The sequence below is a fragment of the Legionella norrlandica genome (genome assembly GCF_000770585.1).
Classification (GTDB): Bacteria; Pseudomonadota; Gammaproteobacteria; order Legionellales; family Legionellaceae; genus Legionella; species Legionella norrlandica.
The window spans coordinates 1-41,275 of record NZ_JNCF01000023.1 but is presented as its reverse complement, the minus strand read 5'-3'; the positions used below and the strand labels follow the sequence as shown (position 1 = coordinate 41,275).

Below are 41,275 nucleotides of genomic sequence, written 5' to 3'. Positions count from 1 at the left end.
GGCGCTAATATTAAGCTTAATGGCAATACAGCTGTGGTTCAGGGTGTGGAAAAATTAACTGGTGCTCCGGTAATGGCAACGGATTTAAGAGCATCAGCAAGCTTGATTTTAGCTGGGTTAGTTGCAGAAGGTGAAACAGTGGTTGAGCGAATTTATCATGTTGATAGAGGTTATGAACGAATCGAAGAGAAATTATCTCTATTAGGCGCAGATATTAAGCGAGTTTCAGACCGGTGATTACAAGAGACGAATTAAGCCTTTATCTCCTGAATTTTTTGGATTGTTCTCAATTTCAGGATTACGCTCCTAATGGAATTCAGGTTGAAGGCAAAGACTGCATTAAACGTATTTGTACTGCGGTTAGTGCATCAGAAGAGGTGATTACTCAAGCCATTGAATGGCAGGCTGATGCACTATTGGTTCATCATGGATATTTTTGGAGAGGCGAGAATCCCGTGATCTCCGGGATGAAACGTCAGCGAATTGCCAAATTATTAAACCACAATGTGAATTTATTTGCTTATCATCTGCCCTTAGATTGCCATCCTGAATTAGGGAATAATGCCAGTTTGGCTAATTTATTATTAGTAGAATCCATTGCAATGCATAAGGTGAATCATACGGAGAATTTGCTTTGGTCTGGAAAACTACCTAAGGCAATGCCTGGTAAGCAGTTTTCTGAATTTTTGGAACAAAAATTAGGACGGCACCCTGTGCATATTCCTGGAAATGAAAATTTGATTCACTCGATAGCATGGTGCACAGGAGCTGCTCAAGATTTTATCGAAGAAGCATATAAGCTTGGTGTAGATGCCTACTTAAGCGGGGAAGTGTCTGAGCGAACATACTATCAAGCGATGGAGTTAGGTATTCAATATTTTTCCTGCGGTCATCATGCGACTGAGCGTTATGGGATTCAAGCTTTGGGTATTCATCTTGCCCATTATTTTGAGTTAGAGCATTTGTTTATAGATAGCCCTAATCCAATTTAAACGACTTTACCATCAACAATATGGATTATTCTATCTGCTGTAGCTGCAAAATCAACATCGTGCGTTACAATGACAACAGCTCGTGCATATTCATGAGCAAGCTCTTTTAGTATATTTTGCACATTCTTACTGGAAGCGGTATCAAGGTTTCCTGTAGGCTCATCTGCTAAGATTAATAAAGGATTATTAGCTAATGCTCTCGCAATAGCAACACGTTGGCTTTGTCCCCCTGATAGTTGTTTAGGTAATTTTGATAATTGATCTCCTAAACCGAAGCTAGCTAAAAGCTCAGCAGCACGACTTTTTATAGCACTGGAGCTTAATTTTCGTAAACGTTGCATAGGGAGCATCACATTCTCTAGTGCCGTAAATTCAGGTAATAAAAAATGGAATTGGAAAACATACCCAATTTGAATTAGCCTCGTAAAGGCTAGTTTTTCCTCTCCATAAGCAGATGTGTCTTCACCATTCAACCAAATTTTGCCTTTAGAAGGTTTATCAAGTAACCCTAACAAATAAAGTAATGAAGATTTACCAGAACCTGATGGTCCAGTAATCACTAAGAATTCTCCCTGTTTAATTTCGAGATTGATATCTTCTACTAAAGTGACAGGTACTTCGCCTGATAGCTGGCGGGAAAGATCTTTTGTTTTTATTATGATATTCTTCATACTCCCCCTCCTCGAAGAATATCAACAGGATGAACCAGAGCTGCCTTACGAGCAGGAAGAAGTGATGCTACGATTGAGGCTGTCATTGCAAAAGCTGTTGCGATGGTAAATTGTAAATAACCCCAATCAAGTGGCATATTAACAAACTCTGAACTACCTGGTGGTTTGAATCTCACTTGCATGAGGCTGTACATTAAACCACTCCCTAAAGGCAGTCCTAACAAGCATCCGACCACTCCAAGGAGAAATCCTTCAATAATGAAAATCAATAGAATATCACGTTGTTGAAAGCCTATGGATTTAAGAATGGCGATGTCTCGATGCTTTTCCATTACTACAGTTGAAATCACATTATAGATTCCAAATGCTGCGACGATTAAAACAGCGCTGACTACGCTATACATAATGATATTTCTTATGACGAGTGTACTAAGTAAATCTTCGGATTTTTCTTGCCAGGATATCGCTTGATAACCGATTTGTTGTTCGATTTGAGCAGCGATATCATAAGCTTGGTAAGGATTGGGTAATTTAATCATTATGTTGTTGGCACGGTTAGGTCGATTTAATAAGGCTTGTACTCGCTTGATATTAACAAAGGCCTGATTGGAGTCGAAATCTGAACGGCCTGTTCGAAAAATGCCAACAATTTTAAAAGTTCGCACCTGCCCAGAAGGTGCTGTGACTGTGACATTATCATCCATTGCAAGAGATAGTTTGCGCGCGAGTTCGCTTCCTAAAACAATACCATCGAGATTAATTATTAGGTTATCAATTGTCCCTGAAATGATGTAATTTTCAATAGTAGAAACTTTTTTTATCTCTTCGGGAACCATCCCATTCATAGTAATTGAGAAATCTTTCCCCGCATAAGTCACTATAGCTTGTCCAACTAGTACTGGCGAAATAATAATTCCAGAGATGGTATCTAATAAATTCTCTATTATTTGCTCATATCCGCGAATTCCTCGAATTTCGGTTAATGGTTTAACGCTACGGATTTCAATGGCACCATGTTTATATAATTGCTGAACAGGCTGGGGACGAGGATTGCGGTATTCATCGACAATGGTAATATGGGGAGAATTATCAACTAATCGTTTGATAAAATCCTTTTCGGATCCTTGCATCAATGATGAGATTGTTAAAAAAAATGCTACCCCTAACACAATACCCATCAAAGAAACCAAGCTTTGTCGTTTGCGGGCGAGTAAATGTTTTAAAGCAATCATTAAAAATAGTTTCATTATTCATCCTGTTTAACAAGAATGAAACGTACTTTTTGACCTTGCTCTAATTCGTTATTAGGCTGTAAGACAATAAGATCATTAACGCTAGCGCCTTTTAAAATCTCAACTTGCTTTAATCCTTTAGCGCCTACAGTCACTGTACTTTGAGTCAACTTACCATCTTCTACTCGCCAAATTGTATTTCCAATGACGCTACTGACTGGCAATAATAAGGCATTCTTTTTTTCATGGGCAATAATATTGATTTCTGCTGTCATACCGATTAATAGAGGATTATTTTTAGTGAAGTTGATCCGAACTCTATAACTTCGTGCAATAGGATCTCCTTTGGGCGTAATACTCTGCACTACACCATAAAAAATTTGGTTTGGAAATGCATCGGAGCGAATCAATACTTTTTGACCAGTTTTAACTTGCACGATATCTTCTTCATCTACTTCAGCTGTGATTCTTAAAGGAGCACAACAAGATAGCCAGAATACTGCTTGATTGGCGGAGATTAATTGACCTACTTCACCGTCACGTTTAATAATAAGGCCATCTGCTGGGGCAATAAGTCGTAAATAACTAATTTGGGCTTCGAGTCTATGTACCGCTGCACGAGCCGCTTGCCATTCAGACAATGTACGATCGTATTCATCCTTAGAAATGACTCCTTTACCAATTAACTTGGCATTCCGTTCGTATCTTATTTTTGTTAATTTTTCATGTTCTATTAGTTCTTTTAAGTTCTGCTGCAAATGTTCATCTTCAAGCTGGGCTAGTATTTGCCCCTTCACTACTCGTGATCCTTCATCAACATTCAACTGTATAAGTCGCGCTGAATTTTGCGCAGCAATCGGCATCATCACTGTTGGCTCAACGGTACCAGTAGCATAAACTGCTTGAACTGCATTGCCATAAATAGGATGTACTACTTTCACGGTGCCTATGAGCCATAGATTGCGAATTAACCATGCCACTGTTATTAAGACTAGAGCTACAATTAGTAAAGATAAATATTTTTTCATAAAAGACTAGCCTTTGATTTTAGGCATAGGTTCAAAAGTGATAAGAAACTTATGCTCTCCCTTTTAATTTTATAACATTGTTTAGTCGCTTTGAAAAATTATCTTTGAGAATGGCCTCTTATTTTTTCAGGATAGTCCCTGGGTATGGGAATCGGGTCGAAAAAAGATCATAGGCTCCATTTGCATTGAAGATAGATGTTTTTCGAGGCCGAGAAGGCTCAGAGGATAAAAAGATTTTCCTAAAAGCGGCCAAATCATCCTTGCGCCTCGATGGTGGGAATTCATGCCCACCATCGTTTTAAAAAAATCTTCTTGCTCTCTGAGCTTCAAGTTCATGTATTAATGATTAAATCATGTTTTTGCCTTGAATCTCTATTGAGTCTTCTGGCTGTCCTAAGCTAACATGTACAAATAATTGGTAAGGGATTGTTATAATGATCTATTTGAGAAATTTGCTAATTTTTATACTATTATTTTGTTCTTTTTGCGGCCACTTAGTCGCTTCAACCAAACAGAACTTGGCGTTTCGTAATTTTTGGCATCCTACTTACCTGGGACAACGCCTTGATTATTGTACTCTCGATGGAAAAGAGTGTGGCAAAGCGGTAGCAAATCGTTATTGTCAAATGTTAGGTTATGATTATTCAACACAAAACGTCATTGCCTATAATGTGGGGTTAACCAACTATTTAGGTGCCAGAGCCCAATGTAAAGGATGGCGTTGTAATGGTTTTATGACTATCGCTTGTGCTATTGGTTTAACACATAATCCTCCTAAACCTTATCATTATCGTGAGAAGCGATTTGCTGTACCCCGTTATAATGATTATCGCATCGATTGGTGTTTAGAACGTAATAAGGGTTGCGGTAGACAAGCAGCTAATTCGTTCTGTAGCCGTATGGGGTATATGCAAGCTAAGTATTTCATTAAGCAAACTCAAGTGAGTGCCACTAAAACCATCGGTAGCCAGGAATTGTGTTTTGGCAACCAATGTACCGCATTTAAGATGATTGTTTGTTACAGATAAATTAAAAATTCGCTGACTTAAAATCAAAGGCTATCGAATGCTGCCCCCCAGAGGGGATTTCTTGTTTTATTTTATGGCGGTTGTAATAAATTGGTGACAATTATTTGACAGTTATCTGCTATGTGTCCAATACTTTAAATTATACTATTCAAACTTAAGGATAGGTTATGAGAAGCAATGACAAGGTTTATATTATCGATGATAATGAAGATCGTTGTGCTAAGCTTCGTACTATTTTTGATTTTATAGACCAATCTTGCGAGGTGACTCAATATAATAAGTGGCAATTAATCAATAATCCTGACCCAAGTATAATAATGCTCGGAGCCAGTGTTTCTTTAGAGGAAACAATAGATGAGTTGAATTCTTTAGCTAGACGATTTCCCAAAATTCCAATATTAGTTATTGATGTGACATTGAATGCGACTCAATGTACTGAAAATAATGTAGTGGGTTGCTTATCATTTCCATTTAGCTACACAGAAATACTTGAATTACTGCATAGATGTCAAATTGCTAGAGAAGATGTTAAATTTTTTACAGTAGGTACTTATAAGACTCCTTTGTTTAGAAGTTTGGTTGGGAATAGTGATGGCATTCGTCAGGTCCGGAAATTAATAGAGCAAGTTGCCGATACGGAAGCTAGTGTGTTGATTTTAGGGGAATCAGGGACAGGTAAGGAAGTGGTTGCTCGAAATATCCATTCTCTCTCATCCAGGGCAACCAAACCATTTATTCCTATTAACTGTGGTGCCATACCAGGTGAATTATTAGAGAGTGAATTATTTGGTCATGAAAAAGGAGCATTTACGGGCGCTATTACATCAAGACAAGGGCGCTTTGAATTAGCTAACGGTGGGACTCTATTTCTTGATGAAATAGGAGATATGCCATTGGCTATGCAAGTGAAACTATTGAGAGTTTTGCAAGAACGTTGTTTTGAAAGAGTAGGGTCAAATAAAAGCATTGAAGTTAATGTAAGAATTATCGCAGCTACGCATCGAAATTTAGAAGCTGCTATTAAAGAGGGCAAGTTCAGAGAAGACTTGTTCTATAGATTGAATGTCTTTCCAATTGAGATGCCTCCATTAAGAAATAGAAGTAGTGACTTGCCACTTCTCTTTAATGAATTGGTATCTCGAATTGAAGGAGAAGGCAAGCCCACAGTTCGATTAATGCCGGATGCTATGGGTGCTTTATGTCAATATCATTGGCCGGGTAATGTGAGAGAGCTGGCTAATTTAGTTGAGCGATTATCTATTCTTTTTCCAAATGGCATTGTCAGCAAAAATGATTTGCCTCGTAGATTTAGGGGAGAATACAAATCTTGTGTGGATTTAGAACCGTCTGGGGCTGAGCGCGAAACTTTATTACAAATAATAAAGCAGGAGTCTGTTTCCAATGCTGAGGGTATTGATTTGAAAGAGCATCTGGTAAAAACAGAGTTGGCCTTGATTAGTCAGGCTTTGGATGAGTCGGACTGGGTTGTTGCTCATGCCGCCAGTTATCTCAATATGAGAAGAACAACTTTGGTTGAGAAAATGAGAAAATACGGCCTTACTCGTCCTGATCGGGCGGAACGGTAGGCACACTTACATATTGTTCAAGGATTGTAAAAGTTTACGTTCAAAATTAGGCGCTGTGCATTCCGATAATAGAATAGTTTAACACGTGGATAAGTACTGCATACAAATTAGAGTATGTCAGTACTTATACTTTAATTCTCACCGGGCCCTTTATCAGTGTCTTGAGTACTTTTTTCAGCTTTTTGTTCTGCTTTAGCCTCAGTTGGTTTATTTTCAGTTTTCAGTTCTTCAGTTGTTTCTGGCTGGGCTCTTTTTTGTTTATAGTCCTGAATTATTTCATGGACGCTGTCTTTAATCCCTCTAAACAATTTTGCCGTCATTGAAGTTAATTCATTCAGATCGGGTAACTTCGATTTGAAATCACTCATGCCTTACTCCTCAGAAAAATTATTATTCTATAATTATATACCTAGATATGATTTTTTTGTGAGTTCTAGAATATTCTAGAATGTGACACTTGCATAGAGTCATAACAGAGTGCTAGAGCAGTGAAGGCTTTAAATAGATACTGAATTCATATTCTTTTAATAGATAATAGGGTAGGTTGGCTCTAAGCAAATAGAGAATCCGACCTACACTACTAAATGTAAATTCTTTAAATCCAGGGATGAATAAGACGCATTGCAGGCTTAAGTACTTTACTTATGATGGGTAATTTTGCGTGGACAGTTAATTTATAAGCATTAAAATCGTTCATTTTTTCTATTAAATATTCGTCGCTTGTTATCAATTTATCAACCAGCTTAAGTTCAAAAGCATCTTTGGCTATCCAATGTTCCCCAGTTGCTACTTTGTCAATATTAAGTTGATTCCGATTATTGAGAACATATTCTCTGAAAGCAGAGTGTATTTTCTCTAGATCCTCTTGAAATTTTTTCCTCCCTTTTTCAGTATTTTCTGCAAAAAGCGTCAAGGTGCGTTTGTATTCTCCGGCAGTTAAAAGCTCTACATCGATATTGTTTTTCTTGAGCCAGCGATGAAAATTGGGGATTTGGGCAACTACACCTATAGAACCAATTATTGCAAAAGGGGCCGCAATTATTTTATTGGCAACACAAGCCATTAAATATCCGCCACTGGCAGCCATTTTATCTATGCTAATGGTTAGCGGAATATTTTTATCTCGGATGCGTTGTAATTGTGCGGCAGCAAGACCGTAACCATTGACTGATCCGCCAGGACTTTCTAATCTTAACAAGACTTCATCTTCAGGTTTTGCAACACTAAGAACGGACGTGACTTCTTCTCTTAGTTGCTCTACTTGTGTTGCTTTAATATCACCACTGAAATCAAGAACATAGAGAACAGGTTTTGATGTTTTTGTTTTTTTCTTTTTTCTCGCTTTTTTCCCCAAGATCTCTTTGTTCATTAAAGAGCTCATATGATCATATTCTTCATTAAGCGAAGTGATTTCCAGTTTAGGTTTGGATTTACGACCTATAGAAAATACACCAGCAAGAAGAACGAGTAAAGCAATAACAAGCGTTATACATTTCAAAAGAAACATACCATATTCACTAAGGAATTCCATAATAAACCTTCGCAAAAAATAAGAAATAAAACAGATTATGGCGTTCCTCAAGTGACTTCGCAAGCACAAAATTAAATAACTATAACGAAGTCATTGGGGATTTCTTATAGGTGCTGTTATAGTAGAGCAGATTTTAAAACTAAATGAATGTGTCTTATGCTTGATGTGATTGAGCTTGATTTTGATTACTACGATCAGCCATTGTTGCGGAAAATTTCTTTGCATCTGCTTGCCGGCGATTTATTGCATTTAAAAGGGGCTAATGGAGCAGGGAAAACTACTTTGCTAAAATTAATTTCTGGCTTGCTGAAGCCAGAAAAAGGAGAGATCCATTTTGAGGGTGAGTCTATTCATAAAGATCTTGCTTCTTATCAAAAAAAAATATGTTTTGTGGGGCATAAATCAGGCATTAATCCCTTTCTTACTCTAAAAGAAAATTGTTTCTTTGACGTGCATTTTCCTGCTGACGGATTAAGTATTGTAAGCTTATGTTCATTATTCCATTTGGAACATCATTTAGATTATCCTTGTGGATTATTGTCATCAGGGCAGAAGAGACAAGTTGCTTTATTAAGGTTATGGATGACGCAGGCCAAATTGTGGTTATTGGATGAGCCTTTGGTTGCCCTCGATGCATTCGCTCTTGCTACTCTTATGTCCAAAATTAAGGAGCATCGAGCGAGAGGCGGAGCAGTATTACTTACTTCCCATCAAGATTTGCCATTAAGCAAAGCGGATTATGGGGAGTATTATCTATGAATTTCGCATTGCTATTATTGGTCAGGCAGTTTAGACGTGAAATCTTGATTCAAGTACGCCAAATCAGATATTTGGTAAATTCCTGTTTGTTTTTTTTAATGTTGTTATTCATCTTCCCTCTGACTATAAGACCAGAATTAGGGTTGATGCGTATGATTGCTCCTGGATTAATATGGATGGCAATTTTGCTTTCTATGCTTCTTTCTTCGGAGCGGTTGTTTCAGCAAGATTATGAACAAGGGGTTATTGAACAATGGTTAGTTTCAGGACAACCATTAAACCTCATTATAACCGCAAAAATTTTAGCGCACTGGTTGGTGTCTGTAGCTCCTTTATTAATCTTGTCTCCTTTAATAGCTCTATTGTATTCATTTAGCATTTCAGAAACTGGTGTCTTACTAGTTAGTTTGATTTGTGGCACTCCTGCCGTATTATTCTTATGCGCACTGGCAGCTGCATTCGGAGTAGGAGTTAATCAACGTGGCGCTTTGATGGCATTGATTTTATTACCTTTAACTTTACCCATACTGATATTTGGAAGTGGAACCTTGAGTGTTGGTATGCAAGGATTGCCAGTCAGTGGCTATCTGGCTTTATTATTGGCTATGTCATTACTGACTATTGGTTTTCTGCCATATGCAATTGCCGGAGTGATCCGTATTAGTCATGTAGATTAAACTCTTTTGCAATTCTATAGATGTGATTTATTCTATCTGTGAGAACCGTATAACAAAAAGGGTTACTACAAAAATTCTTCACACCCTAAATTTTTATCTTCTGCAAGTTTACCGGTAAACTTAAGTTATCACGAGATTGCATGAGATCGGCTGTTCTTACTTCATCAAGGCGGATTATAGCTGCCAAATCAATAGGAATATAGCTTGGCACTAGTCTCTGGCAGCCTATGGCCATTCCTCTTATCCCATACTGCAAATTATTGGCGATCCCGAATGACGAGCCGCGTGTTAGTGCAATATCAAAACCAAGGCCAAAATGAGCTGATTTCAGGGGGAACCAAGAATCATCAGCGCGTGTATTAAAATTGAAAAATGCCAAAATTCGCGGTAATGTTTCCTCATTAAATTGGGGGAGTGGGTCAAAAGAGCGGTCTGCCCTGCAATATTCTTGCGCCACATGAGCTGGAATATCTCGCTGAGCTTTACCTATGCCCATCCATGCCTCCAGTATTGCATCCCAGTAATTATCGGTGCCATACAACTCCTCATATACATCAATAGATTTCTGTAATGCTGTTTTAAGGGGGGCGAAGTCAAAATGAACGCTGCAATGCTCTTTGCCATGTTGTTGGTAGGTTAGTCCTGTACGCTCCATGTCATCGATGCGCTCTAAGAGATAAGCTTTCGTTTCTTCATCCATACGTCGCTCTAACATGCGGCACATATGGGTATCTTTGGCCCAATAGGCGTATTCATAAGCAGTGCAATGAAAGGTCCGGCCGGAATAATCTGTGAAGAGACCAGGAGTTCTGATTAACATTTGTGCATGGGTTTCCGAAGCCCTCAATAAGGCTTCGGCTTTCTCTTGTCTTCCTTTGGCCACATCATGCAAAAATAAGTACAAATGGAGAGCAGGGGAAGTGCGGCGCAATTCTTCTTGGACAGGTTCAGGTAGTTTTTCTAATTGGTCGTTGTTAATTCTTGCCAGCAGGGCTTCAGGTTTTATTTCTAGTTCACCAGCAATCCATTTGTTTTCATGTTGTATTTCGGTTGAGTGTATTGCAAAATTTTTGCGAGCTTGAGCAAAGTAATTTTGATTGGGTAAGGTGGGTTCTACTATTTCTGCGAAATTGACACAAATAGCCCCTTGATGGGTGACAAATTTCGCAATTTTTCCTGTGGCTTCCATATCCAAAATCATAAAGTCATCCATATGAGGATTTTCTTTGGTGGCCGTCACCGTGTAGTAGGTTCGTTCAAATTTTTGTTTCACTGCTGTAATATCCTCTGTGTTTAAAAAGCGGGATAATTTGAATTCCTTTGTCTGGATATTACAAAAATAACAAAGCTCTTCTTCTAGGTTATCACCTTTGCTCAATGCCATAGAAACAGTGTCCACCAATTGTTTACTTAAAGCAGGAGAAGCATCTAATACCTTACCAAAGTTTTCAGCGCTGAGGTTTTTTGCTTTACAGTAAACGTTCAGGTTGGCTAAAAAAAACTGGGTGAGTATTGATAATTGTTCGGTCCTCTCTTCAATCGCATTCCTCTTCTCGGAGGGTGATAGATTTTCTGAAATATTGCCAACACTGTAAAAAGGAGGAGTTTGGATATTTTCCCACATATTAGGTGCACAAGCCCCCAATAGAGCATCGATATAATCTTGGGATGTCGCATTGCCTTCAAAGCCCATAATGGTATCCATCGCTTCTTTCGTCACTGGTTTACTATCAGTGCCTTGGGTAAAGTCAATGGATAATCCAAACAATGCAGCACATTGCTCTTTTAAAACGCGTTGAATGTCTGCAAAGGCAGGCAATCCAGGTAAGGCTTCTAATACAGCATTGGTCAAGCGTGTTCGTGGATCAGGGATACTTATCTCAATGTCAGGAAACAGCGCATACATAGCATTATATAATGCAGACAGTGGATTGCCTTGTGCATCATTACTTCGTTCTATAGTAAATGTGGGATTAACCACATTGGATTGAATATCCTGGTCATGGGGTCTTAATTGGATACTGTATAAATTAGAAGGTCTTTCAATAAAGGCTGCCATCGCCTCACGATAGCTGTATTGCATGGCCGAAACAGCTTCGATATAGATCTCTATTTGAGCTAAACGAGCTTCTTTGAGCACCCGCTGAGGATTGTCTTGCTCAAGCAAGGCAATATCAAATTCCAATGCTTTTTTATAGATAGCCAGTTCTCGACGCACTCCGCCATCAAAAAATTTTTTTAATACTGCTGTGGCCTTGCAGGTATTGTCTGTAGAAATTTCTTGTCCACCCACGACAGGCACCAGCAGATGAACTTGATTCGTCTCCGGAGTGATATGGATATATCTTGGTGACACAGGTTCTTTAAATGGAATGTGCATCATGTTCTCGCCTAGTTATTAGCTGGGATGATTATATTATTATTGTTAATCATAACAATCCCACATTCTGATATTTTATTATGTTGATTAGGCAAAGGTTCTACAATCTATTAGGTAATTAAGACAAACAGATGCTTTAAATCACACCCTTGTATGATTGTATGAACTATATTTTGTGATTATTTTGAAGCATGGTAAAATCCTTCTTTTTTTGATTTTATTGTTTCCTATGTGGAAGATTTTATATCAGTTAGCTTCACCCAAAAATTTTTATACTTGTGTTGGGCGTATTACTCCTTGGTTGGCAATTAGTGCTTTGCTTGTCTTAGGTGTTGGGATAGTTTGGGGATTAGTATTTGCTCCACCTGACTATCAGCAAGGAGAAGCTTACAGAATCATATACGTACATGTTCCTAGTGCTTTTTTATCGATGACATTGTATGCTTGGATGGGTTTTTTAGCCATATTGTTGTTGGTTTGGCGAATTAAAATGGCAGGTTTATTGCTTAATTTGGTGGCCCAAGTAGGTGCCTGTATGGCTTTTCTTGCTTTAGTGACTGGCAGCATTTGGGGCAAACCTATGTGGGGAGCCTGGTGGGTGTGGGATGCTCGTTTGACCTCAGAATTAGTGCTTTTATTGCTTTATTTAGCAATATTGGCTACCTACCAAGCAGTAAAAAATAAAGAGGATGGCGATAAAATAATAGCTATTCTGTCTCTGGTTGGGTTGATTGATTTACCAATTATTCATTATTCCGTTTATTGGTGGAATACGCTACACCAGGGAGCTACTTTATCTGTTTTTGCCAAGCCCAAAATTGCTCCCAGTATGCTATATCCTTTACTCATTACCCTGCTTGGTTTTTTCCTATATTCTATATGGATTATTCTGGAAAAAGCGCGAAACGAAGTATTGCTGAGAGAACGAAAACAATCGTGGGTTAAGATTCAGTTTGAAGGAGAGCCCGATGAATCAATTTTTTGAATGGTTAGCCATGGGTGGCTATTCCATATATGTTTGGCCTGCATATGGTTTGGTTTGTGTAGTTTTGGTTATGAATATTTTAGGAATCAAATGGCAAAGAATTCGTACGCGCAGGAAATTACAACGTTGGTTTAAGAGATAGATTTAATGACTCCCGTAAGACGACGCAAGTTATTTATCCTATTATTCGCCCTGTCTATTTTATCTGTGGTAGCCGCTCTCGTTTTATATGCATTAAGACAAAATATTAGCTTGTTTTATACTCCAACACAGGTTGTTTCAGGAGGAGCTCCGGTAAAACATTTAATTCGTGTAGGCGGAATGGTTGAAGAAAACAGTATAGTGCGATCAAAAAGAGGATTAAAAGTTCAGTTTAAAATAACTGATTTTGAAAATACTATTGTTGTTACCTACTCAGGCATACTTCCCGATTTGTTTAGGGAAGGTCAGGGCATTGTTGCAGAAGGAGAGGTGATAGATAACCATCATTTTAGTGCAGTGCAAGTTTTGGCAAAACATGATGCCAACTATATGCCCCCTGAGGTTAAGGCTGCTTTAGCTAATAAGGTGAAGAAATGATTGCAGAGTTGGGGCTGTTCTCTTTAATTTTAGCTTTGGTCGCTTCTTGTATGTTGGCCTTGATTCCTTTGGCAGGTTTGCAATTCAAGCGCCCTGATTGGATTGAGGCTGCGAAAAATTATGTGATATTGCAATTTTTATTTGTGGCTTGCGCTTATATATGCTTGATGATTTGTTTTCTTACCGATGATTTTTCAGTGATATACGTATTGAATAACTCCAGTTTGTTGTTGCCATGGTTTTATAAATTCTGCGCTGTTTGGGGTGGGCATGAAGGCTCTATGCTGCTTTGGGTTGCTATCCTTAGCTTTTGGATGATTTTAGTTGGCTTTTTTAGCTCCAGCTTAGATAAAGAAATGCGCGCTCGTGTTTTGGTGGTTTTGGGCTGGTTAAGCATAGGTTTCATTCTTTTCCTCTTAACGACTTCTAACCCTTTCTTACGTCAATTTCAATTTCTGGATACCCAAGGCCGTGATTTAAATCCATTACTACAGGATCCTGGTTTTCTGTTTCATCCTCCCATGCTGTATATGGGGTATGTTGGTTTTTCTGTGGCTTTTGCTTTTGCCATTGCTGCCCTATGGCAGGTAAGGTAGAAACAACCTGGTCTAAATGGACTAGGCCATGGACTTTGGCTGCTTGGTGTTGCCTAACGGCCGGAATTACTTTGGGGAGCTGGTGGGCATATAGAGAATTAGGCTGGGGAGGCTGGTGGTTTTGGGATCCTGTAGAGAATGCTTCTTTTATGCCTTGGCTGGTAGGTACTGCATTATTGCATTCTTTGGCGGTTACTGAACAGCGTCAACAATTTAAAGCATGGACCATGCTGCTTGCTATCGCCTCGTTTTCGCTAAGCTTAATTGGTACTTTTCTAGTTCGTTCCGGGGTTTTAACTTCGGTCCATGCTTTTGCAGTTGATCCCCAGCGCGGATTGTACATTCTGGGATTCTTATTAGTTGTTATTGGCGGCTCATTAATGCTGTTTCTTTTTAGGGCTCAAGCCTTGCAAACCAACAGTAGCCCACATCCATTGTCCAGGGAAAGTGCATTGTTGTTAAATAATGTGTTTTTAGTCGTTATTATGTTGACGGTATTAATGGGCACGGTTTATCCATTATTGGTAGAAGGATTGGGACTTGGGAAATTGTCTGTTGGAGCGCCGTATTTTAATGCTGTTTTTGTTCCTTTAATGATCCCTATGTTGTTGTTGATGGGGTTAAGCATCCATTTAAAATGGCATAGCGACCGATGGCGAGATGTATTGAATAGATTGAATGGAGTTTTCTTACTCAGTCTGGTTCTACCTTTTATTTTATTATTTTGTACTGCTAGCGAAATGAATTTTTCTGCATTACTAGGTTTAACATTGGGATGCTGGGTTCTTTTGAGTACATTCTATGCCGCCTACAGAAAAATTAAAGAAAGAGGTATCACAGGAATTACACAAGCTTACTGGGGAATGCTGTTGGCCCATTGCGGCGTTGCAGCAACAGTGATTGGCATTGCTGTTTCTACTGCTTATGGAGTACAAGATGATGTTCGGATGTCTCCGGGTACACAAATTAATTTGGTGGGATATAACATCAGTTTTCTCAAACAAACTCCCTTACAGGGGCCAAACTACAAGGGAACTAAAGCCGAGTTTTCAATAACATATCAAGACAAAATCAAACTGATATTTCCTGAAAAAAGGTTGTATATCATTGGACAAATGGCAATGACTGAGTCGGCGATTGATGTTACTCCTTTTCGTGATATTTATGTCGCTTTGGGGGAACCGCTGTCTGATGATGCCTGGTCAGTTCGTCTTTATTACAAACCTTTAATACGCTGGATATGGGCCGGCGGTTTTATGATTTTAGCGGGTGGTGTTCTGGCCTTAACTGATAGAAGGTATTACCAAAAAAGAAAAGTACCAGTTATTGTGCAGGGGATAAGAATATGAAGAAAATAGGATGGCGGGTCATTCCTATAGTAATTTTTTGCTTGCTCAGTGTTTTCCTTTGGAGGGGATTGTCGTTGGATCCGCATCATTTACCGTCTGTACAAATTGGAAAATCATTACCAGATTTTACTTTGCCGCAATTACAAGATCCTAATTCCACTTTCAGCACAAAAAACCTTCACAATCAAGTGATATTACTCAATGTCTGGGCTAGTTGGTGCGAAGCTTGTGTTGAAGAGCAAATATTTATGTTGCAATTGGCTCGAGAAGGTGTCCCTATCTATGGATTAAATTATAAAGACAAGTCCTCGGATGCTTTGCAATGGTTGGATCAATGGGGGAACCCGTATAAACTGATAGGTCAGGATTTAGAAGGAAAGGTTGCTATTGATTTAGGTGTGTATGGGGCGCCCGAAACTTTCGTGATTGATAAAAAAGGGGTAATTCGCTACCGATATGTAGGGGTGATGACTCAGGAAATTTGGTTAAATGATATTTTGCCTTTGATGAACAATTTGGAGAAATCTTGATGAAAGTATCCATTGTAGGAATAGTATTACTTATTTTGGTGCCTATGGCGTTTGCTAATAGCTTGTATCCACTGGATTCAATTCAAAAAGAGGCCCAATTCAATTATCTGTTAAAAGATTTACGTTGCCTGGTTTGTCAAAATCAAGATTTGGCTGATTCAAATGCCGAATTGGCCAAAGACTTGCGTTGGCAGGTTTATCAATTAGTGAAAGAGGGAAAAAGTGATGTTGAGATAAGAGATTATCTTACTTCTCGTTATGGTGATTTTATACTTTTTAAGCCACCCATTAAAAGCGTTACCCTATTACTATGGTATGGCCCTTTTTTATTTTTATTATTGGGGTTTTTAATTTTTTGGCGGACTTGTTTTAAGCGAAATTCTCATGAATGAATGGTGGCTTGTTATCCTATTATTTATTGTAACTATTTTTGCATGTACTGTAATTATTTATCCGTTGAGGCGTAGTGGGGCAATTAAATTCTTGCTGGTCCCTCTTATTTTTATAATGTCTTTTACAGGATATTATTTTTGGGGAGGTTTTGCTCAGTGGCAGGAGTATCTACAGCGAAATGACGCTCAGGAATTGGCTCAGTCCATGCTCAAATCCATTAAAAGCCCGCAAGAATTAATCGATAAATTAAAAACGAAATTAGATGCTCATCCTGAGAGCGCTAAAGGTTGGTATTTGTTAGGCAGGTTATATACTAGTCAGAATGATATACCAAATGCTTCTCTTGCTTTCGCCAAAGCTCATCAGATTCAGCCAGAAGATGAACAATTTGCAGTGCATTATGCCCATAGTTCATGGCAATTAAATAATCAGCAGTTTAATTCGGATGTTTTGGATATTTTTCATAGGTTATTAAAAAATAATCCAAATCAGCCTGATGCTTTGGCTATGCTTGCTATGCATGCTTTCTTAAGTCATGATTATGAGGCTGCAATAAATTATTGGGAAAGGTTACTAAAATTAGCACCAGCACAGTCTGATGAAGCAGTAGCGATCCGTAAGGCCATTGCAAAGGCTCAAGAGCAACTTCATTTAGGGGGAGAACAAAGTGGCAGATAAAGTGTACCAAATTGTGGAATTAGTTGGGACTTCTCAGGAAGGAGTTGAAAAAGCCATTGATAATGCAATCAAGCAAGCAAATAAAATGCATGGGAAATTGGATTGGTTTGAAGTGGTACAAACACGAGGCTTTATTGATGATAATAAAGTGAAATATTATCAAGTGCATTTAAAAGTAGGTTGTAATATGTAAGATTGTTACATTCAATTAAATGATGGTTCTAAAGTATAGTACATAATTAAAGGTGTAAAATATGAAAAAATTACTATCTATTTCAGTTATTACTCTAGTGATTAGTGGGTGCGCAGCAATCCCTGCGGATCCACAATCAGATCGTGTTATTGCAAGCCCCAATCCAGCACCTAAAGGCTGTAAATACGTAGGTCAAGTTGTAGGCAATCAAGGTAATTTCTTCACGGGTGGATTTACTTCCAATCGCAATTTGGAGGAAGGAGCTATGAACGATCTTAAGAATAAAGCAAGCAAAAAGGGAGCAAACTATATTCAATTAGTAACGACTAGAGCTGGCGTTACAGGCTCTATGAGCGGTACATTGGATCATAGTGGCGGTTATATGAGTGGGGGGTCGCAGCAAACCAATGTGACTAACCTTGGTAATGCTTATATTTGCCCGCCAAAAGCAATCGGATTAGAGTAAGATTTCTTCAAAATCTGGAGGGTGATTGTCAACACACCCTGTTCTTATAGAAATGTTCCCGCGTTATGTTGCGTGATAGCATTGGCGCCAATCTAAGGGGAGGCACGTGTCATTGTGTAGTCGCGGGAGGTAAGAAGTGAGCAATTACTTTAATTCTTGGAAATATAAGGATTATCCTTGATGTAAAATCTTAGCAATTCGTTAGCCCATTCTTTGGCATAATGAACTCCAATCCTGGGTTTTTCTACAATAGTAAAGACGGTTTGAATTTTTGGGTCAGCAATATAAAAATTATCGCTTAGCAGATCATGATGATTCAGTTTAGAATCTATTTGCATGGCCTTGGATAATAATCCAGGTCCTTGAGTTCTATGTTGAATATTTTTAATCGGTTCTAAGGCACGGATTAACACAGCAGAACCGATTCCTTCCTTTTCCGTCACAACATTCGTGCAAAAATACATACCGTAAATTAGATAGATATAGGCATATCCTGCTGGTCCAAACATGACTTTGGTTCTTTTCGTTAGACCTTTAGACGAATGACAAGCTAAATCGTGTTGTCCAAGATATGCTTCAACCTCTACAATTCTGCCTATCCGTTCTTCAAAGCCATTGTGATGGACTAAATATTTACCTAAAAGCTCTTTTGCGACAACAACAGTATCACGTTCATAAAACGATCTTGATAATTTATACATGGTTAAATCTTATCGCTCTACTTCATCAAATTCATTTAAGACGTTAAGAAAATGGTGCCCATAATGAGATAATTTATGCTGCCCTACTCCAGATACATCCAGTAATTGTTCATTATTTTGGGGTTTTAATTGAGCCATTTCGTGTAAAGTGGCGTCACTGAAAATCATAAAAGGCGGTTTATTTTCTTCATCTGCTAATTGCCTTCTTAAGGCACGCAGTTTTTCAAATAATGGACTATTTTCAATTTTAGCAGAAATATTCGGCTTTGTTTTCTTTTTACTGCCCTTCAAATCGTTATTCGGGATAGTCAGTGAAATATGTTCTTGCCCTTTTAAAAGAGGAATAGCTTTTTCAGTCAGGCGTAGTACATTGAAGTGATTAGAATCTTGTTTACAATATTCCTTATGTATCAATTGCCAAGCGAGGTGTTTCCAATAGTGTACTGATTTTTCCTTGCCAATCCCAAAGGTGCTTAAACGATCATGTCCTAACAGTTTTATTTTATCAGTTGAACTGCCCCTTAAAACATCAATAGTATGAGTCAGACCATAGCTTTGTTTTAATCTGTAAATGCATGATAATAATTTTTGCGCATCTTCTGTAGCATCTGCTGTTTGGGGAGGGTTATCGCAGACATCGCAATTTTTGCATCCCATATTACAAGGCTCATCAAAATAACGTAATAAAATTTGACGACGACAATGCGATGCTTCGGCAAAAGCAAGTATATGGTCCAATTTACTAGATTCTATCCGTCTTTGCTCATCAAGTGGAATATTCATTATCCAGGATCTTAAGCGAGCGCTATCCGCCGCATCATAAAGAAGCAATGCCTTAGCGGGTAATCCATCACGGCCAGCGCGGCCGGTTTCCTGATAATAGCTTTCAATATTTTTAGGCAAGTCATGATGCACTACAAAGCGAACGTTAGGTTTATCAATACCCATGCCAAAGGCTATAGTAGCTACTACAATATCAATGCGATCGTATCTAAAAAGATTTTGTACCTCGCGTCGTTCGGCATGGGAGAGTCCAGCATGATAAGCACGAGCGTTGAATTCAAGCTTCTGCAATTTTTGAGTCAATTCTTCTACACAGTTCCGGGTTCCACAATAAATAATACCGGATTGTTGAATGTGGGTTTGAAGGAACTGATTCAATTGTTTGATTGTATTCGTTTTGGGAACCACTTTATAGTGAATATTTGGCCTATTAAAAGAAGCAACATATTTTTTCGGGTTATAATTCAGTTTAATAACAATATCTTCTCGGGTTTGTTTATCGGCAGTTGCCGTTAAAGCAATCATTGGTATGTCTGGGAAATGGGTTTTCAGTAAACCTAAACAAGAGTATTCTGGACGAAAATCATGCCCCCATTGCGAAATACAATGAGCCTCATCGATGGCAAATAAAGCAATAGGACATTCTGAAAGCCGTTCCAGAAAAGAGTTACTGATAAGGCGTTCTGGAGCAATATAGAGTAAATCAAGTTCATTATTATGTAATTGGCTTAACACATTTCGAGCTTCGTCAGTAGTTAATGACGAGTTGTAATAGGCGGCCTGGATTCCTTGCAGCCTTAAAGAGGCTACTTGATCTTCCATTAATGCAATCAAGGGAGATACTACAATTCCAACCCCAGAACGAACTATAGCGGGGATTTGATAACATAAGGATTTTCCTCCACCAGTGGGCATTAGAACAAGAACGTCCTGACCAGAAATAACGTCATTTATTATTTCTTCCTGAGGTGTTCTAAAAGAATCAAAACCAAAATATTTTTTTAGAACGGCCAAGGCTTTTTGATTTGGTTGCGCTAAAGTTTCCATAGGATTATTCTTACTATCTTTCCTGGGCGCTAAAAATTCGTAATAATATCATTTTTTATAAATGCGTCATTAACTAAATCGGTTTTATTCTGTTAATCCGAATATTATGTGACGGAATTAATCAATCTAAGGATGGTCTATGAATTTCAATTTCACTGATGAGCATTCGGCATTTCGAGAAATGGCTTCCGATTTTGCTAGAGATAAACTAGCTCCCATGGCTGATTTCTGGGATGAGCGAAGTTATTTTCCTGTTGAAATTCTACGTGAAGCTGCTCAACTAGGCATGGCAGGAATAGTAGCTCGAGAAGATATAGGAGGAGCTCAGCTATCTCGTTTGGATGCAGCACTCATATTTGAACAATTGGCGACTGGATGTATTGCAACCAGCGCTTATCTTTCCATTCATAATATGGTTACTTCTTTGGTAGATCGTTATGGTAACCCAGAAATTCGTAAGCAATGGGGGCCCAAATTAACAGCTATGGAAGTGATTGCTAGCTATTGCTTGACTGAGCCTGAATCAGGGTCAGATGCGGCCTCTTTAAAAACCAGAGCAGTAAAAGAGGGAGATCATTACGTGCTTAATGGTGCTAAAGCATTTATCTCGGGAGGAAGTGTTAGTGATGTCTATTTGTGTATGGTGCGAACGGGAGATGAATCTCATCATGGTATTAGTTGTTTGCTAATTGAAAAAGAGACTCCGGGCTTAACATTTGGAAAATTAGAGAAAAAATTAGGTTGGCGCAGTCAGCCGACTTGTATGCTTTATTTTGAAAATTGCCGTGTACCCATTGCAAATCTCGTAGGTGATGAAGGAATGGGCTTTAAAATTGCCTTAAATGCTTTGAATGGTGGTCGGATCAACATTGCTTCCTGCTCTTTGGGGGGGGCTCTTGCCTGCTTACGAATGACCCAAGCTTATATGCATGAGCGTAAGCAGTTCGGTAAACCACTTACGCAAATGCAGGCTTTGCGGTTTTATTTTGCGGATATGTTAACGGATTATGAAGCGGCGAAGCTGATGGTTTATAGAGCGGCAACTGCCATGGATAATAATGACTCTCATGCGCCAATGTATTGTGCAATGGCCAAAAGATTGGCTACTGACGTAGCTTTTCGTATTAGCGATAAGGCTATGCAACTGCATGGTGGTTATGGCTATTTAAGAGATTATCAAGTTGAAAGAATATTTAGGGATTTAAGAGTTCATCAAATTCTTGAAGGGACTAATGAAATTATGCGAGAAATTATTGCAAAGGCAAGTTTGGATGAAGAATATTTTATAGATTAAGAGCTTGTTAACAAGCTCTCAAAACAGGGGATTATTAATGAATTTAATTGAACAAGATATAGATGACAAAGGAATTTTAACGGTAACCTTGAATAGACCAGAGAAGCTTAATGCATTAAGCACGGAGCTTTTGTATGTACTGAATGATGTTTTTCATCAGGCCAAAGCCAATCCAAAAGTAAAAGCATTATTGTTAACTGGAAATGGCAAAGCATTTTGCGCAGGAGCAGATATTAATCGTTTAGCTGAGTGTGATGCTCAAAGCGGGTATGAATTTGCTTGCCATGGACAGCAAGTATTTCGTTTGTTGGAGACTTTAGGTAAGCCTTCCCTTGCTGCAATCAATGGTTTTGCTTTTGGAGGCGGGTGTGAATTAGCGATTTCAGCAACTATGAGAGTTGCTTCAACCAAAGCTATGTTTGGGCAGCCTGAAGTAAAATTAGGTGTTATTCCAGGTTATGGTGGTACACAACGATTGGCTCGCTTGGTAGGGAAAGGTCGTGCTTTGGATTTATGCTTAACTGGACGCTTTATTGATGCTGAAACCGCACTCCAGTGGGGGTTGGTCAGTGAAGTAGTAGATCCAGATAATTTATTGAACCATGGAAAGAATATTTTGAATGGAATACTGAGCATGGCACCTTTAGCAATAGCAGGGGTTATGGAGGTGATCGATCATGGTTATGATTTGCCATTGACCGAGGCACTGCATCTGGAAGCAGTTCATTTTGCAAAAGTATGCGCTACAGAGGATAAGAAAGAAGGAGTAGCAGCCTTTCTTGCTAAAAGAACAGCTGATTTTAAAGGGGTATAAGTATGACGGAAGAGATACTCTTTTCCCAAGAAGGTCAATTGGGGTTTATTACTTTAAACAGACCTCACGCATTGAATGCCTTAACGCTCTCTATGATTCTGGCATTACAACGCCAATTGTTAATATGGAAAGAGGATGATTCTATTAAAGCAGTAATTATCCAAGCTGTTCCAGGAAGTGCTTTTTGTGCTGGAGGCGACATTCGTTGGTTATATAATACTGGCCGAAGTGAAGAATCAGAGCAAATGCAGTTTTTTTGGCACGAATATCGATTAAATCATTTTATTCATCATTTTGGAAAGCCTTATATTTCGTTACTTGATGGCATTACTATGGGCGGAGGAGTAGGAATTTCGTTGCATGGGAGCCATCCTATCGCCAGTGAGCATTTTGTGTTTGCTATGCCAGAAACAGGAATTGGCTTTTTCCCTGATATTGGGGCCAGCTATTTACTAAACCAATGTCCTGGCTTCTTAGGCGTCTATCTAGGATTAACTGGGAATAAATTAGATGCCCAAGAGGCAAAGAATGCCGGTTTAATAAAACAGATTATCCCGTCTGAACAAATGCCAGCAATGATTGAAGCCTTAAAGCAAGAGGATTTATCGAAGGATGCCTACAATCGTGTTAATCATTGTATCTCAGCTTTTGAAGACAAAATAATATCTGGGGAAAAGAGCCAAATAAATCCTTTAATTGATGTGTGTTTCTCTAAACGCACAGTCGAAGAAATAAGAGTGTCATTACAAAGTTTTGGTGAGGCATGGGCACTTAGGATAGATAATGCCTTGTTGAGAAAATCACCTTTGAGCCTTAAAGTGACATTGGCACAACTTCAAAAGGCCAAGAGCTTAACCTTGGAGGAATGTTTAAAAATGGATTTTGATCTGGCCGAACATTTTATGAAAGGGAGTGATTTTTATGAAGGGGTTCGTTCTTTATTGATCAATAAAGATAAAAATCCCCAGTGGAAACCTCTAGCTTGGATAAGGTGACTGACAATATGGTAGTCAATTATTTCGAACGTTCTTCTTCTGGATTGGAGTTAATGGAATTATAGTCTTCGGAGTTGGATCAAGAGCCATCTCAGGGACAAGACTTGAGACGTCGAGGTAAGGGGGGAGAGAACTATCACAACCCTCTCTCCCAAAGATAGCCAGTATAACAGTTCTATGCTTCTTGCTGTAGGCAGCGATGATTACTGTATCTCTCACAATTATGGGTGAAATAATATTTTAGGTTAGACACAAATATTTTTTCCCCACTATCCATCAGGAAAATTCGCTCAGGCTGTAACTCAACGTAATTGGAATCCATTAAAATGGGTTTATAAACGCCCCCAGCATTAGCGAATATCCACCTATCCAGGAAAGGTAAAATTTTATTAGGATCATTGGTAAAGAAATTCTGATAAATATCGGCAAATAATTGATTTTTCATTTCATAATTGTTTCTAAAATAAAAATTACTGCGATCTTGCCTGTATTCTATAAAAGGCGGTTTATTAGGGTTTTTTTTCATTCCTGCTGATACAGTTAAAGCAACAATAAGAGCTTTTGCAGGTTCAAATGTTAATTGGGTGCCAAATAGCTCAGAACCATTATTTTCAGCCAGATAAGTTTCTAGTAGCTCAATGGCTTCATCAGTTAAAGGATCCAAGTAACCATTGATAAGAAATTCAGTGGCAATGTTTGTATCTGGATCATAAGTGCAACTAATATAAGCGTTGTAGGTGAATTTATCCGGAGCAAAAGGCGCTACTATTTTTTCAAGAATTTCTTCATTGACATGATCACAGAACAGTTGTTGTGATTTGAGAGAACCAGAAATACGAATAATTTGAGTTGGATAATTAATGTTTCTTTGATTGGATTTTAGTAAATTGAATTCTCCTGATTCATTAGAATAAGATTTTACAATAGTATTTTTACTAACCAGATTTTCTGAAAAAAAGAGGCCTCCTTTATTATTTTCGGGTTGGCTGAATGCGCAAATAGGGAGTAAAACCAGTGGAGCAATAAAATGATTGAATCTCATAGCAAACTCCTTTTTAAATTAAATCCATTTAAAGAACCATTTAACAGGGAATAATTGAGATCAAATTTTAATCAAATATCTTCTCATGAAAAGCGGTTCTAATTTTGAGTATACAGGAATGATTTTAATTGGCTACATTTATGGCATGGCGGGTTCCATGATATACTATTTTATTGATCCACATTTTTTTAACTAATTTACTAAATTCGAGAGCCGTATGTCTGATTTTTATCAAGACTTTAATAAAAGACGAACTTTTGCCATTATTTCACACCCCGATGCAGGTAAGACTACTGTTACGGAAAAATTGCTTCTTTTTGGCGGTGCTATTCAGATGGCAGGTACTGTTAAGGGCCGTAAAGCCGATAGACACGCTACGTCCGATTGGATGGAAATGGAAAAAGAACGCGGGATTTCTATAACAACGTCAGTCATGCAGTTTATACATAATCAGCATGTCATGAATTTGCTTGATACCCCAGGTCACGAGGACTTTTCAGAGGATACTTATCGTACTTTAACAGCAGTAGATTCAGCATTAATGGTTATCGATGTGGCGAAAGGTGTAGAGGATCGGACTGTCAAATTGATGGAGGTTTGTCGTCTACGAGATACTCCTATTATGACATTTATTAATAAATTAGATAGAGAAGGGCGTGATCCTATTGATTTATTAGATGAAGTCGAGTCTGTTTTAGGTATTCAGTGTGCCCCTGTTACCTGGCCAGTAGGGATGGGGAAGCGTTTCAAGGGGATTTATCACCGTTATCACGATATCGTCTATTTGTATCAACAAGGGAGTAATGCCAAAAAATTGGATGCCATGCAGATTAAAGGCTTGGATAACCCACAATTGGATGAGATTATTGGTGACAGTGCAAATGAGCTTAGAGAAGAAATCGAACTAGTGAAAGGTGCCTCCCATGACTTTAATTTGGAGGATTACTTGGCGGGTAGAATGACTCCCGTGTATTTTGGTTCAGCAATCAATAATTTTGGTATTAAAGAATTACTGGACGATTTTGTTGAATATGCCCCTGGTCCTCAACCAAGGGTAAGCCAAGAAAGAATAGTTTCGCCTAATGAAGAATCATTTTCAGGGTTTGTTTTTAAAATTCAAGCGAATATGGATCCCAAACACAGAGACAGAATTGCTTTTGTACGTGTTTGCTCTGGGGCTTATAAAAAAGGAATGAAATTAAGCCACTTGCGTATAGGAAAAGAAGTGCAAATATCAAATGCGTTAACTTTTATGGCAGGTGATAGGTCTCACACGGAGCTTGCATTGGCAGGTGATATTATTGGATTGCATAATCATGGCACTATTCGTATTGGTGATACCTTTACTCAGGGTGAGCTATTGAAATTTACTGGAATCCCTAATTTTGCCCCCGAGTTATTCCGTCTTGTTCGGTTGAAAGACCCATTAAAAAGCAAAGCATTACTGAAAGGATTAATTGAATTATCCGAAGAGGGTGCCACGCAGGTATTCAGACCTTTAAATAGCAACCAACTGATATTAGGAGCTGTTGGAATATTACAATTTGATGTGGTAGCGCATAGACTGAAGCATGAATATAAAGTCGATTGTATCTATGAAGCGGTCAATGTTTCCTGTGCTCGCTGGGTTTACTCTGAAGACGAGAAGGCTATGAGTGAATTCCGTACTAAAGCGTATGATTACTTGGCTTTGGATGGTGGCGATATGCTTATGTATTTAGCGCCAACCAAGGTTAATTTAACAATGGCTGAGGAGCGTTATCCCAAAATTAAATTTTGTTCTACTCGTGAGCATTAACCTGCAATAGGTATCAACCACTTTCCCCTCCCTGTTCTCATCGCAGGTTGGTATTCAGCGAAGCCAACCTACGATGTGTTACAGTCGGTTTTAAATTATAATTCTATTATGCAACGCAGAGCGCTTTTAGAGCATGAGGACCAAAATTAGTGATTTGAACTTTCGCACCAGATTCAGCACTTAGTTTCAACATATCTCCGGAATGAACAGTGAGCTGCATCGTATTGCCTTTAGATAAAATAGTACCATTAATTTTACCTGATTTAGCCAGTGCTTCTGCGAAAAGCTCATTGGATTGATCTTCACTTATGATTTTGCAGTCAGCTGTTACTTCCCAATATAAATAATTAACAAATACTTGAGGTTCATTAGGTGGGAAATCAAATTCAAGGGTTAGTCCCGGTTGCAGGGTATGAGTGGACTGGAATAGGCATTCATACTAAATGCTGCCGCTGCACATAGCAAAGTCAAGCCGATTTTTCGTAACATACATATTTCTCCATTGTGAAAAATTAACAGGCTAAGATACATTTATTTTGCTTTGTTGGCAAATTAAAAGGCATTTGCACAGGTTAAATTAGGTACCCACCCCCGTGATTAATTCCTGTTTTTATTTTCAAAGGGTTATATCTCTCCCAAGGCTTTGGCAATTGATTCAGTCATTACTTTGGCATCTCCAAAAAGCATATAAGTATTGTCATGAAAAAATAAATCGTTTTCCACACCAGCATAGCCAGGTGATAGACTACGTTTGACAAATAATACGGTCTTTGCTTTTTCAACTTCCAGGATAGGCATTCCATAAATCGGGGATCCAGGATCTGTTTTGGCTGCCGGGTTGGTGATATCGTTTGCTCCAATGACATAGGCTACATCGCACGTTGCAAAATCTCTGTTAATTTCACTTTGCTCAAACACTCTATCATAGGGAATGTTGGCTTCAGCAAGCAAGACATTCATATGTCCTGGCATACGTCCGGCGACAGGGTGTATGGCAAACCGTACACGAATAGAGCGGGCTTCAAGTGCATCAATAAGCTCTTTAACTGCGTGTTGAGCATGGGCTACAGCCATACCATAGCCAGGGACTATAATGACATCCTTGGCATTGCTTAGTAAGAATGCAGCGTCCTCACCATTCGCTTGCCTTACATTACGTAGTTCACTTCCTGATTGAGCTTGTTGAGTATTTCCAGAGCTGCTCATACCCCCAAAAATGACATTGAAAATAGAGCGGTTCATGCCAACGCACATAATATAACTTAAAATAGCGCCACTTGCTCCCACTAAAGCACCTGTAATCACCAGTAGGTGATTACTTAGGGTAAAGCCTATTCCAGCCGCAGCCCAACCTGAATAGGAGTTTAGCATTGAAATTACAACGGGCATATCGGCACCGCCGATTGGGATAATCAGTAAAACTCCAATTAGGAATGATAATCCGGCTAATAGGCTAAAGAGGAGGATGTTTTGATCAATTACAAAAAGAAAAAACAAAACCAGTATGGTTAATCCCATTAGTAAATTAATTAGATTTTGAGCGGTAAATCGAATGGGGATACCTGACATGATCCCTTGTAACTTTAAAAAGGCGATCACTGAACCAGAAAAAGTAATAGCCCCAATAATTAGTCCTAAGCTCATTTCAATAAGACTGGCTGTTGCAATTGCTCCTGGGGTACCAATATGAAAGGATTCTGGTGATAAAAAGGCACAATAAGCTACCAAAACTGCAGCCATGCCCACTAAAGAATGGAAAGCGGCAACTAATTGAGGTATGGCGGTCATATTGATTTTCAAGGCAATAATAGTCCCTATTATTCCTCCTCCTATTATTAAAAGGATTAAAAGGATATGGTGAGAAATGGTAGGCATCATCAAAGTAGATCCTATCGCAAGGGCCATTCCAAGTATGCCGAGAAGATTTCCCCTTCTTGAAGTAGAAGGACTTGCCAACCCTTTTAAAGCTAATATAAAGAAAATTGCTGCCAATAAATAAAACAATGGAACTATTGAATTCATTGCTGATTCCGTCCTTTAAATTATTATCCTGGAAATCCCATTGCACACTTGACGGGGTTGATTTTCCAAGATTATTTTTTATACATGCGGAGCATGCGTTGGGTTACTACAAATCCGCCAAAAATATTAATCGAGGTAATGAATATCGCTGTCCCACCTAACCAAGTAATGCTTCCTATCAATTCACTTCCTGTGGCAATTAAAGCACCGAGAATGATAATACTCGAGATAGCATTTGTTACTGACATTAAGGGCGTATGCAGGGCAGGAGTTACTTTCCAAACGACATAATAACCTACAAAGCAAGCGAGAACGAAAATAGTAAGTATTGTGGTATAAGGATTACCTAGTGTATTTATCTCAGGCATTTTGTCTCTCCTTTTCAGCTTGAAATGGCAGATAAGCTCCTCTATGGCAAAGAACTGCTTGCTGGATAATTTCATCATCAGAATTCAAACAAAATTCAGCAGGGTTCTTAGCTAAATGGTTTATTAGATGGACCAAATTGTTGGAGTAAAGATCACTCGCTGTTGTTGGAACAAGACCTGCCATATTGCTTAATCCTACTATCGTGATTTCACCATGTTTTACGATCTGATCCCGGACGCTAAGCTCACAGTTTCCTCCTCGAGCAGTGGCGAGATCAACAATTACTGAGCCCGGTTTCATTTGTTCTATAGTTTTTTGAGAGAGTAATAGTGGTGCTTGTCGTCCAGGTATTAAGGCAGTGGAAATAACAATGTCTGAGATTTTTGCGTATTGATCAATAAGTGCCGCTTGCAATTTTTTATATTCTTCCGTAGTTTCTGATGCATAACCTCCTGCGGTTTCACTGTCTTGATCCTGCGTCACTTCAATGAATTCAGCTCCTAAACTCTCTACCTGCTCTTTAGCTGCCCGTCTCACATCAAATGCATAAACTACAGCACCTAATCGTTTTGATGTAGCAATGGCTTGTAATCCAGCAACCCCAGCTCCAAGAATGAGTACTTTAGCTGGTTGAATCATGCCAGCTGCAGTCATCATCATAGGAATTAGCCTATGAAACTGGGCTGCTGCTTCCAGAACAGCGCGATATCCTGCTAGGTTGGCTTGAGAAGATAAACTGTCCATACTTTGTGCACGACTTATTCGGGGAATAAGATTCATTGAAAATAAAGTAATTTGTTTATCCAGACACCATTTCACAAGCGGACTAAGAGGGTTATTGTCTATATGGCCGATTATCAGAGCGTTTACAGGTAAGTTATTTAAATTTTGAGGCTCTAATTCATTAACGCATAGGAGAATTTGAGTATGTGGTAATAAGGTGCTTTTATTATCGAAAATTTTTGCGCCGGCTTTTTCAAATTCTTCGTTAGTAAATCCTGAAGCAAGGCCAGCATTTTTCTCAATCCCTACTTCATAGCCTAATTTTAGATATTGTTTTACTGAGTTGGGCGTAATGGCTATACGCGTCTCCTGATCTGATTCCAATAAAGTTGCAATCATGTGGAAAGTCCTTTTTACCATAATAGTACCTATCCTATTGTAATTTAATCTAATTTTCTAGCATAAATCTAGAAAAAGCAGTTGAAACCCACTGTGCAAGCTAATGACGTTGAAGATACTGGGCTTTTTTTGAATTTTTTCACTCTACGTAGTGGTGAAGCACACGAGGATTCGAGCACCGTATCGACAAAGCAATTCTCCATGCCAGTAGTGTTCCGGAAGAGTCTATTGAGTGGCTTAAATGGCAAGGGCGTATTAATACGCCCCTGATATGATATAGACAGCAAGATTGAGAACAGTCCTAAAATAAAAGGTGGATTCCTCAGGAGTGTTTTTGGCTTCTTAGTTCAGGCTAAGCTTGCTCACCACACTCTCAATCTGGCTTCCAAAGTCATACTGTTGGCTGAACAATGATTACCGTCTATGCTTCTATATTAGGCTAATGGTGCAATTAATTCCACTGAGTTATCACTGAAAATTGCAAAGATATTGTTAAACCTTTTATTAATATTTTTTAAGTTCTTTTTATGAAAGGAATTCCATTAAAAAGAGGTGAGAAAGGTTTTCTTGAAGCATAATGGCTGCTGTTACCTGTTTTTAAGAATATTTGGGTGAAATAAATTTTTCCTTTGCTATCCCTGGCAATCCCTATACCTGTCAGATCATAATTCCCTACAATGTTTCTTTTGTGTCCAGGACTACGTAACCAATTTTTAACTACATCCTGCGCATTTTTATAATTATAAGCAACGTTTTCGGCACCTGCGTTCGAATTTTTAATTAAGGCGTGCAGCCTGTCGATGCGTTTTTTAAAATATTTATGGCCGAAAGGAATAGTATGATTTGCCATATCAATGGAATGTTTTTTAGCTTCTTTCACCATATAGTTGTCCATTTTGAGGGGGGAAAGACCATGTTGCTGCCTGTAATTATTAATATAAACTAATATTTCATTTTGAATGGCAGCGTCATTCCCTCTATTTTCCCTATGCAGCTCAGCATAAGCACTTGGAAGTAAGCTAAATATAAGTACCATTAAAAGTGTTGTTAATTTAACTTTCATTTGATTCATGTGACATCCTCATTATTTATATTGTTACGTACAGGAATAATTTTGATCTGAATGGTTACTAAAAAACATTCATTTGTCCAGAGTTTGATTGATATAAAAAATCACTTGTTGTTTTTATTTTTTTAAATATGTGTTAAATATGATTAAATAGTAGAATTTAATATTAGAGTTTGTCTTGCTCAATTTGTTTTTTAGAGAAGGTTAGGGTTCCACTAAACCGGCTTTAATCTGCTGTTGATCTACGCTTTTTTACTTAATTTCTCAATGGCTTCATCAAGGCCTTCCACTTCTCCTGAATAATGATAGTAAATGCGATGATGGGGACCATCAATAATGCATAATTGTTCTTTAGGTTGATTGTCAAATTGTTTGAAAATCCAAAAAATCGCTTGAGAATCATCATTTTTGATTTCTTTTAATAAATCAACCATTCTGTTTTCTTCAATTTCGGAATGGGTGCAAACTAATCCTACGGACGAATGAGTAATTTTATAGGCAAAATGTTTTTCTTTCATGAGGATGCTCCATTTCATTCATCATATTAATTCTATATCAGTTAATCTAAGAACTTTAGGTTAAAAATAAAGTACAACAAAGTTAGAAAGCTTGATTGATTAAATTATAGTAGCTAATGAGCAAGTAGGGGTAACAATTTGCAATATAAAAATGCAGTAATCGTCTAAATTAAAATCTGCAATTTATTTTTATAGTTGAAAAGGGCTATAAATTAACAGTAAACCCTAATAAAATTCCATGTAAAACGGGTATATTTGAAACGCTGGCAGTTTTAGAGTTGATGTTTAATTTAAGGTTAGGATCATTACCATAAACTCCTTGATATAATAAATTCAAGCTAGCTAAAGCGGTAATAGGATAGCCAAGCCCCGCCTGAATTTCCCCAGCTAACTGAGAAATATCGTTGATAGGATAAAGCTTGATTTGCCAGGATCTGTACGCGACCCCACCTTTAAATTGAGCAAAAAAAGAACTTCCAAATAATGGATCGCTTTTTGCGGTAACTAATAGGTCCAACATTGGGCTGAGAGTAGTTTTTACAGGAAGCCAACCAAGCACAGCTAATGTCTCAGGAGGAATATTTAAACGCATTTTATTGCCGTTTTGAACGCCAAGCTCAAGTCCGAGTGCGATATCTCCACTAAGCATTAGTTCATTTGCAAGAGCCAATCGACCTAATGCCGTTTTGGTATCTTTGGGATACGTATGTTTATACGAGCCGCTTCCAAAACTGGCAACAATCGTCCATGGTTGATCTTGAGAGGTTAGCTCAGGATAATAACCATCGGCGAATACGTTGATTGACAATAAAATTCCTATCGTAATTAGCTGTAATTTCATTTTCATCTTTCATATCCCTGATTGAATTGGTTGATTCTGAAAGCGATTCTTACTACACGCATATTGTATGAGCCAATAGTAGTTTTTCACAAAAAATATGATTATTGCTTTTTCATCGAAACACAGTCCGAGCAACAACTATACATAACCTATACTCTGTGAATGATAACCAGGAATTGTAACTTGGCGGAGAGAGAGGGATTCGAACCTCGATACGTTGCCGTATACACACTTTCCAGGCGTGCGCCTTCGACCGCTCGGCCATCTCTCCAGACTGAGCAAGCTTATACTTGTCGGACAATAAAAGCAAGATCAGAACAATAACTATTGAAGTGTTCGACAATAAATATTATTAAGTGTTAGCGTGTACACTCCAATATTCTTCTTTTTATCTATTAACTACTCAACCTGTGATCTATCGTGTATTCTTAATGCCTTGCTATGACTGATTTCTATGACAACACAAAATAGGGAAAAGCCATACCAATATTTAAAGTGTGTACTTTATGTTCAGCCGGTCATCGTGACTTACATTAGGTTTCTTTTTACTGCAGGTAAAGAGCTTGAATGAAACTTGCCATTGATTTTTGCTTGCTTCTTCTACCAAGTGATCAGGTTGAGGTGGGAAGAAGGTTAGTCCGGCATAGGCATGAGTACCCTTAGACCATTGATCTTTGGTGCACCATTGGCTATCGTTTTCGGGGTTGGTAACAAGGCTACTTTATCTCCAGGTGAAAAATACGCTTTAACAGTCGATCCTTCATACAGTGCAGCATCTAAGTCTGGGTGATTTGCTAGTAAAGGAGGGCGACCTGGCTTTGAGAATGATTGTCTTTCTTCCTCAGAAACGGACTGTTTGCTCCCACCTAATGTGCCGACTAAATGTTGGTGAATAACCCAAGGCTCATCGTTAGCAGTTTTTCTAACGTGAATTTCACTGTGACTGTAATTGTGTGAATCAGCAGTTAGGATGGTCGCAATTTTATGTTGGCGGCACAGTTGCATCATGCGATGCCATTCTTGCCAGTGGCCGCGATAGTCTTCTTGAGGTTTTTTTCCCATGACAAAGGGGAGAGGAGAAACAAGGATTTTATGTTGTGCTTTAGAGTTTTCGAGGCTCTTCTCCAACCATGTCCATTGTTCTGTACCAAGTAAATAAGAGTTATCAGAATCTACTTCTTTGGTATAGCGATTATGCAAATAAAAGATTTCTGTTTGACCTATGCGCTTAGAATAGTAAGGGCCTTTCTTAGCGATTTTTTCATCTAAAAAATTTTCTATTGACAGTAACTCATGAAATGAATTGACCATGCATTGTTGTATTTGACGCTCTTTGTTAGTCTCTGGAGGTCCTGCATTATTGCCACCAGTATCATGATCATCATAGACAGCATTGATCAACATATGGCTAAATTATTGCCGACAGGGGTGATGAAGTCAGAGTCAAGGTGACGCCTAAAAGCTTGGGCTGTTTCTACTCTACGTTCAAAAATTTTGCGTCCTGATCGAAATAGATTTAATGGTGAGATATAAAATTCACCATTAAATAGGTCGCCGAGATGGATGAAAAGTTGATACGGCTGTTCTTTATTTCCTATATGTTGGTAGAGTCGTGCAGTATAGGTTTGGTTGTCGAATCCAAAGCAAGCTGCAAAGGGGTTAAATTGTTCATGGCGCTCCTGATCTCCACCGATGGCAATTCTTAAAGGTTGTGGATCTTGGCGTGCTGGAATAGTCTTAAAGATGATGCGGTCATCATGTCTGCCTGGAATAGGGAGTACTTTATTTTTATAGAATATTTGATATTGATAATTTTGTTTACAGGCAAGTTCTTTAATGTCAAAACGCATAAAACGTCCTTTTTTCTTGCCCTTTTGCAGCGCAATGCTGTCACCATTGATGGCCGTAATTACATTTTCATCAACATTTATTGGCTGCTCATGATTAATCCGAGTGACCACGAGTTTTAGATCTTTAGGATCAACTTTCTTATCGACTTTAACCACTAGTCTGGAATTGAGAGAATCCTCTTCTATAGGTGGTTCTTCTTCTCCTATACCTAGTTCACGATAGGAAAAGTCGCCTGTAAGACAGCATTGAATGACTGGTGGTTTATTTTGGGGCATATTAGTGATTTAGATTATTTCAAATTTTGATTATTACAGTGTAGCATGTACAGAGACTTTGAATAAGTGTCAATCAAAGATGTAAAAAAAATAAAACTTATCTCTGAGGGGCTTATGGGCACTCTAAACCCTTTGGTATATTCAGAGAGTTTTTTTCATCCCGATCATTCTCTGTGTCCTATTTCATCAAAACCTGATGTGGATGAGTCTTCACAAGAAAAGCAACCCAGATTACTGAGGCGTTCACTAAGTGCATCTTCATTTTTCTATAAGGGGAATCGATCTACATCATCTGCCCAATGGAAGGAAATCGATAATAAAGAATCGATGCTAAATTTTACCTGACATACGCTTCTTGAAAAATCGGTCACTGTCAGGTCAAGTATGATCTACTCAAACCAGCAGTTTATCTTTATACTGATTTACCTCTCTATGGTTTTGTTTCTATTGGCATGATATTTTCAAAAAGATACAAATTATCGAGTTCAGTCTTTAAAAAAACCGAATTTAGTATCTTGATAAAAACTCACTTCACCTGTTGAGATATCATGATTCCCACCAATAATCCCACACTCTCCTGTTTCAATAAGTTCTTTTAAAATGGGACTGCGCTCCATAACAGCATGTACCGTTCTTTTTATATTAATCATTGTAACCTTTTCCATAAATTCCTCGTTACTTGATGTACGGTTTTCGACTATAGTTTTTTCAGCCTAACAGCGGGTTGTATTTTACTTAGCAATGCAGTTAAACTACCCATTTCTATATGATCACACGCACCTTTAATTGCGCCACATTTTGTGTGCCCCAAAACCACTATTATCTTAGCCCCTGCTATTTTACAAGCAAACTCCATACTTCCTAAAATATCTTCATTAATAATGGTTCCTGCAATACGTACGCTAAATACATCGCCTAAACCCTGGTCAAAAATCAACTCAACTGAGGTGCGTGAATCAATACAACTTAAAATAATTGCAAAGGGATGTTGCCCGTCCGAGGTTTCATTAGCCTGCTGTAACAGGTTACGATTAACCTTTAAGTTATTTACAAATCGTTTGTTCCCTTCTTGCAATAAATGCAATGCAATTGTAGGCGTAATAGCCTCTTGCATTTCTTTAGTCAATGTTTTCATTTTTATGCTCCTATGCAGAGTCTGAGTATTAAACGGGCTCAATAAAATCGATTGTTTCAACAGTAATATTTTTCATTTTTGCATTTACTCTATAATCACGTATGTATTCAGCTACATCGTAGGCAATAGACTTTGAGTTTGAGCAATCAATAATTATTTTTGAATAAGGTGGGATAGCATCGAGAGCTTGAATGATGCTGGCCTTATTAAAGAAAGATACCTCTTCTGCCAATACGAGATGATGAATCGTATGTTCATTTTCTTTGGTGATTATATCTTTCATATAATAGGCATTCCGATAACTGTGGCGTAAGGTATAAAAAATACCAAAAGCCATACCAATACAAATTCCTTTAAGCAAATCAGTTGCCAAAATGCCTACAATTGTGGCTATAAAAGGGACGAATTGTTCTTGTCCTAGTCGATATAAATGTTGAAACAACGCTGGTTTGGCTAATTTATAACCTATCATAATTAATATAGCAGCAAGGCTTGCAAGAGGAATAAAATTTAGAAATTTAGCAATAGTAGCAGCGCTGATTAATAAAAAAATACCATGCAGTATTGTAGAAAGCTTGGTTTTTCCACCAAATGCAATGTTTGCGGAGCTACGAACAATGACCTGGGTAATAGGTAACCCACCACACAGTCCTGAGACTATATTACCAAGTCCCTGGGCTTTTAGTTCTCTATTGGTTGGCGTCACCCTTTTAAAGGGATCCAGCTTGTCGGTGGCCTCCACACAAAGCAGGGTTTCCAAGCTTGCTACAATAGCTAAAACAATGGCAGTTTTCCAGACTTGGAGATGGCTTATTGCAGAAAAGTCTGGAAAAGTAAACTGTTTAAAAAATTCAATTAGATTATTCGCAACAGGGATCTTCACTAAATGGTCTGGAGCTAAGCTAAAATTTAAGATATTCGATTGAAACAGCAGGTTCATCGTAATTCCCATTAAAACAACGACTACAGGTCCTTGTATTAATTGGAAAATCCTATGCTTTTTTGTTAAAAAGGTTTCCCAAAAAATTAGGACTACTAATGATAAGGTGGAAATTAAAATGGCACCTGGTGTAAATGCATTGAATGCGCTACTAATAGATGTAAACGTGGTTTCGCCACTCGTTTGAAAATATGAAAGGTCGCCAACTGAATCATTATCATAACCTAAGGCATGGGGAATTTGTTTTAAAATAATCAATAGCCCTATACCTGCAAGCATTCCTTTTATGACTGAAGAGGGAAAAAAATAAGCAATGAATCCAGCTTTTGCATAGCCCATAATAATTTGAATAACGCCAGCTAGAATGACAGCCAATAAGAATGCATGCCAAGAGCCTAATAGGTTGATGGCAGTATATACAATAACAGCTAACCCCGCAGCAGGTCCGCTAACGCCTAAGTGTGAGCCACTGGCTGTACCGACTACTATGCCACCTACTATCCCTGCTATAATGCCTGAGAACAAGGGCGCGCCTGAGGCTAAAGCAATACCAAGGCATAATGGCAGTGCTACAAAGAATACTACAATACTTGCCATAAGGTCGCTTTTGAATTCTTTGAGCATATTATATCTCCCTTTCATTAATGAGCACATATTGCTTTCTAATTATCGGGACACTTGGGATTTTTAAGCGCCTAGAGTATGAGGTTTTATACATTTGATCCACCATCCTTAAAGGAATTATCTGGAGTATGGCTCCATATAGTTTTTACTTCATTAACTGCTGAGCGGATGACTTCATCAGATTGCAAACCGCCTTCAAGATAAGCTAATCCTTGAAGTAACCAACTTGCCAATTCTGGTTGAGCCAGTTGATAATAAACCTGGTTCCCTTCTTTGCGTTGTTTGACTACCTTGTTGGCTCTTAAAATAGACAAATGTTGTGAAACTACCGAGTGACTTGTTCCTAAAATGGCTTGAAGACCGTTGACATTTTGCTCGCCTGCATACAGTTCTTCAATGATTCGGATGCGGTGTTGGTGGGCGATCGCACTTAAAAATTCTGCCATTTTCTCGGAAACTAATTTTCTAGAGGGCATAGTAAATTCCAATATTAGTATATTTTAATATATTAAAATATTTATTTTTCTTTGCAACTTAAATTTATAATTTTTTTTAAAGGTTGGTAATTTAATCCAATACAAACTGCTTAATTAATTTATTGATTACAATTTTAATTTTATGTATTTTGCTCACTTTTTAAGGAGAGAAAGCCAATGGCACTGCAACATTCTATACAAAAAGGGATCTCTAATTTTAGTTTTATTATTGGCACCGGACTAAAATATGGTGGAGCAGGCGGACTTTTAATTATGGCAGTTGTTGGCACTGTGGCGATTGATCTTGTTATACTTGCCGCAGCACAGAGAAATCATAATAGCTTTTTAACTGGTTTTGTTTTAGGTTCTATGTTTTCTAGAGGTAATTTAGACCCAGTGCCACTCTTAATTGCTTCACCTATTACGTCAATGGTTGCTGTTGGTTTATCCTTTGTTTTAGGAGTTCCAGGGGTTGGACTTGCAGTATTAGCTGGCTGGACTTTAGCGGCTACTTTATTAGCAGTTGGTTATGGTTTGGAGACGCTTGCCAAGTCGATTAATCCTGATTTAGATCCTGAGTCTGATTATAATTCTTGTTTATGTTTTAGATAATTTGCAAATGAGTTGAAGTCATTATGTGGTGCAGGATATAGATGCCGAAGTCAAGGGGTTGTAAATTGTTTATATACTATACTAATAGTAATTCTGGTTCATAAATCTTAGGATTGAATCATGTTCTTACGCTTATTTTTTGTGTCTTTATTCACCCTAATAAACACTTCACTTTGGGCTTTTACTTGTATCTATACTTTAGCTAAAGACAGTTGCTGGACGGAATATAATGTTACTGTTGACGTCATTGATGAATTGACATCAAAGACTTTATTGACTGTTACTGCCCCTAAGGGAAAGCCATGGGCCAGAGGCACTTTTAATTGTGAACCAGCGCAAGGACTCAGGTATGTTGCTCAATTTTCCCCTGTATTTTGGGAGAATGATGCTGGTAAAACTTATCCAGGTTTAAGAAATTGGTACTTACCGGCTAAAATTAACCCCGGAGATTTGGCATGGACTATTCCAATTTGTTACCCATCAGATTTTGCTCAAGTACCTTTTCCTCCAAAAGCAGGAGGTAATTGCCAATGCGATTTTGATAGTATTCCCGCCCCAAAGCTGTAATTTCTACTATTTTATCATAAGTAAAGTAGATGTCTGATAGCATAGCCATCAGGCTTTATTCAAATTACCCCAGTGATTAGGATAGTTTGCTGTGGGCAAAATTTTGACTGAAGCAAGACATAGCCATAACGGACATCTTTGTGTATGATTTCATAGCATAATTTTAAGATGGAGCAACAATTGATTACAATAAGAAATAGAATTGGACAAATGTTAATCATGGGATTTAGCGGTTCTGAGCTAAATGATAAAAGTCCCGTTGCTCAGTGGTTATCTAATGATGGTTTGGGTGGAGTCATATTATTTGATAAGGATCTTTCAACAGGATTATATGGGAAGAATTTAAAAAACCAGGCACAGATCAAACAACTGATCCGCCAACTCAATTATTATTCTTCAATGTTTTCAGGAGATAATGCTCTGCCATTACTAACTGCAATTGATTATGAGGGAGGAGCAGTTGATCGGCTCAGCAAAATAGAAGGATGCATGCCTACTCTAAAAGCCTCTGAACTTGCAAGATTATCCTGTGATGATTTTGATGAAGAAGTGAACCAAATGGCGGTTACTCTGAAATCATTAGGATTTAATTTGAACTTTGCTCCAGTAGTTGATCTGAATTTAAATGATCAAGTTGGTATTATAGGGAAACTCGGGAGGAGTTTTTCTGCTAATCCGGAGATTATTATCCGGTTAGCTAAACAGTTTGTGGACATTTTTAGCCGCTATGGTATTACTTGCGCCTATAAACATTTTCCTGGTCATGGAAGTGCGGAAGGTGATACTCATGAAGGCTTTGTAGATGTTACGGAAACATTTCAAATGGATGAGCTAGATCTTTATCGTGGTTTATTAAAAGATCAATGCAATCCAGTGATGGTGATGACAGCACATGTTATTAACAGGCATTTGGATAAGAAAGGGTTGCCTGCTACTCTGTCTTATGAAATTTTGACCAAACTGCTGCGAGAAGGAATGGGGTATGATGGGGTAGTTATTAGTGATGATTTACAGATGCAAGCTATTTCAAATCATTATTCGTTAGATGAAGCTCTTTGCCTTACCATTAATGCAGGAGCCGATATGCTAATATTTGCAAATCAGTTAGGAACAATTACTGCCCCAGAAATTATTGATGTTATTGAGCGATTAGTAATTGATAAACGAATTACATCTCAACGTATTGATGAAGCTTATAGAAGAATAATGCGTTTAAAGCAGCAGATTGCTTGTAATGAATTAATTAATATGTGAAACCAATTTAGGAGTAAGGTAGTAGGAATACTATCAAACCCTAAATCTTTATTTGTCAAAGGATTTATTTGTTGTGTGAGATTTTTAAATTGGTTTGACAAAGAAGTTTTTTACTATTGACTCTAAGACTTATCGTGTTACAATATGTAATTTAATTGAACAATATTGGTTATGGTGACAGCTTTTATGTCAATTCGAACACTACAATATCCCTATTCTTCCTCATATAGCTTCCTTTACCAAGCCGTTTGTTGTTGCTGCTGTTGCTGCTGTTGCTGCTGTTGCTGCTGTTGCTGCTGTTGTTGCTGTTAATCAAGCCTCCACTTATTTTACTTATTTAATATATTAGGAATTTAACCATGTGTGCAGCACACCACCCAAAGAATAAATTTATTGTTGGTACTCCATTAATTTATGCCTTGATGATTGGACTTGGCATAATAAGCGGGTTAACGGATTTGCCTTTTTTAAAAGAAGCAGGACTTTTAATCTCTGATTTGTTTATTAAGCTATTTAAGTGCATTAGCTTACCTATTATTTCATTATCCATTATTGTTACCTTGTCAAATTACCAAACTGATCGTTTGATGAAAAACGTATGGCAAAGGACAATTAAATATACTTTTGCTACCACTTTAGTAGCAGCATTGATAAGTTGCATATTATATATATTGATACATCCAAGCACTGTGCAAGTCAATTTAACTACAGGAAGCTTAAATTCGACGAATAATTTAGGGTACCTTGGATATTTGAGTAATATTATACCTACTAATCTTTTGTCCCCATTTTTAGAACAGCAGGTAATGGGTGTGTTGTTGCTAAGCATAGTTGTGGGTTTTGCTGTTAGACAAATACCTGAAGTGGATTCAAGAGAAAGCATTGCTCGAGTTTTCCGAGGTGCTCATGGGATGTTTTTGGTAATGACAAGATGGATAATTAAATTGATCCCTTTAGGTTTATTTGGTTTTATCACTGCCACAGTCATTCAACTGCGTTCAGGGATGGATATAAAAGGGATAGGTCAATACTTATTAATTGTTGTTTTGGCTAATTTGATACAAGGTTTAATCATTCTGCCTATATGGTTGAAATCAAATGGCATTAAGCCTTTTTCAGCAATGAGAGCGATGTTACCTGCCTTATCAGTGGCATTTTTTTCCAAGTCCTCTGTTGGTACTTTGCCGATTACTATGAATACGGTGGAATCTAATTTAAAAGTAAAACCTCAAATTAGTCGTTTTGTTTTGCCTTTATGCACAAGTATTAATATGAATGGTTGTGCAGCCTTTATTTTTGCTACAGTTATTTACCTTATGCAGAGTCATGGTATTCAAGTTTCTTATATTACTATGGGCGTATGGGTGCTTATTTCAACTATAGCTGCAATAGGTAATGCTGGTGTTCCTATGGGATGCTTTTTCTTGAGCGTCAGCTTATTATCCGGTATGAACGTGCCTATTACATTAATGG

41 protein-coding genes, 1 tRNA gene, 1 other RNA gene and 4 pseudogenes are annotated in these 41,275 nt (G+C 38.1%); 23 read left to right on the top strand and 24 right to left on the bottom strand.

The window, feature by feature from the left end; translation table 11 throughout:
- Together OK13_RS07640 and OK13_RS07635 are read left to right on the top strand one after the other, a co-directional pair.
- Nucleotides 1-237: pseudogene (locus OK13_RS07640) on the top strand (UDP-N-acetylglucosamine 1-carboxyvinyltransferase); the annotation flags it as partial.
- Nucleotides 234-992, top strand: a complete 759-nt coding sequence (locus OK13_RS07635; protein ID WP_081964896.1) for a Nif3-like dinuclear metal center hexameric protein — start codon at nt 234-236, stop codon at nt 990-992. The pseudogene OK13_RS07640 and the gene OK13_RS07635, both read left to right, overlap by 4 nt.
- Here the strand turns inward: OK13_RS07635 and OK13_RS07630 are convergent.
- From OK13_RS07630 to OK13_RS07620, 3 genes are read right to left on the bottom strand one after another with little or no spacing between them, the layout of a single operon-like run.
- The gene (locus OK13_RS07630; protein ID WP_035889606.1) at nt 989-1,663 is read right to left on the bottom strand and encodes an ABC transporter ATP-binding protein; all 675 of its coding nucleotides are present in this window, start codon (nt 1,661-1,663) and stop codon (nt 989-991) included. The genes OK13_RS07635 and OK13_RS07630 overlap by 4 nt on opposite strands.
- Nucleotides 1,660-2,910: an ABC transporter permease gene (locus tag OK13_RS07625; protein ID WP_035889600.1), complete on the bottom strand. Its 1,251-nt coding sequence runs from the start codon at nt 2,908-2,910 to the stop codon at nt 1,660-1,662. The genes OK13_RS07630 and OK13_RS07625 overlap by 4 nt, the downstream gene beginning before the upstream one ends.
- A complete protein-coding gene (locus tag OK13_RS07620) occupies nt 2,910-3,923 on the bottom strand; it encodes an efflux RND transporter periplasmic adaptor subunit (protein ID WP_035889594.1) in 1,014 nt (337 codons plus the stop codon). The genes OK13_RS07625 and OK13_RS07620 overlap by 1 nt, the downstream gene beginning before the upstream one ends.
- A 434-nt stretch (nt 3,924-4,357) precedes the next feature.
- Here OK13_RS07620 and OK13_RS07610 point away from each other — a divergent pair, with 434 nt between their 5' ends.
- A complete protein-coding gene (locus OK13_RS07610) occupies nt 4,358-4,951 on the top strand; it encodes a hypothetical protein (protein ID WP_035889584.1) in 594 nt (197 codons plus the stop codon).
- A gap of 167 nt (nt 4,952-5,118) precedes the next feature.
- Nucleotides 5,119-6,537, top strand: a complete 1,419-nt coding sequence (locus OK13_RS07605; RefSeq protein ID WP_035889582.1) for a sigma-54 dependent transcriptional regulator — start codon at nt 5,119-5,121, stop codon at nt 6,535-6,537.
- A gap of 131 nt (nt 6,538-6,668) precedes the next feature.
- On the opposite strand, the gene OK13_RS07600 is transcribed toward OK13_RS07605, so the two are convergent.
- Nucleotides 6,669-6,905, bottom strand: a complete 237-nt coding sequence (locus tag OK13_RS07600; RefSeq protein ID WP_035889580.1) for a hypothetical protein — start codon at nt 6,903-6,905, stop codon at nt 6,669-6,671.
- 227 nt (nt 6,906-7,132) lie between these two features.
- Nucleotides 7,133-8,068, bottom strand: coding sequence for a protease SohB (gene sohB, locus OK13_RS07595; RefSeq protein WP_035889578.1), 936 nt, complete (start codon nt 8,066-8,068; stop codon nt 7,133-7,135).
- A gap of 156 nt (nt 8,069-8,224) precedes the next feature.
- On the opposite strand from sohB, the gene ccmA reads away from it, so the two are divergent.
- Together ccmA and ccmB are read left to right on the top strand one after the other, a co-directional pair.
- A complete protein-coding gene (ccmA, locus tag OK13_RS07590) occupies nt 8,225-8,827 on the top strand; it encodes a heme ABC exporter ATP-binding protein CcmA (protein ID WP_035889576.1) in 603 nt (200 codons plus the stop codon).
- Nucleotides 8,824-9,504 carry a heme exporter protein CcmB gene (gene ccmB / locus OK13_RS07585; protein ID WP_035889574.1) on the top strand — a complete coding sequence of 227 codons (681 nt, stop codon included), beginning with the start codon at nt 8,824-8,826 and terminating at the stop codon, nt 9,502-9,504. Before ccmA ends, ccmB begins: the two co-directional genes overlap by 4 nt.
- Before the next feature lie 85 nt (nt 9,505-9,589).
- Here ccmB and OK13_RS07580 read toward each other — a convergent pair whose 3' ends face one another.
- Nucleotides 9,590-11,887, bottom strand: coding sequence for a hypothetical protein (locus OK13_RS07580; RefSeq protein WP_241480472.1), 2,298 nt, complete (start codon nt 11,885-11,887; stop codon nt 9,590-9,592).
- Between the two features lie 226 nt (nt 11,888-12,113).
- On the opposite strand from OK13_RS07580, the gene ccmC reads away from it, so the two are divergent.
- The 9 genes and pseudogenes from ccmC (at nt 12,114) to OK13_RS07535 (ending at nt 17,653) form a co-directional block, all read left to right on the top strand.
- Nucleotides 12,114-12,869, top strand: coding sequence for a heme ABC transporter permease CcmC (ccmC, locus tag OK13_RS07575; RefSeq protein ID WP_035889614.1), 756 nt, complete (start codon nt 12,114-12,116; stop codon nt 12,867-12,869).
- Complete coding sequence (ccmD, locus tag OK13_RS07570) at nt 12,853-13,011, top strand: heme exporter protein CcmD (RefSeq protein ID WP_035889572.1); 159 nt, start codon at nt 12,853-12,855, stop codon at nt 13,009-13,011. The genes ccmC and ccmD overlap by 17 nt, the downstream gene beginning before the upstream one ends.
- A gap of 5 nt (nt 13,012-13,016) precedes the next feature.
- The gene (ccmE, locus tag OK13_RS07565; RefSeq protein WP_035889570.1) at nt 13,017-13,448 is read left to right on the top strand and encodes a cytochrome c maturation protein CcmE; all 432 of its coding nucleotides are present in this window, start codon (nt 13,017-13,019) and stop codon (nt 13,446-13,448) included.
- Nucleotides 13,445-15,393: pseudogene (locus OK13_RS07560) on the top strand (heme lyase CcmF/NrfE family subunit). The gene ccmE and the pseudogene OK13_RS07560 overlap by 4 nt, the downstream one beginning before the upstream one ends.
- Nucleotides 15,390-15,923: a DsbE family thiol:disulfide interchange protein gene (locus OK13_RS07555; RefSeq protein WP_035889563.1), complete on the top strand. Its 534-nt coding sequence runs from the start codon at nt 15,390-15,392 to the stop codon at nt 15,921-15,923. Before OK13_RS07560 ends, OK13_RS07555 begins: the two are co-directional and overlap by 4 nt.
- Nucleotides 15,923-16,315: a cytochrome c-type biogenesis protein gene (locus OK13_RS07550; RefSeq protein ID WP_035889557.1), complete on the top strand. Its 393-nt coding sequence runs from the start codon at nt 15,923-15,925 to the stop codon at nt 16,313-16,315. Before OK13_RS07555 ends, OK13_RS07550 begins: the two co-directional genes overlap by 1 nt.
- Complete coding sequence (locus OK13_RS07545; protein ID WP_035889551.1) at nt 16,308-16,994, top strand: tetratricopeptide repeat protein; 687 nt, start codon at nt 16,308-16,310, stop codon at nt 16,992-16,994. Before OK13_RS07550 ends, OK13_RS07545 begins: the two co-directional genes overlap by 8 nt.
- Nucleotides 16,984-17,187: a dodecin gene (locus OK13_RS07540; protein WP_035889545.1), complete on the top strand. Its 204-nt coding sequence runs from the start codon at nt 16,984-16,986 to the stop codon at nt 17,185-17,187. Before OK13_RS07545 ends, OK13_RS07540 begins: the two co-directional genes overlap by 11 nt.
- A gap of 61 nt (nt 17,188-17,248) precedes the next feature.
- The gene (locus OK13_RS07535) at nt 17,249-17,653 is read left to right on the top strand and encodes a DUF4156 domain-containing protein (RefSeq protein ID WP_035889538.1); all 405 of its coding nucleotides are present in this window, start codon (nt 17,249-17,251) and stop codon (nt 17,651-17,653) included.
- Nucleotides 17,654-17,802: 149 nt separating this feature from the next.
- On the opposite strand, the gene OK13_RS07530 is transcribed toward OK13_RS07535, so the two are convergent.
- Together OK13_RS07530 and recQ are read right to left on the bottom strand one after the other, a co-directional pair.
- The gene (locus OK13_RS07530) at nt 17,803-18,354 is read right to left on the bottom strand and encodes a DNA-3-methyladenine glycosylase (RefSeq protein WP_035889529.1); all 552 of its coding nucleotides are present in this window, start codon (nt 18,352-18,354) and stop codon (nt 17,803-17,805) included.
- 9 nt (nt 18,355-18,363) lie between these two features.
- Nucleotides 18,364-20,184, bottom strand: coding sequence for a DNA helicase RecQ (gene recQ / locus OK13_RS07525; RefSeq protein ID WP_035889521.1), 1,821 nt, complete (start codon nt 20,182-20,184; stop codon nt 18,364-18,366).
- Between the two features lie 139 nt (nt 20,185-20,323).
- Between recQ and OK13_RS07520 the strand changes: the two genes are divergently transcribed.
- The 3 genes and pseudogenes from OK13_RS07520 to OK13_RS07510 all read left to right on the top strand — a co-directional run bounded on the left by OK13_RS07520 (nt 20,324) and on the right by OK13_RS07510 (nt 23,352).
- Nucleotides 20,324-21,478: an acyl-CoA dehydrogenase family protein gene (locus tag OK13_RS07520; protein WP_035889518.1), complete on the top strand. Its 1,155-nt coding sequence runs from the start codon at nt 20,324-20,326 to the stop codon at nt 21,476-21,478.
- Between the two features lie 37 nt (nt 21,479-21,515).
- The gene (locus OK13_RS07515) at nt 21,516-22,292 is read left to right on the top strand and encodes an enoyl-CoA hydratase/isomerase family protein (RefSeq protein ID WP_035889517.1); all 777 of its coding nucleotides are present in this window, start codon (nt 21,516-21,518) and stop codon (nt 22,290-22,292) included.
- 2 nt (nt 22,293-22,294) lie between these two features.
- Nucleotides 22,295-23,352: pseudogene (locus tag OK13_RS07510) on the top strand (enoyl-CoA hydratase/isomerase family protein).
- 110 nt (nt 23,353-23,462) lie between these two features.
- Here OK13_RS07510 and OK13_RS07505 read toward each other — a convergent pair.
- Nucleotides 23,463-24,329: an Lpg0189 family type II secretion system effector gene (locus OK13_RS07505; RefSeq protein ID WP_035889516.1), complete on the bottom strand. Its 867-nt coding sequence runs from the start codon at nt 24,327-24,329 to the stop codon at nt 23,463-23,465.
- 217 nt (nt 24,330-24,546) lie between these two features.
- Between OK13_RS07505 and OK13_RS07500 the strand changes: the two genes are divergently transcribed.
- A complete protein-coding gene (locus OK13_RS07500; RefSeq protein ID WP_035889515.1) occupies nt 24,547-26,127 on the top strand; it encodes a peptide chain release factor 3 in 1,581 nt (526 codons plus the stop codon).
- A gap of 106 nt (nt 26,128-26,233) precedes the next feature.
- On the opposite strand, the pseudogene OK13_RS16035 reads toward OK13_RS07500, so the two are convergent.
- The 15 genes and pseudogenes from OK13_RS16035 to OK13_RS07430 form a co-directional block, all read right to left on the bottom strand.
- A pseudogene (locus tag OK13_RS16035) lies at nt 26,234-26,616 on the bottom strand (hypothetical protein).
- Between the two features lie 135 nt (nt 26,617-26,751).
- Nucleotides 26,752-28,149: an NAD(P)(+) transhydrogenase (Re/Si-specific) subunit beta gene (locus OK13_RS07490; RefSeq protein WP_035889514.1), complete on the bottom strand. Its 1,398-nt coding sequence runs from the start codon at nt 28,147-28,149 to the stop codon at nt 26,752-26,754.
- A 71-nt stretch (nt 28,150-28,220) separates the two neighbouring features.
- Entirely contained in the window at nt 28,221-28,517 is a 297-nt protein-coding gene (locus OK13_RS07485) for a proton-translocating transhydrogenase family protein (protein WP_035889513.1), read from the bottom strand.
- Entirely contained in the window at nt 28,510-29,640 is a 1,131-nt protein-coding gene (locus tag OK13_RS07480; RefSeq protein WP_035889508.1) for a Re/Si-specific NAD(P)(+) transhydrogenase subunit alpha, read from the bottom strand. The genes OK13_RS07485 and OK13_RS07480 overlap by 8 nt, the downstream gene beginning before the upstream one ends.
- Nucleotides 29,641-29,914: 274 nt before the next feature.
- Nucleotides 29,915-30,066, bottom strand: a non-coding RNA gene (gene ssrS / locus OK13_RS14145) — 6S RNA.
- Nucleotides 30,067-30,154: 88 nt separating this feature from the next.
- A complete protein-coding gene (locus OK13_RS07475) occupies nt 30,155-30,712 on the bottom strand; it encodes a CAP domain-containing protein (protein ID WP_035889506.1) in 558 nt (185 codons plus the stop codon).
- 239 nt (nt 30,713-30,951) lie between these two features.
- The gene (locus tag OK13_RS07470) at nt 30,952-31,227 is read right to left on the bottom strand and encodes a hypothetical protein (RefSeq protein ID WP_035889503.1); all 276 of its coding nucleotides are present in this window, start codon (nt 31,225-31,227) and stop codon (nt 30,952-30,954) included.
- A gap of 205 nt (nt 31,228-31,432) precedes the next feature.
- A complete protein-coding gene (locus tag OK13_RS07465; protein ID WP_035889497.1) occupies nt 31,433-32,074 on the bottom strand; it encodes a hypothetical protein in 642 nt (213 codons plus the stop codon).
- Nucleotides 32,075-32,252: 178 nt separating this feature from the next.
- Nucleotides 32,253-32,339: transfer RNA gene (locus tag OK13_RS07460), tRNA-Ser, on the bottom strand.
- 362 nt (nt 32,340-32,701) lie between these two features.
- Nucleotides 32,702-33,472: an alkaline phosphatase D family protein gene (locus OK13_RS07455; RefSeq protein ID WP_035889495.1), complete on the bottom strand. Its 771-nt coding sequence runs from the start codon at nt 33,470-33,472 to the stop codon at nt 32,702-32,704.
- Complete coding sequence (locus tag OK13_RS07450) at nt 33,466-34,194, bottom strand: alkaline phosphatase D family protein (RefSeq protein ID WP_035889493.1); 729 nt, start codon at nt 34,192-34,194, stop codon at nt 33,466-33,468. Before OK13_RS07450 ends, OK13_RS07455 begins: the two co-directional genes overlap by 7 nt.
- A 485-nt stretch (nt 34,195-34,679) precedes the next feature.
- Nucleotides 34,680-34,859, bottom strand: coding sequence for a carbonic anhydrase (locus tag OK13_RS15265; protein WP_241480470.1), 180 nt, complete (start codon nt 34,857-34,859; stop codon nt 34,680-34,682).
- A 32-nt stretch (nt 34,860-34,891) separates the two neighbouring features.
- On the bottom strand, nt 34,892-35,329 hold the full coding sequence (locus OK13_RS07440; RefSeq protein WP_241480469.1) for a carbonic anhydrase: 438 nt from the start codon (nt 35,327-35,329) through the stop codon (nt 34,892-34,894).
- Between the two features lie 28 nt (nt 35,330-35,357).
- Nucleotides 35,358-36,893 (bottom strand): SulP family inorganic anion transporter, encoded by a 1,536-nt coding sequence (locus OK13_RS07435; RefSeq protein ID WP_206538897.1) that lies wholly within the window; start codon nt 36,891-36,893, stop codon nt 35,358-35,360.
- Between the two features lie 86 nt (nt 36,894-36,979).
- Nucleotides 36,980-37,369 (bottom strand): ArsR/SmtB family transcription factor, encoded by a 390-nt coding sequence (locus OK13_RS07430; RefSeq protein WP_035889488.1) that lies wholly within the window; start codon nt 37,367-37,369, stop codon nt 36,980-36,982.
- Between the two features lie 177 nt (nt 37,370-37,546).
- Between OK13_RS07430 and OK13_RS07425 the strand changes: the two genes are divergently transcribed.
- From OK13_RS07425 to OK13_RS07410, 4 genes are all read left to right on the top strand, one after another.
- Nucleotides 37,547-37,981, top strand: a complete 435-nt coding sequence (locus OK13_RS07425) for a hypothetical protein (protein ID WP_035889486.1) — start codon at nt 37,547-37,549, stop codon at nt 37,979-37,981.
- 120 nt (nt 37,982-38,101) lie between these two features.
- Nucleotides 38,102-38,548, top strand: a complete 447-nt coding sequence (locus OK13_RS07420; RefSeq protein ID WP_035889484.1) for a hypothetical protein — start codon at nt 38,102-38,104, stop codon at nt 38,546-38,548.
- Between the two features lie 180 nt (nt 38,549-38,728).
- Complete coding sequence (locus OK13_RS07415; protein WP_035889612.1) at nt 38,729-39,802, top strand: glycoside hydrolase family 3 protein; 1,074 nt, start codon at nt 38,729-38,731, stop codon at nt 39,800-39,802.
- A gap of 359 nt (nt 39,803-40,161) precedes the next feature.
- Nucleotides 40,162-41,275: dicarboxylate/amino acid:cation symporter (locus tag OK13_RS07410; RefSeq protein WP_035889479.1), on the top strand; the 1,114-nt coding region annotated here is incomplete at its 3' end.

Bases quoted from the DNA above. Each gene is read 5' to 3' on its own strand.
- ccmA (WP_035889576.1), top strand. From the start codon at position 8,225: ATGCTTGATGTGATTGAGCTTGATTTTGATTACTACGATCAGCCATTG.
- OK13_RS07505 (WP_035889516.1), bottom strand. From the start codon at position 24,329: ATGAGATTCAATCATTTTATTGCTCCACTGGTTTTACTCCCTATTTGC.
- OK13_RS07555 (WP_035889563.1), top strand. From the start codon at position 15,390: ATGAAGAAAATAGGATGGCGGGTCATTCCTATAGTAATTTTTTGCTTG.
- OK13_RS07520 (WP_035889518.1), top strand. From the start codon at position 20,324: ATGAATTTCAATTTCACTGATGAGCATTCGGCATTTCGAGAAATGGCT.
- OK13_RS07430 (WP_035889488.1), bottom strand. From the start codon at position 37,369: ATGCCCTCTAGAAAATTAGTTTCCGAGAAAATGGCAGAATTTTTAAGT.
- OK13_RS15265 (WP_241480470.1), bottom strand. From the start codon at position 34,859: ATGGAAAAGGTTACAATGATTAATATAAAAAGAACGGTACATGCTGTT.
- OK13_RS07450 (WP_035889493.1), bottom strand. From the start codon at position 34,194: ATGCCCCAAAATAAACCACCAGTCATTCAATGCTGTCTTACAGGCGAC.
- OK13_RS07435 (WP_206538897.1), bottom strand. From the start codon at position 36,893: ATGCTCAAAGAATTCAAAAGCGACCTTATGGCAAGTATTGTAGTATTC.
- OK13_RS07455 (WP_035889495.1), bottom strand. From the start codon at position 33,472: ATGTTGATCAATGCTGTCTATGATGATCATGATACTGGTGGCAATAAT.
- OK13_RS07490 (WP_035889514.1), bottom strand. From the start codon at position 28,149: ATGAATTCAATAGTTCCATTGTTTTATTTATTGGCAGCAATTTTCTTT.
- sohB (WP_035889578.1), bottom strand. From the start codon at position 8,068: ATGGAATTCCTTAGTGAATATGGTATGTTTCTTTTGAAATGTATAACG.
- OK13_RS07475 (WP_035889506.1), bottom strand. From the start codon at position 30,712: ATGAATCAAATGAAAGTTAAATTAACAACACTTTTAATGGTACTTATA.
- OK13_RS07605 (WP_035889582.1), top strand. From the start codon at position 5,119: ATGAGAAGCAATGACAAGGTTTATATTATCGATGATAATGAAGATCGT.
- OK13_RS07425 (WP_035889486.1), top strand. From the start codon at position 37,547: ATGGCACTGCAACATTCTATACAAAAAGGGATCTCTAATTTTAGTTTT.
- OK13_RS07625 (WP_035889600.1), bottom strand. From the start codon at position 2,910: ATGAAACTATTTTTAATGATTGCTTTAAAACATTTACTCGCCCGCAAA.
- OK13_RS07580 (WP_241480472.1), bottom strand. From the start codon at position 11,887: ATGATGCACATTCCATTTAAAGAACCTGTGTCACCAAGATATATCCAT.
- recQ (WP_035889521.1), bottom strand. From the start codon at position 20,184: ATGGAAACTTTAGCGCAACCAAATCAAAAAGCCTTGGCCGTTCTAAAA.
- OK13_RS07465 (WP_035889497.1), bottom strand. From the start codon at position 32,074: ATGAAAATGAAATTACAGCTAATTACGATAGGAATTTTATTGTCAATC.
- ccmE (WP_035889570.1), top strand. From the start codon at position 13,017: ATGACTCCCGTAAGACGACGCAAGTTATTTATCCTATTATTCGCCCTG.
- OK13_RS07610 (WP_035889584.1), top strand. From the start codon at position 4,358: ATGATCTATTTGAGAAATTTGCTAATTTTTATACTATTATTTTGTTCT.
- OK13_RS07500 (WP_035889515.1), top strand. From the start codon at position 24,547: ATGTCTGATTTTTATCAAGACTTTAATAAAAGACGAACTTTTGCCATT.
- OK13_RS07600 (WP_035889580.1), bottom strand. From the start codon at position 6,905: ATGAGTGATTTCAAATCGAAGTTACCCGATCTGAATGAATTAACTTCA.
- OK13_RS07545 (WP_035889551.1), top strand. From the start codon at position 16,308: ATGAATGAATGGTGGCTTGTTATCCTATTATTTATTGTAACTATTTTT.
- OK13_RS07480 (WP_035889508.1), bottom strand. From the start codon at position 29,640: ATGATTGCAACTTTATTGGAATCAGATCAGGAGACGCGTATAGCCATT.
- OK13_RS07630 (WP_035889606.1), bottom strand. From the start codon at position 1,663: ATGAAGAATATCATAATAAAAACAAAAGATCTTTCCCGCCAGCTATCA.
- OK13_RS07470 (WP_035889503.1), bottom strand. From the start codon at position 31,227: ATGAAAGAAAAACATTTTGCCTATAAAATTACTCATTCGTCCGTAGGA.
- OK13_RS07620 (WP_035889594.1), bottom strand. From the start codon at position 3,923: ATGAAAAAATATTTATCTTTACTAATTGTAGCTCTAGTCTTAATAACA.
- OK13_RS07440 (WP_241480469.1), bottom strand. From the start codon at position 35,329: ATGAAAACATTGACTAAAGAAATGCAAGAGGCTATTACGCCTACAATT.
- OK13_RS07550 (WP_035889557.1), top strand. From the start codon at position 15,923: ATGAAAGTATCCATTGTAGGAATAGTATTACTTATTTTGGTGCCTATG.
- OK13_RS07515 (WP_035889517.1), top strand. From the start codon at position 21,516: ATGAATTTAATTGAACAAGATATAGATGACAAAGGAATTTTAACGGTA.
- OK13_RS07485 (WP_035889513.1), bottom strand. From the start codon at position 28,517: ATGCCTGAGATAAATACACTAGGTAATCCTTATACCACAATACTTACT.
- OK13_RS07535 (WP_035889538.1), top strand. From the start codon at position 17,249: ATGAAAAAATTACTATCTATTTCAGTTATTACTCTAGTGATTAGTGGG.
- OK13_RS07420 (WP_035889484.1), top strand. From the start codon at position 38,102: ATGTTCTTACGCTTATTTTTTGTGTCTTTATTCACCCTAATAAACACT.
- OK13_RS07530 (WP_035889529.1), bottom strand. From the start codon at position 18,354: ATGTATAAATTATCAAGATCGTTTTATGAACGTGATACTGTTGTTGTC.
- ccmC (WP_035889614.1), top strand. From the start codon at position 12,114: ATGTGGAAGATTTTATATCAGTTAGCTTCACCCAAAAATTTTTATACT.
- ccmB (WP_035889574.1), top strand. From the start codon at position 8,824: ATGAATTTCGCATTGCTATTATTGGTCAGGCAGTTTAGACGTGAAATC.
- ccmD (WP_035889572.1), top strand. From the start codon at position 12,853: ATGAATCAATTTTTTGAATGGTTAGCCATGGGTGGCTATTCCATATAT.